The sequence below is a fragment of the Tolypothrix tenuis PCC 7101 genome (genome assembly GCF_963874875.1).
In the GTDB taxonomy this organism is placed as follows: Bacteria; Cyanobacteriota; Cyanobacteriia; order Cyanobacteriales; family Nostocaceae; genus Aulosira; species Aulosira tenue.
On the sequence record NZ_CAWNJS010000001.1, the window covers coordinates 7,696,011 to 7,753,681 of the forward strand.

The 57,671-nt window shown below is 39.4% G+C and carries 37 protein-coding genes and 2 pseudogenes (2 of these 39 cut by a window edge); 21 read left to right on the forward strand and 18 right to left on the reverse strand.

Translation table 11 applies throughout. The features are described from left to right. A protein-coding gene (locus AACU25_RS30335; RefSeq protein ID WP_096582034.1) for a trifunctional serine/threonine-protein kinase/ATP-binding protein/sensor histidine kinase crosses the window boundary here: on the reverse strand, positions 1 to 1,516 show its 5' portion. It extends 3,941 nt beyond the left edge of the window; 1,516 of the gene's 5,457 nt are visible here — the first part of the coding sequence; it begins with the start codon at positions 1,514 to 1,516; its stop codon lies off the left edge, out of view. A gap of 201 nt (positions 1,517 to 1,717) precedes the next feature. Between AACU25_RS30335 and fghA the strand changes: the two genes are divergently transcribed. The 4 genes from fghA (at position 1,718) to AACU25_RS30355 (ending at position 5,160) form a co-directional block, all read left to right on the forward strand. After that, on the forward strand, positions 1,718 to 2,527 hold the full coding sequence (fghA, locus tag AACU25_RS30340; protein WP_096582036.1) for an S-formylglutathione hydrolase: 810 nt from the start codon (positions 1,718 to 1,720) through the stop codon (positions 2,525 to 2,527). 416 nt (positions 2,528 to 2,943) lie between these two features. Beyond that, positions 2,944 to 3,090, forward strand: a complete 147-nt coding sequence (locus AACU25_RS30345; protein WP_190445638.1) for a hypothetical protein — start codon at positions 2,944 to 2,946, stop codon at positions 3,088 to 3,090. A 71-nt stretch (positions 3,091 to 3,161) separates the two neighbouring features. Then, complete coding sequence (gene ltrA / locus AACU25_RS30350) at positions 3,162 to 5,006, forward strand: group II intron reverse transcriptase/maturase (RefSeq protein ID WP_199347194.1); 1,845 nt, start codon at positions 3,162 to 3,164, stop codon at positions 5,004 to 5,006. A gap of 22 nt (positions 5,007 to 5,028) precedes the next feature. Next, complete coding sequence (locus AACU25_RS30355; RefSeq protein ID WP_321206596.1) at positions 5,029 to 5,160, forward strand: hypothetical protein; 132 nt, start codon at positions 5,029 to 5,031, stop codon at positions 5,158 to 5,160. 388 nt (positions 5,161 to 5,548) lie between these two features. On the opposite strand, the gene AACU25_RS30360 is transcribed toward AACU25_RS30355, so the two are convergent. The 3 genes from AACU25_RS30360 to AACU25_RS30370 all read right to left on the reverse strand — a co-directional run bounded on the left by AACU25_RS30360 (position 5,549) and on the right by AACU25_RS30370 (position 11,708). Continuing rightward, complete coding sequence (locus AACU25_RS30360; protein ID WP_190445639.1) at positions 5,549 to 7,369, reverse strand: tetratricopeptide repeat protein; 1,821 nt, start codon at positions 7,367 to 7,369, stop codon at positions 5,549 to 5,551. A 164-nt stretch (positions 7,370 to 7,533) separates the two neighbouring features. Further along, positions 7,534 to 8,004: a tetratricopeptide repeat protein gene (locus AACU25_RS30365; protein ID WP_096582040.1), complete on the reverse strand. Its 471-nt coding sequence runs from the start codon at positions 8,002 to 8,004 to the stop codon at positions 7,534 to 7,536. A 440-nt stretch (positions 8,005 to 8,444) separates the two neighbouring features. Then, positions 8,445 to 11,708 (reverse strand): CHAT domain-containing protein, encoded by a 3,264-nt coding sequence (locus tag AACU25_RS30370; RefSeq protein WP_096582042.1) that lies wholly within the window; start codon positions 11,706 to 11,708, stop codon positions 8,445 to 8,447. A 308-nt stretch (positions 11,709 to 12,016) separates the two neighbouring features. Here AACU25_RS30370 and AACU25_RS30375 point away from each other — a divergent pair, with 308 nt between their 5' ends. The 11 genes from AACU25_RS30375 (at position 12,017) to AACU25_RS30425 (ending at position 30,199) form a co-directional block, all read left to right on the forward strand. Continuing rightward, entirely contained in the window at positions 12,017 to 12,520 is a 504-nt protein-coding gene (locus AACU25_RS30375; RefSeq protein ID WP_096582044.1) for a tetratricopeptide repeat protein, read from the forward strand. Positions 12,521 to 13,062: 542 nt separating this feature from the next. Beyond that, a complete protein-coding gene (locus AACU25_RS30380; protein ID WP_096582046.1) occupies positions 13,063 to 14,457 on the forward strand; it encodes a hypothetical protein in 1,395 nt (464 codons plus the stop codon). Between the two features lie 4 nt (positions 14,458 to 14,461). Continuing rightward, the gene (locus tag AACU25_RS30385; protein WP_096582048.1) at positions 14,462 to 15,712 is read left to right on the forward strand and encodes a DUF1822 family protein; all 1,251 of its coding nucleotides are present in this window, start codon (positions 14,462 to 14,464) and stop codon (positions 15,710 to 15,712) included. Positions 15,713 to 16,028: 316 nt separating this feature from the next. Further along, positions 16,029 to 18,551, forward strand: coding sequence for a CHASE2 domain-containing protein (locus AACU25_RS30390; RefSeq protein WP_096582050.1), 2,523 nt, complete (start codon positions 16,029 to 16,031; stop codon positions 18,549 to 18,551). Beyond that, on the forward strand, positions 18,544 to 19,293 hold the full coding sequence (locus AACU25_RS30395) for a DUF928 domain-containing protein (protein ID WP_190445640.1): 750 nt from the start codon (positions 18,544 to 18,546) through the stop codon (positions 19,291 to 19,293). Before AACU25_RS30390 ends, AACU25_RS30395 begins: the two co-directional genes overlap by 8 nt. Positions 19,294 to 19,384: 91 nt before the next feature. Beyond that, positions 19,385 to 21,544, forward strand: coding sequence for a caspase family protein (locus AACU25_RS30400; RefSeq protein WP_199347195.1), 2,160 nt, complete (start codon positions 19,385 to 19,387; stop codon positions 21,542 to 21,544). A gap of 617 nt (positions 21,545 to 22,161) precedes the next feature. Beyond that, positions 22,162 to 23,883: a toll/interleukin-1 receptor domain-containing protein gene (locus AACU25_RS30405; RefSeq protein ID WP_096582056.1), complete on the forward strand. Its 1,722-nt coding sequence runs from the start codon at positions 22,162 to 22,164 to the stop codon at positions 23,881 to 23,883. Continuing rightward, positions 23,880 to 25,187 carry a tetratricopeptide repeat protein gene (locus AACU25_RS30410; protein WP_096582058.1) on the forward strand — a complete coding sequence of 436 codons (1,308 nt, stop codon included), beginning with the start codon at positions 23,880 to 23,882 and terminating at the stop codon, positions 25,185 to 25,187. The genes AACU25_RS30405 and AACU25_RS30410 overlap by 4 nt, the downstream gene beginning before the upstream one ends. A gap of 9 nt (positions 25,188 to 25,196) precedes the next feature. Continuing rightward, positions 25,197 to 25,733, forward strand: a complete 537-nt coding sequence (locus AACU25_RS30415) for a YdcF family protein (protein ID WP_096582060.1) — start codon at positions 25,197 to 25,199, stop codon at positions 25,731 to 25,733. A gap of 70 nt (positions 25,734 to 25,803) precedes the next feature. Next, positions 25,804 to 29,715 carry an NACHT domain-containing protein gene (locus tag AACU25_RS30420; RefSeq protein ID WP_096582062.1) on the forward strand — a complete coding sequence of 1,304 codons (3,912 nt, stop codon included), beginning with the start codon at positions 25,804 to 25,806 and terminating at the stop codon, positions 29,713 to 29,715. 22 nt (positions 29,716 to 29,737) lie between these two features. Then, the gene (locus tag AACU25_RS30425; RefSeq protein WP_096582064.1) at positions 29,738 to 30,199 is read left to right on the forward strand and encodes a hypothetical protein; all 462 of its coding nucleotides are present in this window, start codon (positions 29,738 to 29,740) and stop codon (positions 30,197 to 30,199) included. 49 nt (positions 30,200 to 30,248) lie between these two features. On the opposite strand, the gene AACU25_RS30430 is transcribed toward AACU25_RS30425, so the two are convergent. The 6 genes and pseudogenes from AACU25_RS30430 to AACU25_RS30455 all read right to left on the reverse strand — a co-directional run bounded on the left by AACU25_RS30430 (position 30,249) and on the right by AACU25_RS30455 (position 34,863). Further along, positions 30,249 to 30,689 carry a nucleoside 2-deoxyribosyltransferase domain-containing protein gene (locus tag AACU25_RS30430; RefSeq protein WP_096582066.1) on the reverse strand — a complete coding sequence of 147 codons (441 nt, stop codon included), beginning with the start codon at positions 30,687 to 30,689 and terminating at the stop codon, positions 30,249 to 30,251. Between the two features lie 372 nt (positions 30,690 to 31,061). Beyond that, positions 31,062 to 31,250, reverse strand: coding sequence for a hypothetical protein (locus AACU25_RS30435; RefSeq protein ID WP_339382123.1), 189 nt, complete (start codon positions 31,248 to 31,250; stop codon positions 31,062 to 31,064). Positions 31,251 to 31,592: 342 nt separating this feature from the next. Beyond that, on the reverse strand, positions 31,593 to 32,735 hold the full coding sequence (locus tag AACU25_RS30440; RefSeq protein ID WP_096584298.1) for an IS4 family transposase: 1,143 nt from the start codon (positions 32,733 to 32,735) through the stop codon (positions 31,593 to 31,595). A 202-nt stretch (positions 32,736 to 32,937) separates the two neighbouring features. Then, positions 32,938 to 33,312: pseudogene (locus AACU25_RS30445) on the reverse strand (IS4 family transposase); the annotation flags it as partial. Between the two features lie 169 nt (positions 33,313 to 33,481). Further along, positions 33,482 to 33,808 (reverse strand): hypothetical protein, encoded by a 327-nt coding sequence (locus AACU25_RS30450; protein ID WP_190445642.1) that lies wholly within the window; start codon positions 33,806 to 33,808, stop codon positions 33,482 to 33,484. Between the two features lie 545 nt (positions 33,809 to 34,353). Next, the gene (locus AACU25_RS30455; RefSeq protein WP_096582070.1) at positions 34,354 to 34,863 is read right to left on the reverse strand and encodes a pentapeptide repeat-containing protein; all 510 of its coding nucleotides are present in this window, start codon (positions 34,861 to 34,863) and stop codon (positions 34,354 to 34,356) included. A 14-nt stretch (positions 34,864 to 34,877) separates the two neighbouring features. On the opposite strand from AACU25_RS30455, the gene AACU25_RS30460 reads away from it, so the two are divergent. The 4 genes and pseudogenes from AACU25_RS30460 (at position 34,878) to AACU25_RS30475 (ending at position 39,241) form a co-directional block, all read left to right on the forward strand. Then, positions 34,878 to 35,360: a YraN family protein gene (locus AACU25_RS30460; protein ID WP_096582072.1), complete on the forward strand. Its 483-nt coding sequence runs from the start codon at positions 34,878 to 34,880 to the stop codon at positions 35,358 to 35,360. 131 nt (positions 35,361 to 35,491) lie between these two features. Beyond that, a pseudogene (locus AACU25_RS30465) lies at positions 35,492 to 35,884 on the forward strand (RNA-guided endonuclease TnpB family protein); the annotation flags it as partial. Positions 35,885 to 36,491: 607 nt separating this feature from the next. Further along, on the forward strand, positions 36,492 to 38,246 hold the full coding sequence (gene ltrA / locus AACU25_RS30470) for a group II intron reverse transcriptase/maturase (protein WP_096582074.1): 1,755 nt from the start codon (positions 36,492 to 36,494) through the stop codon (positions 38,244 to 38,246). Positions 38,247 to 38,272: 26 nt separating this feature from the next. After that, the gene (locus AACU25_RS30475) at positions 38,273 to 39,241 is read left to right on the forward strand and encodes an RNA-guided endonuclease InsQ/TnpB family protein (RefSeq protein WP_321206597.1); all 969 of its coding nucleotides are present in this window, start codon (positions 38,273 to 38,275) and stop codon (positions 39,239 to 39,241) included. A gap of 51 nt (positions 39,242 to 39,292) precedes the next feature. Here AACU25_RS30475 and AACU25_RS30480 read toward each other — a convergent pair whose 3' ends face one another. Continuing rightward, positions 39,293 to 39,682 carry a hypothetical protein gene (locus AACU25_RS30480; RefSeq protein ID WP_096582076.1) on the reverse strand — a complete coding sequence of 130 codons (390 nt, stop codon included), beginning with the start codon at positions 39,680 to 39,682 and terminating at the stop codon, positions 39,293 to 39,295. A gap of 241 nt (positions 39,683 to 39,923) precedes the next feature. On the opposite strand from AACU25_RS30480, the gene queA reads away from it, so the two are divergent. After that, positions 39,924 to 41,078, forward strand: coding sequence for a tRNA preQ1(34) S-adenosylmethionine ribosyltransferase-isomerase QueA (gene queA / locus AACU25_RS30485; RefSeq protein ID WP_096582078.1), 1,155 nt, complete (start codon positions 39,924 to 39,926; stop codon positions 41,076 to 41,078). A gap of 218 nt (positions 41,079 to 41,296) precedes the next feature. Next, positions 41,297 to 42,463 carry a tetratricopeptide repeat protein gene (locus AACU25_RS30490; protein ID WP_096582080.1) on the forward strand — a complete coding sequence of 389 codons (1,167 nt, stop codon included), beginning with the start codon at positions 41,297 to 41,299 and terminating at the stop codon, positions 42,461 to 42,463. Positions 42,464 to 43,134: 671 nt separating this feature from the next. Here AACU25_RS30490 and AACU25_RS30495 read toward each other — a convergent pair. The 7 genes from AACU25_RS30495 to AACU25_RS30525 all read right to left on the reverse strand — a co-directional run. Continuing rightward, positions 43,135 to 47,166 carry a beta strand repeat-containing protein gene (locus tag AACU25_RS30495; protein ID WP_096582082.1) on the reverse strand — a complete coding sequence of 1,344 codons (4,032 nt, stop codon included), beginning with the start codon at positions 47,164 to 47,166 and terminating at the stop codon, positions 43,135 to 43,137. 11 nt (positions 47,167 to 47,177) lie between these two features. Further along, positions 47,178 to 48,755, reverse strand: coding sequence for a reverse transcriptase domain-containing protein (locus AACU25_RS30500; RefSeq protein ID WP_096582084.1), 1,578 nt, complete (start codon positions 48,753 to 48,755; stop codon positions 47,178 to 47,180). Between the two features lie 195 nt (positions 48,756 to 48,950). Further along, entirely contained in the window at positions 48,951 to 49,184 is a 234-nt protein-coding gene (locus tag AACU25_RS30505) for a hypothetical protein (protein WP_321206561.1), read from the reverse strand. A gap of 113 nt (positions 49,185 to 49,297) precedes the next feature. Further along, entirely contained in the window at positions 49,298 to 49,528 is a 231-nt protein-coding gene (locus AACU25_RS30510) for a hypothetical protein (RefSeq protein ID WP_339382082.1), read from the reverse strand. A 209-nt stretch (positions 49,529 to 49,737) separates the two neighbouring features. Beyond that, complete coding sequence (locus AACU25_RS30515; protein WP_190445643.1) at positions 49,738 to 53,184, reverse strand: GEVED domain-containing protein; 3,447 nt, start codon at positions 53,182 to 53,184, stop codon at positions 49,738 to 49,740. A gap of 152 nt (positions 53,185 to 53,336) precedes the next feature. Then, positions 53,337 to 57,440 (reverse strand): porin family protein, encoded by a 4,104-nt coding sequence (locus tag AACU25_RS30520; RefSeq protein ID WP_339382083.1) that lies wholly within the window; start codon positions 57,438 to 57,440, stop codon positions 53,337 to 53,339. After that, on the reverse strand, positions 57,437 to 57,671 hold the 3' portion of the coding sequence (locus AACU25_RS30525; RefSeq protein ID WP_190445644.1) for an isopeptide-forming domain-containing fimbrial protein. The gene runs 1,304 nt beyond the window's last position; 235 of the gene's 1,539 nt are visible here — the last part of the coding sequence; the start codon falls outside the window, past its right edge — the gene reads right to left on this strand; its stop codon occupies positions 57,437 to 57,439. Before AACU25_RS30525 ends, AACU25_RS30520 begins: the two co-directional genes overlap by 4 nt.

Consider the following 57,671-nt stretch of genomic DNA (forward strand, 5'->3'; position numbering starts at 1 on the left):
CTTCGTTATCCCGGTAAGCGCCAATCATCAACAGATAACCGTTACTGTTGTCACCGATCAACAATTCTATTAACTTTAACGAAGCACTATCTGCCCATTGCAAATCATCAATAAATATGACTAGAGGATGCTCTTTTGTAGTAAAAGTAGCAATGAACTTTTGAAACAGTAAATTGAAGCGATTTTGTTCTGTATTCCCTCCTAATTGAGCTACAGGTGGTTGCACACCAATAATCTGTTCTAGTTCCGGAATTACATCTACAATTACCTGGGCATTTTCACCCAAAGCTTTCAGGATTTGAGTTTTCCAGATTTGCAGTTGTGCGTCACTTTCAGACAGCAATTGTCCCATCAAATCGCGCAAAGCTTGCACAAAAGCCGAAAAAGGAATATTGCGATTAAATTGGTCAAATTTACCTTTAATAAAATAACCCCGTTGACGTACAATCGGCTTATGAATTTCATTCACAACAGCAGTTTTACCAATCCCCGAAAACCCTGCAACTAATATCATTTCTGTATTACCTTTGCTAACTCGCTCAAAGGCATTTAACAGCGCTTCTACTTCAGTTTGCCGACCATAAAGTTGATCAGGAATAATAAAGCGATCGCACACATCTCTTTGTGCAATTGGGAAGCTATCAATTTTCCCCGTTGTCTGTAGTTGCTCAAGGCATTTTTCTAAATCATATTTCAGCCCTAATGCACTCTGATAGCGCTCTTCGGCGTTTTTCGCCATCAGTTTGATCACAATATCTGAGAGTACTTGCGGAATCAATTCCCCATTTTTGAATTTTGAATTGAGAATTTTGAATTGATTTGGTTGTTTCGCAATATGACAATGTACCATTTCCATCATGTCATTTGATTGAAATGGTAATTCTCCGGTCAGCAATTCGTAAAAAGTTACGCCTAAAGAGTAAAAATCAGTGCGGTAATCAATCCCGCGATTCATTCTCCCGGTTTGTTCTGGAGATAAATATCCCAGCGTTCCTTCCAAAATATTAGGGCTGACAACAGTTTGACTTTCTCTTGGCAGTAAAGATGCAATACTAAAGTCAATTAAGCGAATTTCATGAGTTTCGGGATTAACCAAAATATTGGCAGGTTTAATATCTTTATGAATGATGCGATGGCGATAGAGAACATCTAGAATATTGCAAAGAGCGATCGCAATCTTCAAAAACTCCAGCAAACAACCTACAGCTTCCCCCCTATCCCACCACAAGTTAAGCGCAATTCCCCCAAAGTCCTCCATCACTAACGCATAGCCATTCTGATAAGCTTCCAGGCTATAGGTTTGCACAACCAGAGGAGATGGAAGATTTTTGGCAATGGTATACTGATTGCGAAACTGCACCAATTCACTAAAACTAGGATAAGCGTTTTTCAGCAGCTTAATTGCCACAGGTTGATGGTCAGCCTCTCGATACCCACGATAAACCAGCGTTCTCGAGCCATTGTATATTTCTTCGCTGATGCGATAACCGGGAATACTAACTTGTGTGCTAACCATAACCGTTGAGTGATGAAATTTAGTCCGAGGTGAATTTAGTATTCCCAAAATGAAGCGTGTCATTATTGGGGATTGGGGATTGGGGATTGGGGATTGGGGACTGGGAGATGAGGTGAAATAACAAATATCAAACACCAATTACCAATTACCAATTACCCATTACCAAATGACAAATGACAAATAACAAATAACAAATAACAAATGACAAACCTCAAACTAATTTCCGAATCTCAAAGCTTTGGTGGTAAAGTCGGCTTTTACTCTCACCCCTCCTCGGCTTGCAACGGGGAAATGCGCTTTGCTGTCTATCAACCACCACAGGCGAGTCAACAACCTGTACCAATTCTTTATTTCCTTGCTGGTTTGACTTGCACTGAAGAAAATTTTATTGTCAAAGCTGGGGCGCAGCGTTACGCAGCAGAGTATGGGTTAATGCTAGTTGCGCCAGATACCAGTCCCCGAAATTCAGGGATTCCCGGTGAGGATGAGGATTGGGATTTTGGGACAGGTGCAGGTTTTTATGTGGATGCGACAACAGAACCTTGGCGATCGCACTATCAAATGTATAGTTATGTCGTTCAAGAACTACCCGCAATCATTACCGCCAATTTTCCCGCCATCGCTGAAAAACAAGGGATTTTCGGTCATTCTATGGGAGGACATGGGGCGCTAGTTTGTGCGCTGCGAAACCCAAAACTCTATCAATCAGTTTCCGCCTTTGCACCCATTACCGCACCGATGCGCTGTCCTTGGGGACAAAAAGCCTTCAGCCGTTATTTAGGAACAAATCAACAAGATTGGCGGAACTATGATGCTAGCGAATTAATCAAGCTAGGAAGGTATCATAGCCCAATTCTCATTGACCAAGGGACTGCTGATAAATTTTTAGCCGAACAATTGCTACCACAAGTATTTGAGCAAAGTTGCCAAGCCGTCAACCAACCCCTCAACTTGCGCTATCAAGAAGGCTACGACCACAGCTATTATGTGCGATTCGTTCACTCTAAATAAGTATCAATACTTAGGTATGAGTGGCAGGTAAAAGAACGGGAAACCGGATAAAACCTGACAACTGATTGACTATGAGGGTGACATTCCCTAGAAAACCTAAAGTATAGGATAAATGAAGTCCCTCCCCGTAGGTGCAACGGTGACAGCATCACCCCCAGGTTTGCGACTAGCCATCAACGCCTGAAGCGGGGTGAAAAGGAGGTAAAACTGGTAGCCTAAGCTGGTTCCCTTCAAGCAAGAACCTATGAGTAGCGAAAGCAAAGATGTATTAATAAACCATCGTTATGTGGAACCCCCGGAATAAGGCTTATACGGAGGAGCCAAAAGGCAAAGGATAAGGGACTGGCAGGTGTGGCATTGACCAGTAAGCACTCCCAAGAAACCCGGTGGAAAACATCACTCTAAAGGTTCAATCAATGGTCAATCGGAACGAAGTAACCTACTGTCTGCTCTTGATTGGTCGATATCAAGTAGGTGCTAACCGTATGCGACAGATAGGCGAGATTGAGTTAGAAGCGAACGCCTTGGGTAATGCCAAGGATATGCTGACGAACTCACGGTGATTTGGAATGTAAGGTCATAGTAAGCAATGAATAAGTCTAAAACACGACAAGTCACAACTGAAATTTGCGATATGATTACTTCTTCCTTAAAGGAGAAATCAAAACGCCCAATTCAGAATGACAAAGCGATGGTGGAATGGAGACACATAAACTGGCGAAATCTAGAAAAACGTGTCTACAAGTTGCAGAAAAGAATTTACAAAGCCTCAAGTCGTGGCGATGTCAAAGCAGTTCGCAGACTCCAGAAGATGTTGATGAAGTCCTGGTCAGCAAAATGTTTAGCGGTTAGGCGGGTAACACAAGACAATCAAGGCAAGAAAACGGCAGGTGTGGACGGTGTTAAATCACTGACCCCAAAGCAACGTTTCGCCCTAATTGCCAAATTAAAACTAGGCTCAAAGGTCAAACCTACTAGGCGCGTATGGATACCAAAGCCTGGAAAGGAGGAGAAACGACCTCTGGGTATACCCACAATGTATGACCGCGCTTTGCAAGCTCTCGTAAAAATGGCACTTGAGCCAGAATGGGAAGCTAAATTTGAACCGAACTCATACGGGTTCAGACCGGGACGCTCATGTCATGATGCTATCGAAGCAATATTTAACGGCATCAGATATAAACCAAAATTTGTACTTGATGCTGATATAAGCAAATGTTTCGATAAAATCGACCACTCGGCATTGCTCAGAAAATTAAATACGTTCCCTACCATTCGCCGACAAATAAAGGCTTGGTTAAAAGCGGGAGTGATAGACAAAGAGCAATTCCAAGAGACATTTGAGGGTACACCGCAAGGTGGAGTAATTTCCCCACTACTCGCAAACATCGCCCTCCACGGGATGGAAGAACGAGTGAATCAACTCGCAAAAACCTTGACATTGTTCTATCCTAGCGGAAAAACAATGTCAACCAAAGATAAGATTTGCTCCCTTACATTTGTAAGATATGCCGATGACTTCGTAATTCTCCACGAAGACATAACCGTAGTCCAAAAATGCCAGATAATTATATCTGAGTGGTTAAAAGACATGGGTTTGGAATTGAAACCCTCAAAAACACGCCTAACTCATACTCTACACAGGTATGAGAATGAAAAACCAGGATTTGACTTTCTCGGCTTCAATATAAGGCAATTTCCTACGGGTAAATACCACTCAAAACAGGGTTTCAAAACACTCATCACCCCAAGCGAAGATAAGCAGAGAATACATTACGAAAGAATAGCTAGTGTCATCGATGACCACAAGCAAGCGCCGCAAGCGGTACTCATAGGGAAACTAAGTCCTATAATCAGAGGATGGTCAAACTACTATTCCACGGTCGTAAGTAAGGACACTTACAACAGATTAGACGACCTCGTACATTCAAAGCTAAAAGCATGGGCACAACGCCGACACCCCCATAAAGCGGGAAAATGGAAGGCAGCTAAATACTGGCATACATTCGGCGGCGATAACTGGGTATTCTCTACCCCGCAAGAAGGTAAAAACCCAATGCGACTTTTTAAGTATAGTGAAACATCAATAACTAGGCATATAAAAGTAAAAGGTGGAGCCAGTCCATACGATGGCAACTTAGTTTACTGGAGTTCAAGAATGGGTGAACACCCAGAAATGCCTAAAGCAGTATCAAAACTCCTAAAAAGGCAAAAAGGGAAATGTACCCACTGCGGATTGTATTTCAAAATTGCAGACCTAATCGAAGTTGACCACATAATACCCCGAATCAAAGGGGGAAAAGATAAATATGAAAATTTACAGGTCTTGCATAAACACTGCCATGACACAAAAACAGCCAATGATGGCTTGGTTGGAGGTATGCACTTGGATAAGCACCAAATCATTGAGGAGCCGGATGAGGTGAAAGTCTCACGTCCGGTTTTGAAGACGAGTCGTTCTGGCGACGGAACGGCTTAGTTTAATTTTATTGCCAGCTTTATTGAAGACCACATTCGTCATCATGCGATCGCTTTGGGCTGAAGTAGGATTGGTAATTGCAACTTTAGAGGAAGCCTTACGCCATAGCCGTGACATGAGTCAATCTGAAGTTTGTACTTGGTTACTAAGCTAGTCTCACATTACTTCTCCCTTGGCTTACCCTGCTCAAGGAAGCGATTGATTATTTTTTCATTTGGAAGTCCCCAAACCCCATTATTCAACCTCGAAACTTAAAAGTTGCATCTCTGTACTTAAAGTTTTGCTCGCAAATCTGAAACATTGGGGACTTCCAAGAAATAAATTACTCAGCAAAAATCATAATTTGACATCTCTTAAAATAATGATAATCATTCCGAGGGGGTGAGAGGCGGTTGCCGACGGCAACCGCCTCTCACCCCCTAAAAACACAGAAAGGTTGCCGTTGAGGAGTGCGAGGAGACCAAAACAACTGCTGAAAGTTACTCAATTAAATAAAAATTAAGTATTTTATTACTGATTTACTCAGTAATAAAATATACTCGTTAACGACGAGCAGTGAGAATGTAGTTATCAAATGTTTCTTGATCCAACTGCTTAACTAATTCTGGCGATATTTGCACTGCTCGCTCATAGTCAGAGATTGCTTCCTGCTTATCTCCTTGTAAAGAACGCACCAAACCTCGATAGTAGTAGGCGTTAACTAATTTCGGAGCAAGTTTAATGGCTTGATTGAGATCACTGAGTGCGCCTTGAAAGTCTTTGAGTCTGGCGCGTGAAACTCCTCGTGTCACGTAGGACATAGGATATTCTCGATTTAGTTTGATCGCTTGATTTGTGTCAGCGATCGCACCTTGAAAATCTTTCAGCCTTCTTTTAACCGCTCCCCGAAAAGCGTAACCAGGAGCATACTTGGTATTTAGTTTGATAACTTGATTCGCGTCAGCAAGTGCACCTTGAAGATCTTTCAGCACTATACGAGTATTCCCCCGACCCAAGTAAGCCTGCTGCTCTTGGTAAGCATTACTATATTTCGGGGCAAGCCGGAAGGCTTGGTTAAAATCTGCAAGCGCTTTTTGAGGTTTATTAAGAACGCTTTGGATCGATCCTCGACTTACATAAGCACCAAAAAATGTTGGGTCGAGTTTAATTGCTTGAGTATAGTCTGAGAGCGCCCCTTGATAATTATTGAGACTAGAACGAGCAGATCCTCGAAATGCATAGGCGTATATTGCAAATATCGTTCTAAAAGGGAGATTGTTATATTGCTTGATTAAGTCAATAGGCCGATTGCGCTCAACTAAAGTCCAAATATAAAATAAGTTGTTGGCATCAGATACGAAATTATCAAAGTCTACCTTGCGAATATAACTAGAGTTCAGTTTGGAGTTGAGTTGGATAACCTGAGTGAAATCTGACGCTGCCTTTTGATACTCTCGAAGTGCGAGATATGTTATCCCTCGATAAAAGTGGAGTAGTGTCTGTTTTTCGGGGCTAAGTTGAGCAATTTGTAGAACCTTGGTATAGTCTGCAATCGCCCCTTGATAGTTATTGGTGATAGAACGAGCAGCCCCTCGAAATACGTAAGCTTGAACATTTTGAGGATTTTTGTTGATTGCTTGGGTAAAGTATTCAATTGCCTTGGGTTCATCTCCTCCGGCAAAAAGGTCTGCTCCTTTTTCAAGCAGATCGTTACTGGCAGAAGCAGTTGAATTTGAAACTACTGCTGTAGAACTAGGCTTGGTAGCATTTCTAGGAATGTCTGTCTGCTCCTGTCTCTCTGTCGCAGGAGTATTTGTACACCCTAACTCCTCCCGCAGCATAGCCGTCTCATTAGCATCCAAAACGCGACCATCTACTTTAAAAGATGAATCTTTGCATAAAACAGTTATTAAATCTACATTATTAGGCAGATTCCTTGCCGCGTCGGAACCGGACATCTTTCTGACCCTGTCCGCCAGCTTTTGTATCTGTCGTCGTGTTAATCCTGCACGACGTTTGGCTTTTTCAGGATAACAGACAGTATCGTTTACAGAGGTGTCTGGCTTGATGGGGGTATCTGGTGTTTGGGGAAAACGAATCCGTACATCTCCTCCTCGAATTTCCCAAACGCCAACCCAACTAGAGAGTTGACCACTGATGAATCTTACCCTGCTAGTTTCAGGCTCAAAAAGGTATTCTCCTTCTCCATAGCTTTTAGAAGAATAAGTTCCGTTACCATCAAGCTCTATCTCTCCCAAAATGCTAGAGGGAGCAACAGTTGGAAACACAGGATTATAACCAGCACAATTGTAAACAGCAGCAGGTGGTGGGTAATCAAGAGGAACAGCAGTTCTTTGAGCATTAGCTCGTTCAGTTATAAACACAGCAATGCCTATGCAGAATGGGTAAAAGAAAAATTTTCTGATGTGATGTATTCTCATGCAAAAGACCCTAAAAAATTACCGTAGATTGCATGTTTGAAATGATTGATGGTTGTAACAAAAAGGACTGACTTTAAGAACGTAAGTGCGGTCGCTTGTTCAAATTCTTATCGATAGATTGCACCCTTGAATTTTTGCGCTGCATTATAGATTTTTTGATTGTTTTGTTGGCGAGACCAATAAGCTGCCCTTCGCGCATCTAAATAGGCATTGTATCTGTCTCCTAATTTGTATAACGCCATAGAACGAGCAAGATAAGCAGCAGCATAACTGGGATTATTCACAAGTGATGAATTATAGGCTGCAATCGCACTCTGGTATTCCCCGTTTTGATAATATTGAAAACCCTGTTCGAGATAGGTGGTCGCAAGTTGAGGATTAATAGTTGAACGGGGAACATTCGTATTGTTTGTTTGATCAGAATCTGGTGCACCAGGTATGATTGGAAGATTTGGTGCGCCAGGTATGATGTCTGGATTGACCCACTGTGCTTGTACATTAACACCTAACCCTACTAAAGATGCGAAAGATACCAAGCTGACAGATAAATTGGCGAAGCGTTTGATGATTTTGTTCATAGTTAGAATTGATGATTGGAAACTCAAAGGTTGGAAACTTCTACATTGATAGGTAGTTATTTACTATGCGGTAAGCAAGCTACACGATAGCTGTAGAATAGCGTCATGTAACATTTGTTGCTCCCACTGACTCCGATAGCAAAATGGCACTCAGCAATAAAATGTAACCATTTGGGCGATTGGATTCTCCCACTCTGACAAAAGCGTCTGAGGAAAGCGATTGCATTCCCAATGGATGTAAAGAAACATTTCTGTTTTTTAGAAGAGGGATAGGTAATGCAAAAGAAACAATTATGCAGATATGCTTTATGAAACGGTTCATGTTTTTGATTCCTTTTCCAGGTTGTCTTGTTGCTTACATATATCTCCCATAATCAGGAGGTTATGTAAGAATTTGCGGAAATTGCGTCAGGTTTTGCAAGCATACTAAGGCTCAAACCTTACAAACTTTCCCCAATCAAAGTAAACCCCGCCCAAGCTCTCGGATCGGGGTATTGTTTCATAGTTATTAACATTGCCTGACGAAGCGCTTGAGCTTTATCAGATGTCTGCTGCATTTGCCGATAAAACTCTGTCATTAATAACTTTGTCGAGTCATCTGGTACACTCCACAAAGACACAACTACACTGGGAACACCCGCTGCAATTAAAGAGCGAGAAAGTCCAATAACTCCATCACCTTTAATATCGCCCTGTCCTGTTTGACAAGCACTTAATACTACTAGTTCGGCTTTTAATTTCATGTCAAAAATTTCACTAGCAGTCAACAAACCATTATTCTCTTTTTTTTCTCCTTTCGGAAGATTATCAGGTGCCAGAGCAATCGCTCCTGGTACACCAAAGCCAAAATCATTAAGTAGTCCGTGAGTTGCTAGGTGAATAATTCTTGCATTCACCATCTGTTGCTTGACAGTGGATTTAGTAGCTTGGTTACCAACTAGAGATTTAGTGTTGAGAATCTGAGCAATCTCACGAGCTTCCTTCTCTGCATTTTTTAAGGGGTTCAACTTTTCAGGCGCTTCTCCTTTCTTGAGAGTAATGCTTGGCATATTGGGGTTACCTACAACTAAAGCCCCATTTCCTGCAACTTTTTGTCGTTGTTGATGTGTAAGTTCCAATACCTGAATTGCAGGTGCGGTGAGAACAGTGTGTTTTTCAATCAGATATTTATTTTGCTCGTCTTTAAGTGCAGGGAAAGCAACTAGAAATAATTCATTTTGTGGAATGAAGATAACTCGCTCATTGGGGTTTTTGGGTAAATATTGAGCGATTGGTTGAATTAACAATTGATATAGCTTTTGATATAGCTTTTCTACATCTTCAAGCTGTATCTTGTCGTTAACTGGATTTACTGGTTCAACAATGCCACGATTATCATACACTCCAATAGCTCTACGACTTGCTGCAACTAAATCTTTTAAAGGTGTATTGAGTTTTTGGAGTTTAAATGCTACTTCTCCAGTTGGTTTAACTACCCAAATATAAATTTCGGCACCATCCCATACTAGCTGATCCTCATCATGAGTACCATCATCATAGTTAGGAGGATTTGGTACTGCATATTCTACAATTGTGGCATTTTGTTGTTTAGCGATTTTCTGAAGCTGTTGAATTTTTGGAGATGAAATTTGAGATAAGTTAGTCGTCAATTTATCATTACTTTTTGCTGATAACCGTGATGCTAGTAAGTTAATAAATGCCCTAGCTCTACTGCGTTCAGCTATTTCTAATGCTTCTGAAAATTTCTTCTGATCTATTAAAACTTTTTGCAACAGACTATAGTATCTAGCCTGGGTTTCAAAAATGGCAATCCGATTACCGTCTATTACTAATTTATCGCGCATCGCATCAAAAACATTCACTGCTCTATATAAAGCATTAGTAGCTTCCGGTAGCTTATTTGCTAGATAACTAGTTATGCCACTCTGGGCAAAGATATTCGCCTCTTGTAGTTGATACCCAGTTTCTTTGGCATAATCTCCACCTTGTTTGTAATATTGAATTGCTTCATCATATTTTTTCTGCTTCCTATAAAACTCTCCAGCCAGGAAAAATATAACTGGTTTATATTGAGAACTTTCAACACTCTTGCTAAGTTCTATAGCCTGTTTAAAATATGTCTCAGCTTCCTGATAGTTTCCTAAATCAGTGTAAGCATTACCAATCTTAGCAAGGGCATATGCTTCCAAACTTGTATTTTGAAATGCTCGTGCTTGTTCTAAACTTTCTTCAGCTTCCTTTAAATCTTTTTCTGCCTTGGCTATCTTTTCGGGAGATTTAGTAGAGTGAGTTGATTTAAGCTTGTCTGAAGATAAATTTTTTAGCAAATTAGAATTGTTTGAACCTTCTTTCGCATTCCCAGCAGCCTGACAAGCTTTGTTTCCTTCTTCATATCGACCTAGAAATTTGTATGCGAGACACATCCGCAAATAACTCAATTGAATTCCATTGTTGATTACTGTCTCTTTAGTCTTTGTAATGGGATTAGTAGTCTTTTTGACTTGAGCGAGGGATGAAAGCAATATTTTTAATGCATCTTCGTAAGAATTGACTGCTTTCTCATACTCAGTTGTATCAAAATAAATATTGCCAATGTTTACTAAAAGCCATCCTTGATCTGTATCCTGAAATAGCTTGTCTCCACGAGAATTAGGCACTTCTGTCTTGATAATTTTCAGAGCTTCTTGATAAGATATCAATCCTTGCTCTTTCTTATCCCATTCCTTGTAAGCATCACCCAACTTGGTATAAGTTTCTCGTAATTGAGACCGAGAATTTTTATCACTTTGGAAAAGCTGTAAAGCTTGCTTGAATGTTTCTACAGCTTTGGAGTACTGGTTTTGGATAGAGTATGTGTCCCCCATTCCCAAGAGTGCTTTTCCCTGTCTGCGGGTATCGCCTATTTGTTTAGCAATTGTTAAAGCTTGTTGCCGATCTTGTAGTGACTGATTCAATAATTGATAACCAGTTTTATCCTTGTTTACAAGTTTGTATGTACCAAGTGCATGATAAAGGTCGCTACGACTATTTAAAAGACTAATTTCGAGTTGGCGTTGGCGCAGTTTGTCATTAGGAGTACCGTTAGCTTTGCGTATAGCTTCCAAAGCTTGTCCTATAAAATCAATTCCTTTGTCAAGGCTTTGAGTCGTTAAGTAAAAAGCAGATATACATTTTAATGCCAATGCTTCGGTTTCATAGTTTTGACTTTCTTGAGCTACCGCTAAAGCTTTTTGACAATATTCATTTGTGCGCTGAGTATTTCCCAAATGTAAGTAAGCAAGTCCCCAATTACTCAACACTCTTGATGTTGAATCAGTATCATTAATAGCTTCAGCAATGTCTAAAGCTTGTTTATAGTAAGTAATCGCCTGCTTGAACTCACCCAAATAATCGTAAACAGTGCCAATTTTTCTGAGCGCGGTACTTTCTCCCTGGCGATCTTTAATTTGACGGTAAATTCCTAAAGTCTGCTGAAAAAGCTTTAACGCAGCTTGATTTTGATCGCTATCGAACAGTTCATTACCTTGTTTGAGCAGTCTATCTGCTTCGGTTTTACGAGCATTTGCGCTTTGGGCTAATACTTGTGATGTTCTCAATGGTACTAGTTCCAAAGCTCCCAAGGGAAATATCAGGTAAAGCGCCAAAGAGGTAAGGGTGAGGCGTTGCAGAGGTTGAGCTATTGGGCGATAAAGACTACGACGCATAGGTGAAGTGTAAATATGCTTAGAATTACTTACATATATCTTTGATTGGTGAGAGGTTATGTAAAAGTTATGTAAATATCTGCGGAAACTACGGATTTTAGGCTTTTTTACTATTTGTTTTTTGATGATTTTTCTAAAAACATAGTAAATTATCTATCAAATATTTAAATGAACTATTAATACCAAGCAACTAACTTGATTTTCTTGTGATTTTTTTACATAACCTTTATTTACCAAAAGATATATGCAGTTAAAGGAACAACCGATATGGTTACCACAATATCCTGCTATAAAATAGCGAACAAATCATGAATAAACTTAAGTCTGCTGGTATTATCTTAGGAACTTTGGCAACGCTAGTCAGTTTTGGTAGGAAAGTAAACGCACAATTTATCGATCCCACTCCCATAAATCTCTATGCTATAGAACGGGAGGTATGTCTAAAAAATAACTTGAGAGATGAACCCAGATGTAAAAGATTCTTTCCTGACTCTAATGACTCTAACTCTAGCTCGAATTCAAGACCTATAAATAACTCAACAGATATTAAACAACTAATGCAACAAGGAATAGAGGCATATCAAAAAGAAAACTATTTCGTTGCAGATACGGCTTTTAGCCAAGTAATTAAATTACAGCCTAATTTTGCGCTAGCTTATGCATTCCGGGGTTTGATTCAAATAAAACAAGGTCATAAGCAAGATGCATTGGTCAACTTGCAAAAGGCAGAGAATTTACTTCAAGAGCAGGGAGAGACTAATTCTGATGCTTATAAAAGAATACAGAGACTAATCGAGATGCTTCAAAGATAGTAATCTATAGCAATCCAATTAGATTTTTTTTGAATCTAAGTAGATGTAGGGTGTATTATCGTCGGAATTACAGCACCGCAGGTTTCGGACAGTGTTGTACCTTCAGCAATAATGCACCCAATGTTTATTTCAAAAATCAGATATGAACCATACATATTGGCATTGATTCAAGTTTGATAAATTTACAGTTAAATATATCAAATATCTAAATCTGTAGCTAATATTCTCAGAGTTATCACTGGTTAAAAAAGTAAAAATTAATTAATACTACTTAAGATAAAGCAGTCACAAATATCTGATTCGGTAGCTTTTACCCCTCAGACTGTTCTCCCTATCTAGGTAAATCGACTCAAAAATTGTTCACCAAAAAAATACATAACTTCAAATTTTCCAAAGATATAGCTAAGTAGAGAGTGCTGGAGTCTATTAAAAGGTAATGTATATTCAGAAATTTTGCAAAATACTGTTGTTTAGGAGAGCTAGGTGCGATTTATCAAACCTATCTCACTATCACTAGGGAAGACACTACAAATCTATCATTTATGGTAGCCAAAAAGTATCTAAATCAAGTCGGGATGGGTAGAGCATCAAAATATTGGCTCTTAATCAGCATCAATAGTGTTGGTAAAAGGTGTTGTGATGAACTAACGGAGAGCAAAGAGTTTTTCTTGCAGCAGTTTCCAGGATTTGTTGAGCAAGAAAATATACCTGAGCGAGATATTCAACGCCAACTCATGCAGTTATATAGCCATGATGTTAATCTTCAGCAATTAGCTCTTGGTTGTCTGCGGTGTTTTATCTCCAATGAAATTAAAACCATTTGTGAAGCACTAACCCAGAAGTTTGGTCAAACACATGACTTTACTATTGAAGAAATTTTACCGCTGGTGCTCGATAGCCATCAAATTCCCTTCTCCCAGACCCAATCTTTAACCACAAAGATTTTAGAGACTTTTGACCCAGAAAAAAGTAATTTATCAACTTGGACAAACAGGATACTCAAAAGCGATCGCACAGTCAAACAGTTTTTACTAGAACATGGTATAGAACAAGTCACTGACTGGATGATTCTCAACTACACCACAGCAGGAAACTTAGCTCGTATCTTGTCAGATTACCAGCACACACAAATCGAAATTGACCAAGCACTCCGATTACTCGATAGCTATCATCAGGTTTATCGCACCCATCTTTTACAAATTCGTAGAACTGGGGCTAAAAGTAGATATCCAGAGCCAACTTTTGAGCAATTGCGTCAAATTGGAGATTTGTGTCAACAAATCACATCTCCTGAAGAAATTCGAGAACATCTGCAAAATCTTGCCAGGTTACTCAGAGAAGAACGCATTCGTGCTAGAAGAGGTTTACCTCGTTTAGAGCTTTTGGCAGATGACATCCAAATTATAGTTCCACAAAAATACGATCAACCATCAGCATTTTTAGCAGATTATCAGCAGAAATTTGATCAATGTCTATTTAAATCGGCAGATTTGGTAATTCATGCTCGATTTGAATATTTACAAGGTAAAAACAGCATCAGGTCGCTAAAAAAGGCAAAAAAATATATTAAAGCCCTTCATTTGTTTCATTGTGGCGGAGTTTCGATGACAGAAATAGCCAGCAAATTAGATTTAACAGACCAACCGGAAGTGAGCCGACTATTAGAACTGAAAAATTTACGCAATGATATTGGACGCAACACTTTATCCTGTTTACTTAAGTGTGTTATGGAAATATCTCAAGAATATGTTACTCCCTATAAACTGCTAGACTTAGAGTCAAAAATACAAGCTATCTTGGAAGAGGAAATTCAAACTGTAATTGAGCAAGCAAGAATAGATGCAAGTACTGGGGCGCAGCAAGTAATTAAAAACCAGTTAGCTCAAGCTATTTGCCGATATCTCTGCACGCGAATAGAAATCAGAGAAAGGACGTAGTGTTATGTATTTACAAAATGATGCAACCGATGATTATTTTGAATTTAGTCAATTTTCCGAAATAATTACCCTAGAATCCGAATATTTGACTGAAGCTATAAAATTTAGTCAAAATTCTCTCAATAAATCTAGACAATGGCAGATTTATTTACAATATTTAGCATTTTTTGCCTGTCATGCTTGGTTAGAGCAACGGGAGCCTACTCTTGCAATTAGTAAAGCCGAACTTCTAGCTTGGCAATCTCAATATTCTAATGTAATTGATACTGCATTTAATATATCTATCGGAAAATTTAAAGTTTGTCTTATTCCTACTATTACATTCAGCGCTGAAGAAGTTATCATACCCAGAGCATTAGTAGATTTACCAGAATTTAATGCCCACTTTTATGTAGTAATTTCTCTCGCGGAAGAACTAGAGTTAGCTAGTATCAGGGGATTTTTACGTTATGACCAACTCATTAAATATCAACCAGAACTACAACCTGAATTAGATTGGAATTATTGCTTACCGCTGACTTGTTTTAATAGCGAAGTAAATGAACTATTGCTTTATTTGCAATGTTTATCACCAACAGCAATTACTTTACCAGAAATTCCGAGCGAGCGCCAAAATCTTGTAACCACCATTCAGCCAGAACTATTAAATTTATTACCCCAACTACATAAATCTCCTCTCTGGCTGGTTTTGACTTGGGAACAAGGAGTAGCAATACTAACAACACCAGATTTATTGCAGATTTTGACTCAGCCAACAGTCAATGTCAGGTCTTGGTTACATCATCAATTACATGAGGTAATACCAGAATTTTCTTGGCAGGTATTAGCACCATTATCACCATTACTGAGAATCAAGCAAACCCCTGAGCAAGAGTTAGAAAATATTCTCACCAACATTCAGCATACATATAAAATAGATATTCCCAAATTAGCAGGTCGTGCCTATCAAGAGATAAAACTAGAAAATCCGCTAAGATTGTATGCTGTTACTTGGTCATTACCTGATGAAAACCCAGGATGGAATTTACTGCTAATATTGAAAAATATGGCTAGTAACTCTTCTAGCTCTGGATTTACATTGCGAGTAAGTGATAAAACAGAGATTTTGGTAGAAGAAGAACTGCAAACTAATCATCAACAAGAATATATATTTACTCTGATCGAGGGAAGTTACGACGATCAGTTTTTAGTGAATATTACATCCACTAATGGACAAACGCAAACATTGCCACCATTGGAATTCACTAGAGAATAGCAAAATTTTAGACAGCGATCGCACACTAATGTTAGCCAAATTGATATTTGCTAGATAATTACCAGCTTTTTTAGCATTAATTATTAAGAAAAATTAAAAGAGTGCTTCCAAAATTATTATTCTTCCGTAAATTTCTACATATCCTCCCTCTCCTGAAAGATATGTGAGTTTGAGTAGATAATCTATCTCGTCATCATATTACCTAAATGCACTGATGGACTGTAGTTGTTATCTGCTCTGCATTGATTAGGAGTAATTGGGTTAGGAATGCTGGTATTGGGAGTAGTTCTAGATAAAATCTCAGAAATCAAATATTATGACGACAACGCGAACATTTTTTTATCTGACAGTGACTCGCATCCAGTCAGTGTGTCAATTTGAATTACAAGGACAAGGACAGAAGATTACTGAGCAAGTTGATTATCCTTTATCCTTAACTCAAAATTATGAAGATTGGCAGAAAGCTTATTTAGATTACTATCAACATATACGCGGACGCAAGACCATCAATCATTTGCAAAAGCAAGAATTAACCAATATGCACTTGCGCGGATGGAAAGTAATCAATAAAAATCTGCGCGGTAGAAAAGTAATCAGTGGCGTTGGTAAAATTACTGTTGACCGCAACAAACAACTTAAAGATGCAGAAGCTCAATTGTTAGATGAATTTCATCGCTGGTTACTGAGTCCTGATTTGGTAAATATTCGCCGTGAAATTGCTAATGCTGCTAGAAAACTCTCCGATGAGCAACAGTCAGTTGAGGTTTTTTTAACTTGTAACCCTATAGAAATAGCACGATTACCTTGGGAAACTTGGGAAATTGGTACAGATTTAGGTATCCCAGAAAAAATACAAATTTATCGTACCCCAGCTACCATTCGTAATCAACCAGTCCGTCCTCTGCAACGTAAAGCCAGAATTTTGGCCATCATTGGTTATGATACAAGTTTAAATTTTGAAGCTGATCAGCAAGAAGTCGAATCGCTTAAGTCAATAGCAGAAGTGGAGTTTGTTGGCTGGAATACAAAAACAACTAAAGTACTAAATCCAGAAAATGCAACAGAATTAAAAACTCAAATATTTCATGCAATTAATGACGAACGTGGTTGGGATATTTTGTTTTTTGCTGGACACAGTAATGAAACTATTTTAACTGGTGGAGAATTAGGAGTTGCACCCAATGTTTCTCTAGCCATTCAAGATATTGAAGAAGTACTCAAAAAAGCACAAACTAGAGGACTTCAGTTTGCAATTTTCAATTCTTGTAGTGGCATAAATATTGCTGAATCGCTGATTAACCTAGGTTTGAGCCAGGTAGTAGTGATGCGAGAACCAATACACAATCAAGTCGCACGAAAATTTTTAGTGCAGTTTCTTCGGAGTTTGGTTGGATACAAAGATGTCCATCAGGCTTTGTTAGATGCTTGTCAATACCTCAAACAACAAGTAACGCGTTTTTCTTACCCTTCCGCTTATCTTGTCCCTTCACTATATCGTCATCCAGATGCAGAACTATTTCGCTTGAAATCTTTTGGGTTTTGGAATTCCATTAAAAAGTGGTTACCAAAACCTAAAAATGAGAGTTGGTTATTATTGCTTTTACTTATTAGTTTATTACCTAATGTTCAAGATTTTTTGTTAGATAAGCGGATTTGGCTGCAAGCTTTTTATCGCCAATTTACCTATCAAATTCCAAAGGATGAGTCTCCTTTATTTTTAGTTAAAATTGATAATAAGTCTATTAATCAAGATAAAATTAAACAGCCTTACCCATTAGATTATGGTTATTTAGCAAATATAATTCAAAAACTTTCTCAGGCAAACTCTAAACTAATTGGTGTCGATTATATTTTAGATCAAGGTGAGCAGCAGAAACAGAAATCCAAAAAACTCAATCAAGCCATTCGTGCTGCTGTATCACAAGAAAGCTGGTTTGTATTCGGTGCTTTATATCCTCAAGATGAAACCAGCTTAATTGAAAATAGTAAAGAAACTGTAACTGCTGATATTGCTAACTTGCATTGGAGTATAGCAGGTGATATAAATATTACTAAATGGTATGTTGAATTACCAAGTAATACCAATTGTTCTCATAGTTGTCCTTTTAGTTACCTTTTAGCTTTATCTTATTTTTTGCAGCATCAAAAGTCATTGCCTCCTAATTTACCAAAACCTAAATTGTCCAACCAAAATGATTTTCGTGATGCTATTATCAAATCTATAATTTCACAAAATACAAGATATAATTTTTTGCAAAACTTACGCTTACATCCATTATTTAATTTTCAACAGTTTTTTCAACCGATTCTGGATTTTTCAATTCCTCCTACGCAAATTTACAAAAGTGTATCTGCTTGTGAGTTACTTGGTTCTTGCGAGTCAGAAATCAAAATCCCCAATAACCTGAAGAATAAAGTAGTCATGATAGTACCAGCAGGATATGAAGAAGCTGGTATTAAAGGTAAGGGTGAAGATAATGAAACTATACCTTCAGCAATTTCTTTCTGGAACGGATGGGGTGAAGGGATATTTTCTCGAAGTGCAGCCCATGCATACATGGTTCATCATTTACTAAAACAAAGATTAGTAGTACCTATACCAGATTTTTTCATAATTTTATTAAGTGCTTTTTTAGGAAAAGCACTTACTGTTAGAATGTTAGAAAATTCGCCTAATAAACCAAAAATATTCAAGAGATTCTGGGGCATTTTAGTTATTTATCTTATAATTTCATTACAGATTTACACCTCCGCAGCGATTTTACTTCCCTGTTTTTTTCCATCAGTAACTTTGTGGAATTACATCCGAATTACAACAAGGAGAAACGTTCGTGAATAAAGCCAGATTATTAAGATTTATTGTGTTAATAAATGTATTAATAGCTAATTTATGTATAGCAATACCAAGCGAAGCCACGGTTAAAAAACAATATCTTCAAAATTTACTGCTCAATAATAATAATAATACATATATATCATTATTATTAAGTGATTTATTAACCATATTTCGCCGTCAAAAAGTTCCAGCAGGAGGGAGAGGAGACATATGTGCACTCGCTCCCCAGAAACTAGTAGAACCAGGTTCATCAAGTAGTACAAAAAACAATATACCTGTTGAGATTTGGAGCTTAAAACCCTTATTCCTATGGAAAATAAAACAAGGAACGGTCAAGCAAATTCAGTTATTTAAAGATGGTAGTAATAATGACTTATGGAAGGGGAACGGGGAAATTGCACTAGGTCAAACCAGCATTATTTATGATGGTGAACCACTACAACCTGGTCAGTTATACCATTGGCGTTTACATATTCCCTTCCCGATAGAACAACCATCGTTTCAAATTATGGAAGAGAAAAAGCGTAATGAGATTACAAATGAATTGAAACAAATAGAAGCACGGCTCAACCAACAAGGAGCTAGTGCAGAGACGATTACATTAGAGAAAGTAGATTTATTTGTAAAGAAAAACTTATGGTCGGATGCACTACGAGAAATCTTTGCAGTAACGAATCCTTCGCCAGAGTTCAAAAAGATTCAGCAGCAACTCCTATCTTTTGAATATTGCCAAACCAAGGATTAGGATACCCCAGCGACAAATATTTAAATCATGTAGGTGTCTTACTGCGCTCTGATAAATATCTAAGAAATAGCACTGAAAATATAACATATTTATGGTCAAACGTCGTCATTTTTTACAATTCTCTACTTCAACTTTAGCTACTTTGGGATTGAGCCAACTTGATATTTGGCATAAAGGAAATCGCTATGCTCAAGTTTTGGCTCAAGATACACCCCGCAAGTTAGCACTATTAGTAGGAATTAATAATTATCCCAATCTTGAAGATAATAATCTAAATGGCTGCATTACCGATGTAGATTTACAGCAAGAACTTTTAATTCATCGCTTTGGGTTTAAACCTACAGATATTTTGAGATTAACGAGTTATCCAAAAGATATACAACCTACTCGTCAAAATATTTTAAAAGCCTTTGAAGAACATTTAATTAAACAAGCAAAACCTGGTGATGTTGTAGTTTTTCATTTTTCCGGTCATGGTTCTCGCCTAGCTGAAGTTGACAATATTAAGGTAAATAATGATGATTACAATAGTACTTTAGTTACAGCAGATGTTGGCAATGACCCTCTTGCTAGGGATATTATGGGACGGACTCTGTTTTTGCTAGTTTCTGCTTTGAATACAGAAAATGTCACTGTGGTGCTAGATAGTTGTTACTCTGGTGGTGGAACAAGGGGCAACTTATTAATTCGCTCTACACTTAACAATGACAGAAAAGCCTCTCTAGAAGAAATCGCTTATCAAAAAAGTTGGATGAAACGGCTGAATATTAATGCAGAAGAACTTGCTAAAAAACGGCGTGACAAGATTCGTAAGGGAGTAGTTTTAGCTGCTGCTCAAGGAGATCAAATGGCTGCTGATGCTAACTTTGATGATTTTTATGCTGGCGCATTTACTTACTTGCTAACACAATATTTATGGCAACAGACAGGTAATGTAGGAAGCGCGATCGCTCAAATTACCCCCGTACTCAAATCAGTTTATCAGCAAGTTCCTAAAGTAGACGGAGAACAAAAGCAGCCAGTATATTTTATCAATAATAAAGTTCCTCCAATTGATGCAGTCATTATTAAAAGTGATGGTGAAAAGGCTACTTTATGGTTGGGAGGAGTAGATAAAGAAAGTTTAGACACATTTAGAGAAAAAGCTACTTTTTCAATTCTAAGCAAAGAGGGGAAAATCTCAGGAGAGGTGGAGTTAATTTCTCCCCGCCGTGGCTTAGTGGCTGAAGCAAAACTCATAAAAAAAGGAAGCATAAATTCTCTCCAAGCGGGAATGCTCCTGCAAGAATCAACTCGCATAGTTCCGGCTGACTTAAAATTAAATATTGGTTTAGATCCTTCCTTAGGTCAAGATATAAATGCAGCTAAAGAAGCACTAAAAGCTATCAATCGCATTCAACCAATAACAGCACAAAATCAAAAACCACCATATCCCAACGATGTGCAATACATCTTCAGTCGAATGACAGCTGCTTATCGGCAAAAATTACAGCAGCAATCGATAGCAGCTTTACCAGATGTTAACAGTTTGGGTTTATTTACCGAAGGATTAGAACTAGTATCGGAATCTTTTGGGAATACAGGAGAAACAGTAAAAGATGCAATCGAACGTTTAAACCCTAAATTAAAGTCCATGCTGGCAGCTAGTATTGTTAAGAAAACCCTCAATACTAATTCTTCAGCACTGGATGTAGAAGCTGCAATATATTTAGTAGAACAACCCGATAAAATTATAGCAAGAACTGCCACAAGACGCAGCAATAATCATCGTGGGCTGTTAGAAGAAAAATATTCTCATAAGATAAATTTGCAGAAAACTTTCCAGTTTCGAGTCACAAATCACGAATCAAATCCTGTCTATTTTGCTATCTTAATATTTGATTCTAGTGGTGATTTATTTGTCGTATTTCCTTATGAATGGAATGATGCTGAGGAATCAATGTTATTAGAAGCAAACCAATCTATTGATGTTGGTAATCCATTTCGGGCAGTTGACAAAGGTACTGGAGAAGCGTTAATTATTATCAGCCGTAAACCGTTAAAGAATTCAGTAAGAACAATGTCAGCTTTAGCTAGAGAACAAAAGCACGCTCGTGGCTCATTGGTATTAAGAGGTAAATCTAAAAGTGCAGATGATGTTATTGGCGATTTACTGGACGATTTAAGAGATGTACGTGCTGGAGGTATTGTGGCCACACCAGTTAGTAATTCTGATATAGCTACTCTCTCAATTACTTTTGAGATTGGTTGATTTGTCCAGAAGATTTTCTCAGATGGTGTAGATCAAGAGACCCAAGTGCTTTGGGTTGGCAATATAACTCTCAGTTGAGTTTATATCACCCCCTTAAGTAAATCGTTGGCGAATTCTTAAAACATTTAACTAAACAGGTTAGTTCACTAATGAAACAATTAATGTTATGCGTGACGTAGATCAGTGTCAAAACCTGAGAAGGCGGTAGAGAATCGATCTAGTTGTCTAGAACGTATATTTAAAGACAATAAGTTGTTGACGGTTGGTGTTGACTGTCAACTTTTAACTTGTAGAGAGAATTTTTAATGATACAGGCGAGCCAGGTAAGTTTCGCACATTTAGGAATCGCTTGTTATTTTTAGTCGCCAATAGACAAGAATTAGAGCTGAGAGTATTTGGCAACTGACTTATAAAGGACAGAATTACACAGTTACTTTTTACCCTAAAGTTTTTGATGAAATGCCTTCTCTACGATTAATGAATTTTGGCGAACCCTTGTTTGAAGAACTGCTTAAATTAGTTTTGATTTGACAATCAAGCATTGAATTATAAGTATAATGAACTACATAAAAAAATTGTTTTCTTCTGACTATTCTTCTACCTAAGCAAATAAAGTCATGAATTTTGGTTCTGATGCCCCAAAAGTTTTCATTAGCTATAGCCATGACTCTCAGGAACATAAAAAGCGAATTTTAACCCTTGCTAACCGTTTGCGAGCTGAAGGTGTGGACTGTAACATTGATCAGTACGAAGAGTCGCCTGCTGAGGGGTGGCCCCGGTGGATGATGAATCAACTGGAATGGGCTGATTTGGTAGTTGTAGTTTGTACTGAGCAGTACGATCGCCGATTTAGAGGCCGAGAAGAACCAGGTATAGGACGAGGAGTTACTTGGGAAGGAGCTATTATTTCTCAGGAGCTTTACGATTCTCATGTCAAAAGCACAAAGTTTGTCCCTGTTGTATTTTCTTCTAAGGACGGAAATTTTATTCCGATTATGGTTCGCGGGTTTAGTCGGTACGATTTGTATACCGAAGAGGGATATCAAGCCTTCTACCGTCGCCTCACCAATCAACCCTTGAACCCAAAACCGCCACTTGGTGAAAAGGTAGAACTTGCGCCGCGTGTATTACCACCATTACCAGTACGCGATCGCAAACAAACTTTTTCCAGAACCCGCAGCTTTTTTGCTTATGACGAAGCTTGGGTTGGTAGGGAAAGGTTGATTAAAGAGTTGAGCGATCGCGTCCAAGCATCCTGTCGCTTGCTGATTGTCGTTGGGATCGCAGGCATTGGTAAAACGGCACTTGCTGAACGGTTAGCTGTAGAATTGCAAGACTGGTTTGATGGAGACTGGAGTCGCTTTCATCAGGAGAATTTTGACAACGATGAACAAGCTGCTGATTTTAGCAGTGTTGCAGTGCGTTGGTTAGAGAAATGGGGCGAGTTAATTACACCAGATGACCGAAAAGATACGCAACAATTATTAAATCGGTTAGTGAAATACTTAAGCGAGAATTGTTATTTAGTGCAGATGGATTCTCTGGAGAAAATTTTGCAGGGTAATGAGGAAGAAGGCTGGAGTGATTTTAAGGATGAATGGTGGGTGAAGTTTTTTAACGCTTTTCTGAAGATAGAATCTTGTCTGAGCTGCATTATCTTAACTTCTCAAGATTTACCTAAACAAATAGAGGAAGCAGGTACTCGTTGTCGTAATTTTTGGCACTCTCAATTGTTAAGTGGGCTAGATGTGTCTGAGCGTTTAGATTTATTTACTAAGACTGGCTTGGACGTAAGTCAAGCAGCTATCGGTAGACAATACCTAGAAAGAATTGGGGCTGCTTATGAAGGACATCCTCTGGCACTACGGATTGTTGCTGGAGAAATCAAAAATAAGCCTTTTGATAGTAATGTGCTTGCTTACTGGAATAAATATGGAAACGAGGTAGTGGAGGTTGAAAACGCGCTCGCCGAAGCCCAAGAAGGAAAAATCTTTGGTGAAGATAACTGGAAACTGGATCGCTTGACTCGTACCTTGCGAAGAAATGTGCGTTCTCGCTTAGAAAAAGCTTTTATTCGTCTGAAGAAAGAAGCCAAATATGCTTATATATTACTTTGTGAAGCTTCTGTTTACCGTTGCCCAGTTTCAGAAGATTTTTGGTTGAGTCACCTTGAGTATTGGGATAGAAATGAAGATGAGCAGATAGTTGCTCTGGACACTTTGCGCGATCGCTATTTGGTTGAAGAATTAACTGACAACACAAATCAATGTTTACTTCGGCAACATAATTTAGTTCGTAGCGTATCACTTGACCATTTGAAAAGGTTAGATGAACCATGATCAATGCTTCTAGAGAAACAGATAAATCAGTTTTAGCTGAGTTTGGTATTGACCCTTCTAAAATTAAGTTTATAAAACCAGTTTGGAAACGTGCCTATTACCAGGCTGTCAATAACTGGCTGACAAAATATAAAACTCAACCTCATAGCTCGACGTTAGAACAAGTACGAGGTTATATAGAAGTTTTGCATTATCTTAGTGAATTGAAGGAATGGATAACTATACAGCATGTTTTCCGTAAAGCTCTTCCTGTTAATCCCTCAACACTCAATATTTCACTACCTTTGTATGAATACTTACTTTTTAGAGAACTTTCTAGAGAGTTATTAGCAATCACTGAAGATATTATCAATTCTTTAGAAGATTCAGCGCACGATCTAACTTTTATCAAAATGCAAAAGGCAAGAGCCATGTCGGCTCTGACTGATAAGTTGCAAGATTCTCAAAAATTATTTGAAGAATTATTGCATAATACAGAAAAAGATACACAAATTAATCTAGAATCTCTTACTTATCTTGGAATACGCCAAGTCAACTCAGGATTATATCAAGAAGGTATTAAAAATCTCCGGTACGCCTTAATTAAAATAGAGGATAATGAAAAATTTATATTAAATGAAAAGATTCAAGAATTGAAAACTGATATTTGGGAGAATCTAGCCTTTTATGAAATGAACTCAAGTCATTTTCAAGAAGCAATTCAACTCTATAAAAATGTAATAAATATCAGGACAGAATTGGATTTATCCCATAGGCTAACCCACCCCTCAGCTCATTTAGGAATCATCATGAGGAAAATGGGTGAATATGAACAAGCACTTTATTATCTAGAAAAAGCAAAGGAGATAGCAAAATTAGTTGAAATAGAAAGTCAAACTTTTTGGATTAATCATCATTTAGCTTATGTTTACCTAAATAAAGGACAACCTGATTTAGCAGAAGAGTTGTGTATAAATTCGCTTGTAGGACATAAAAAGTTTAAAAATCAGTGGGGAGAATCTGACTGTTATGAACAATTAGGATTAATCGACTTAGCTATGAGTAGATTTAAGAATGCCGAAAGTAATTTTAAAATAGCACTGAACATTAGGCAATCTCTTGGTAATCTTCACGGTACTGCTAGTTGTGTTCTAGATTTAGCGCTTGCTTCATGGCATCAGCGAAGATTTATTAAAGCAGTTTACTATCTATTTAGAGGTTTTTATCTGTATTACAAACTTGGCGTGTTAAATATGACAAGAGTTCGTAGAATGATTAAACTATCTTTTGGCTGGACTATGGGCAAAAGAAGAGGAGCCATGTAAAACAGTAACATGAAATTAGGAATTGTTTGTGGATACGGTACTGATTTAAATAACGATATAGAAGGATATTTAAACTCTGTATTAGAGTTTTCTATAAATAATAATATAAATAAATTAATACTTACTGGAGGTATAACTCAGAAATCATCTAAAATTTCGGAAGCAAGTTTGATGCATCAAATACTTGAAGGTCTAAATCTAGATTTAGAAATTGTGTTGGAGGAAGAATCTATTACCACATTACATAACCTACTGTATTCTAAAAAAATTATTAATACTTTTGATGAAAAAATAGAAAAACTATATATTTTCTGTGATGCCGTGAGAATATTTAAAGTTTTTTGTCTTTCAAAAATTATTTTTAACAATTATTCAGTTGAAACTATTTACTTTCAACGTAAGGAAAATTTCCTGATTTATTGTATGCAAATACCATCGACTATAATTCAAGCTTTAGGTGTTATATTTCCAGAATTGGAAAAAATAATTATAACTAGCCGTCAACAATGGAATGAATTGATGGATAGCTATAAACAAAGCAAGTAATTTTTATGGATTTGCCAATCAATGCTTAATCCTGGTTATACCCCACTCAAAGTATTCATCAGCTACAGCTATGACTCGCCGGAACATAAAGACCAAGTTTTACGATTGGCGAACCAATTGTTTGGGTAATCAAGTTAACAGTCTTGAGGATTTGAAGCATGACGATCAACTTCATTTGAGTACGGATTTACTATATGCTATTAAGTCGGTTGCTAACAAAGAACGAGTAATATTGCTTGTAGACCAGTTGGATGCTGTTTCAGAATTACTAGATAGACAGCCAGGGCGATTAAACGTTTTACTAAATCTCATCCAATCACTTGCTGGAACTAAGAATATCCATATTGTAGCCACTTGTCGTGAATTTGAATTTCGCCACGGCAGCCAGTTTTCTCGACTTGAAGGTTTTGAGCAACTATATTTGAGTTTACCAACATGGGAAAAAATTTCTCCTGTGTTGCAAGATGAGGGACATCTGCCTGATTTCATGGGTGAACCCTTACGTGAACTACTGCAAAACCCTCAAAACTTAAAGATATTCCTTCAAGTTGCCCAACCGGGCGAAGTATTTAATTCTTCCCAAAAATTACTGGATAGATTGTGGGAAACTAAAATTCTCAATCAACCAAATGCACAAAAGTACGTTGCCTTTCTAGAAAAAATCGCGCAACGCATGAAAGATGAAGAGGCGCTGTGGTTGCCAACTTCGGTCGCTGATGATTGTCCAGAAATACGCCAAGAACTTCAGCAAGCAAACATTTTGATGCTTAACCGAGGTAATTCAACCTTTGGTTTTTGCCATCAAACTTATTACGACCATACCCTAGCCCGTGCTTTTGCCCGTGGTTCTCAGAGTTTGGCTGACTTGGTGCTGGAACGTCAAAATGGTTTATTTGTCAGACCTATTCTTTTAAGAAGCCTTAATTATCTACGCGGTAATGCCCCTAAAGAGTATCAACAGCAACTACAAATTTTGTTGAAAAATGCGGAAGTAAATAATTGCCCACTCAAAAATAAAATAGCCCAGTTAGCTCTTAATAACTTAAACCATTTACCCAGCAAAATTCAACTTTGGGCTTTGGATAGTTTGCGATCGCTGCAACTAATTTACGTGCGAACCCATATTTACACCCTATTAATTGAGTTTGTTGGTTCGCAACAAAACCCCGAACAAATTGAAGCAGAACTTCTAATTCCCTTGCTTAACTTAGAAACAGAAACACCAAAAGTTTTAGACGCGATGATTGGTAGTCCAGGTTGGTTCAGGATTTTACGCGATCGCCCTGAATTTAGACAGTGGTTAGAAAAACCACTAACCGAAGCGTCTTATTGCCTTCCTATTTTAATTGCTGCAACTAACTTTGCAACCGATAATGTATGGAATCTTATTGAAGAGTATTGGTTGAACGATACCACATACGATGCATTAAGTATGCAGATTCTACTCAACTTTCAACAGTGGAATCCAGAAAGGGTGTGGCAAACTCAGCAAATTATTCGACGTTGGAATTTGGATATGTACAGCGTATCCACAATTGCAGACAAGGTAGCTGAAACTTTACCTCAACTAGCACCAATAATTATACGTGCCCATTTAGATTATAGACTGGAACAAGCTATAGCAGAAAGCAACAAACCAATACCAGAGTTACCAGCAGATGCTGACGGTGCACAAAGATACCTTCATGCATCTAAATACAATCCTATAAATTACTTTAAAAATTTACTTGAAGGTGGAAGTGATTTTGACGATATCGACACACTTGCAAAAGCGAATCCCAAATATTTTTTAGATGCTATTTGGTCTTGGTTTACTGATGTAACAAATAGAATTATAGACAAAGAAAACTTGATAATGAATAGATATAGCGATGACTGCATTAACAGTCTAGATTTTGATACTAGTGAAATTATACAAGCGATATTATCAGCTATTTTAGAATTAGCAAACCATGACATACAAGGGTTTTTAATTTTTGTTAATCAGAATGAACAATCAGAATCACTTCTTATCCACTGTTTATTAGCCCGTGGGCTAGTACAGATAGCGATTCAAGAACCGCAGGCAGTTTTGGATTACTTACTCGGAGATTCCAGACGCTTGAATTTAGGAAATATGAGAAACTCTTATAAAGAAACAAAACAATTAATATTAGCAGTTTGTCCACATCTTCAACCTCAAGAAATAGCTCGTATTGAACAAGCAATTCGTACATATAATCATTACACAATTGAACACGAATTATCTGCTGATTTACGCTTCAGTTTTTTGCAATATAATCGTCAATATAGACTAAAACTATTACTTGCTTTTCCTGAAGAATATTTGAGTGTAGAAGCAAAGCGATGGCGGGATGAAGAAATACGTGCTTTTCCTTGGGTCGTTAATGAAAAAGACGACGATTACCATACAATTGCACAACTAGTGGGTTCACCTATGAATGTCGAGGAAATGACTCGTGCATCTGACCAACATTTATTAAACTTATTTGATGAATTGGCAGATATTACAGAAGAAGATTATTGGAAGCGTCAACGAGACTTATCTCGTGCTGGGGGTGCATCTTCGCAAGCTTATGAGTTTGGCAAGCTAGTTAAAGACGATCCAGAACGTTTTTTCCGCATTCTTCCACAACTTCAGCCACAGCGTCATGAAAGTTATGCAGGTCATCCAATTAGAGAGCTTGCAGAAAGCGATTTTTCAGTAAATAATTTAATGGAGTTAGTAGTAAATCTTGAACAACGTGGATTTGTTTCGGAAGATTTTCGTTCTGATATTGCATCTGCTTTAGATAAAATTGCTGAACGCAACCAAGGTCTTCCACAATCAATTCTCTCATTACTGGAAAATTGGCTATCGACACATTCAAAGCCTGAGTTAAAGTATTATCAAAGTCAAGAAAAAACGTCGCACAAACTAGAATTATCAATTGTTTTTAACACCAGGACTTCGCATACTTTGCCTAATGGTAGAGGTTCTATTGTACGAGCGATCGCTGCTGGCTACCTTAAGCAAAATCCCCCTGATTTACAAAACTGGGCAAGGTTAATTAAATCTAGGTTAGAGATAGAGCCACACCCAGCTGTTTGGGTGGATATTTTGACACATATGCCACCTTTATTAAATGGCGCTCGCACTCAAGCCACCCAAATTTTTGATACAGTGATTCGCAAGTACCCCGAAGTATTGGATTATCAATGGGCGCTTTACTTTATATCTCACACAATAGGGTGGTTTGAGCCAAAAGAAACGGTTCAAGGTTGGTTAGAGATGCTTTGGGCAAATGGCTCAAATTTTTGCCGTCAAGCATATGGAGAATTGCTGTTTATCCATTATTTTCAATATCAAGATAAGTGGTCAGTAGCAAAAATCGACTATCATCTTGCTCATCATGAGGACGAGGCAGTTTTGGGTGGATTAGCTCACGTAGCCAGCCATATGTGGGTTCAAAGAAGATGCAGAACGAAAGCAGCAGAAATTCTCTACAATCTTGCCTTATCTAACAATGAGGCAATTCAAAGCACAGTAGCAAACGTCTTTTTCCAAAGCCGTGAGCATTTCGAGCTAGATTCTGGAATGCGCTTACTAATTCAAGCAGTGTGTAAAAGCAAACAATTACTGCTAAAAGCCGCCTCAGATATTATTGATATTATCGAAAACAATAGTTTTGTTGATACAGAGCCTCAACTAGTGTCTGAAATTTGCCAAAGCTTACTAAGTAAGTTGGGTAAGGAACTAGACAATCCCACAAGACCTTTAGTTTTTGCAGCAGACAGTCTCACAACACTTGCTATTCAGTTACATAGACAGAATAAATACCGAGAAGTTGGTCTCCAAATATTTGAACAGCTACTTAGGTTAAATTTGAGAGAAACCCGAGCAGCACTTGAGATGCTTGACAGAAAACCTAATAGGTTAAGCTTTTATCAAGAACCCAGAAGAAGACGGCGTAGACGGCAAATTCAATCTGGTAGCAATTAGGTGTAGGTAGTAGGTGAGTTTAATGAATAACGAAAATTTAGTACACAAAAATCGGGATTACCTGATTAAGCAAAGTGAAATGCTACAAACAATCATTGGCAGAATGGCTAGCAATTCACTCACAATTAAACAATTGGGGTTAACAATATGGACAACATTAATGGGATTTGGATTTGCTAACAAAAACAAATCTTTATTTCTATTGGCACTTTTATCATTTGCTATACTTGGCTTTTTTGATGCTTATTACCTATACCTAGAAAAGCGGTTTCGTCGTAATTTTAATCGTTTAACAGAATTAATATGTGGTTTAAATGAGGACAAAGAGGAACTTATAAAGCATGTTCAAGGGAACTTCTTAGTATTAGAAAAAATTAAGTTGGCACAGGTTTTTAATCAATATTTAAGTGCTCTTTTATCTTGGGCAAACCTTCCTTATATTGTTGTATTTAGTGCCACTTTGGTAATTCTAATAATTAATTAGTTGCTGCATTTAATACTATTATTAAAGTAATCATTGTAATTAAGTGCAACTAAAATTTATAAACTTGGTTTGCTAATTCTTCTAAAGAATAAACAATTTGAATCTCAGGACGCACCAAAAAAGTTTGAATTTCTACATCTTCTCTTCTAGCGTAGTTAGGATGAATTCCCACAAATAAAGGTTTATTAGTCATTGACCAAGCACCCAATTCATAGAGAACTATTGGACACAGAGTTTCACATGGAAACCAAAAAAGAATTGCTGTGGCAAGTCGCAAATGCCTAAACTCCCATGCTATCTGCTGTTGAGAAGCACTTGAGTCATGAATGGGAAAATTAGCTTGTCGAGGATTTAAGATTATCCAAGGTGATGGTTTTAATAATTCCACTATTTGTGATTGCCAATCTGGACAACCTGTAATTCCACCAGCAAAAAATATAGCTTTTCCTTCGCCATCAAATTCTGAGGGTGCTTCAATATATTTAGTCATATTTGTTTTTTTAGTTACTTCAATTACATGCTTCCAGTATATTTGCTCCAAATCCTACCTGAGTAATTTTAGCTCACTTTCCAACTATTTCAAGCAATAAAATAATAGCATTGAATGCAAAGTTCACACTCCGCCTAGAGCACCGATTCAGTAATCGCAGAACAAAAGAAAAATCAGCCCAAAGTGAATTGAATAATGGGTAAGAAAGCAGAGTAAAGACTTACCAGATAATACTTATAGCAACAAACAAGCTTGAGGGATATTTAATGAAATCTCAATAATCGGCATAACCTCAATAGATGTAAATTCAGTTAATCAATGTGCATCAGCAACAGCGTCTCCTAAATCAATCAAAACCGCATAAAATAACTATCAAGTAGCCCACACTTGTAACTTCACGCCAATAGAACCAGTCCACAAATAAGATAACCCTAAAAAGCGTTTAACAGTGTACTCTAATCGTTTAAAATATTCTAGTTGTGCCTGTTTATCCTTGTATTCTATAGGTTTTGGCTTTCCTTCAACATATCGACGCATCCGATGCCAACTCATGGAAAGCATTTTAATTATTCTCTTAATTGTTTTGGAACTGACTGCAAATTCCCATTCTTATTTTCCCTTCTGTATTACCTGTTTTAATTGTCTTTGTTCTGCTTTCGTCCACTGTCCAATTTTTTCTTTTTGTGATGAATTAAATTTAGGTTTACATCCTCTTCTCAGTTTGTTATACTGAGCGGAATCAATGACTCTTTTACGTGCGGACAGTGGGACAGACCCACTGGGAGAGTTGGCTATCCACTCATTTTGTAAGGATTAGTTTCATCTTGTTAACACTCAGCTTCTACAAGCTGATATTTAATATGAGAAAAATAATGATTACAGTCTGAGGGGGCGACATGAATGCTAAAACGTAGACAAAATAAGCTCCATAGCCCTCATACCTCGTAAATAATACTCGAGCTTATTGCGATGTAATATCATTAATTTTTGAACAATACACCAACAATTATCTATAAAACTTACCCAGGTTTGACTATATAAACCGACATAAAAACTGCTATGCCTCCTAGTCACTCGTCCATATTCTTTGATTCTAGCAACATATTTTTGTACACCAATACGCTTAATTTTTTGCCCTTGAAAAGTGGACATACTATAAGCAAAAGATATGATTAATATCAAAGATATCAAACGATTACCCGAAACATTCGTATCTTCTAAGTTGTAACCACCACTTTTAAAATCTCGAAACATTTCTTCGATGTCGAAACGTTTTTTATAAGCATTAATAGCCGAGGTAATATCGGTTAAATTCGTTAAGATAAACCACCCTTCTTTTGTTGACCATCCTTTGAGCTTTCGCTTCCATTTAGCAGCTATGTTGAAACCTGGAACCTTTTGACTTTTTGTGACCTTAATATTTTGTAAAAATAAAGAAACCCCCGCTTTTAAACCTAAGCTATCAAGGGAGTGCCAAATTCCATCCTTATATTGAATAAATTCACTCTTTTTTAATCTCAAACAAAACTGTACTTTTTGCTGAGAAAGCCAGTTAGCCAATTTTACAGAACAAAATTCTCTGTCACCTAATACAACAGTCTGATATTTATTGAATAATGGTAGTACTTGAGAAAATATTTTTGATTGCTCATCAAAATTGCTATTTCCCAATCTGGATAAAAATTCCCAATATATTGGGATAGCCCTTTGGTCATAAATTAAACTAATCATCATCAAATTGTTTCGCTGCCATTTAGTTCTATCGATTACTAAATAAATTCTTTGATTTTCCGAAAATTTTTGATTTAACCATGTTTCTATTATCGGAAACCAAATTGATTGTATATTCAGGATTGGTAATGATAAGAATCTTTGAATTTTCTTGCGCCTGCTTTCAAAGAATATTGGTATCGCTAAGGCATTTGCTATTTTTTCTAGGCTGACTTCTTTAATATCTTGTAGTACATTAATCAGCAGATTTAAAAACAAGAATTGAGCCTCAGATAGTTGATTTTCTAAGTTCGTTTGATACAATGGAGGTAACATTTTCAATAGATAGGTCTTCTTGACAATGATTGACCTATCTTTTTCTACCATAATTCTGCCAAACCTTTATACCATCTGCAATGTAGGCTGTATGTCGCCCCCTCAGGATTACAGTACAAGTGTTTGAAAATAAAACTAGAAAAACACTGAAAAATCTAAAAGTCTATATAGATACACCTTAGGGTGGAGGTCTAAAAGTTATTTATACCAACCATGCTTGACACCCTTGCATTGCTTCTATCCAATTGAAACCATATAAACCTATCCAGAAATTACTGTGACGTTTCTCAGTTCTATTTTTTTCTTCTTGGCGACAAATATATGATTCTTGTTTTTGAAATTTAGTTCTTTGCCCATGTAACCAAGCACTAGTCATTGCTAAAGCAATTAAGAAAATTAAACGAACAAGTCTATCAGGGCTGGCTTGAGAACTTTCCAAATTGTAACCCCCTGTTTTACAATCTTTGAACATCGCCTCAATCCCAAAACGTTGAGCATATATTTTGAGGGCGGTGTTTAAGTCAGGTAAATTAGTTAATAAGTACCAAGCTTCTTTGTTTTGTTTACCCCTATACTTCCTTTTCCAATAAACAGCTAAATTGAAGCAACCAAAACCTTTTTTTGAGTAACTTTAACATCGGTATAAAAGGAGCGAACACCCGGATAAATCTCAATGCTACTTAAAGGCTAAAATTTCTGTCTTTTCTGACGAAAAGTAGTATCCTTTTTTTGACGAAATACAAAACTCAGGTTCTGCTTGTGAAGCCAATGCCTAGTTCCAAACTGTGAAATTCTCTATCCCCAATAATTACTAGTTTGTACTTTTTTAATAACCGAATTACTGGGCGTAATAGTTTTTGCTGTTCTTCTAAGTTACTGCAACCATCTTTCTCTAACAGACACCAATATATAGGCCAAGCTCTTTTTTGGTAAATTACACTCACCATCAACACATTATTTTCCTTCCACTGTGTTCTATCCATCGCAATGGTTAACTGCGACCCTACTTTAAAGTGTTGGTTAATTAGGGCTTCAATGATGGGAAACCACAACAATACTACACTTCTTCGCATCCAATGTTAAAAACCTTTGTATATGCCGTCTACGGCTGTTTTGTTGTATTGGTAGAGGTAAGGTTGCTGCTAATCTTTCTATCTTCACTTGTTTCTGATTTTGTAGCAACCACACCAACATCTTTAGGGTGATTAACTGTGCTTTATTTAAGTATTTTTCGCTCGAAGTTTTGGTAGAATGATGCCAGCATTATTATGACGGTCTTAATCAAATTACGAGACCGTTCTTTTTTACCATTAAACTGTACACTACAGGTAGCTGCTTAATAACTGTACAGTTATGCTCAATAAGCACCCACATTTTTCAAGGGGTCTGTGCCTCTCAAAACTTTATCTGGCTTGGTTTAGGGGCGATGGTCGCCCCTTGAACTCCTACACCCCAAAACTCGAAACATACATTGAACTTACTACAAAAAGGAACTCAGGGCTGCCGTCTGCAGCCCTGAGTTCCTCTCCCATATAATGATTATCATTCTTATAAATTGGGGATTTTATTTCTTGGAAGTCCCTTGCAGCAAATGGCCTGAAAGATTTTTTCTGAACTACTAAGGACAAAACAAACTATCTCGTGTCTCTCTTCCTGTAATGGGATTAGTACCCTTTGCAACTTGACATAATTTTTTCTGCTCATCTGGACGCAGCAACACATCCGTAAAATCTGCGCCATCAATAATCGCCCCATCAAACTTAGCATTGGCTGCAAAAGCGCCTTCTAGAACTGCATTAGTCAAATTTGCTTTGATAAAACGAGCTGAATCTAAAGTAGCATTGCTGAGATCTGCTCCCTCAAAATTCGCCGATTCTAAATTAGCCGCAAAGAAGCTAACACCATTCAAGTTTGCACCAGAAAAGTTGCTTTTTTTGAGATTAGCTTTCGTAAAACTAGAATCTGTTAAATCTCGTCCAGAAAAATCAGCTTCTGTCAAAATTTCTTTGTTGTATTCTAGTGCCAAAGCTGTAGGTACAAAACCAATAATTGCGGTAATAGCAACTACTCCCCCCAGCAATACACAGAGTATACTTGTGCAAATCCTAATACTTAATTTTTTATTCATCATATTTTTAACCAATGGTGAATCCTCCTCCATTCCATTATCCCGACATTGGTGACGTAGGTGAAGGCCTAGTAGCACAATGGCTACAATCTACAGGTTGGTTAATTTTGCATCGGCGATTTTTGTGCCGTTGGGGAGAAATCGATATTATTGCTCAATCTCATGACAGTCCCACTCCAAACTCCACCTTGGCATTTGTAGAAGTCAAAACTCGTAGCCCTGGTAACTGGGATATGGGGGGAAGAAGCGCCATCACTGCTAAAAAGCAAACAAAACTTTGGCGGACTGCGGAGATATTCTTAGCTCAACACCCAGACAAAGCCGATTATCCTTGTAGGTTTGATGTGGCAATTGTTTATTGCCAAAAAATACGCAAAAACTTCCATGAACTGACATCTCACTCTCAAGTCTTAGCTAGTTCTGTAGTTGCGGGTTATCAGTTCCAACTCCAAGACTATATTCCTGCTGCTTTCGATTCTGTGAATGATAACGCGTAATTGGTCACTAGCAATAGATATGATATCTAAATTACTAATGACCAATTACTAAAAAACTGGGTCTAAAGCCCCGTGCTTCTAGCAAGGCTTTGATTAAGTTATAATATTTGCGTAGGAGTTTTCCACGTAAAATGATTGTTTTAGAATTCAAAGCCAAAGGGAAAACAACTCAATATACTGCTATTGATGAGGCAATTAGAACCTCTCAATTTGTCCGTAACAAAGCTATCCGTTTTTGGATGGATAACAGAGGCGTAGGACAAAAAGAACTATATCGCCTAAGTAAGTTATTGAGAAGTGAATTCCCATTTGTAAAAGCTTTGAATTCCAGTGCTTGTCAAGCCTCTATTGAACGGGCGTATAGCTCTATTGCTCGTTTCTACGACAACTGTAAAAAGTCTGTTACAGGTAAAAAAGCGGAAAACGCGGTCTTGGGGTCTCCCCAAGTAAAGCGATTTTCCAAGACAGGTTATCCCAAGTTCAAGAAAAATTCCCGCTCAGTGGAATATAAAACATCTGGGTGGGTGCGATTCGTTTCCTCGAAAAATGGAGAATATAAATTCAAAATGTGCGAGGAGCAAGAGTTCAATCTCTCGTATTGATTGAATAAAAACTCTTGATAACTTAATGACCATGAGGGTGTAAGTCCCTCACCATAGGCGCAATGGTTAAAGCGCTTCCCCCATTTTGTGAATTAGCAAACCGCAAGATGAAGCGGGGAAGTTAAATAGGGGTAAACAGTAGCCTATACTGCCACTCCCCTTAGCAGGAATCCATGAGTAACGTAAGTGAAGATGTGTCTGAACCATCGTTAAAGTTAACCAGTGAAATAAGGCTGACACACTGGGAGTCCTAAAAAGGCAGAGGTAGGGAGTTAGAATCTCCAGCCGTTCCTAACAAGCGTTTCCCATACCCTCGGTGGAAAGCATCACTCTAAAGATTCAACCAATGGTCATTAGGAACGAAGTAATTCTTATACATCTCTCAGGAATGGTCGATGCCTGAGTAGGTAGCTAGCTAAATGATGTGTAAGAAAAGGATTGAATCAGAAGCTAAAGCCTCACCTAACAGTGAGGATATGCTGACAGATTCACGATTGTTTGGCAGGAATAGGAACAATTAGTAGTAAATATGTCTAATACAGAGTCAAACATGACGACTGTGGAATGGAAAGATATTCCTTGGCGTAAAATCGAGAGAATAGTTTTTAAGCTACAAAAGCGCATATTCCAAGCTTCTCAACGTGGAGATGTCCAGGCAGTCCGCAGACTTCAGAAAACCTTGATTAATTCTTGGTCGGCTAAGGTATTAGCCGTGCGTCGGGTAACTCAGGATAACCAGGGAAAGAAAACCGCCGGAGTTGACGGGGTTAAGAGTTTAACTCCCAAGCAAAGAATGGAACTTGTCAACCGACTGAGGTTAAACCGAAAAGCAAAACCAACAAGAAGGGTTTGGATTCCCAAACCCGGAAGGGAGGAAAAGCGCCCATTAGGAATACCCACAATGCACGATAGAGCCACCCAAGCTCTAGTAAAAGCTGCCTTAGAGCCTGAATGGGAGGCAAAATTCGAGCCTAACAGCTACGGATTCCGCCCCGGAAGGTCATGTCACGATGCAATCGGAGCAATCTTCAACGCGATTAGGTATAAGCCAAAATACGTGCTAGACGCTGACATCGCCCAGTGCTTCGACCAAATAAATCATGACAAACTGCTATCAAAACTCAATACATCCCCCACCATCAAACGCCAAATCAAGGCATGGTTAAAAGCGGGGGTGATTGATTGGAGCAATAATGCCAATAGGCAAAAAGGCTACAATCCCACATCAGAAGGCACTCCACAAGGAGGAGTTATTTCTCCACTACTTGCTAATATTGCTCTACACGGCATGGAAAATCGGGTAAAGCAGTATGCAACTACCTTGCCTTGTAGACCTGGGTATGGGAAAAAGGTAAATTCAATGAGCCTTAGCCTCATACGATACGCCGATGACTTCGTAATTTTACACGAAGATTTAGCGGTAGTACAAAAGTGCCAACAAATCATAGCAGATTGGCTAAGTGACATTGGCTTGGAACTAAAGTCTAGTAAAACAAGGATATCTCACACACTCACCGAACATTCGGGAAATGTGGGATTTGATTTCCTTGGGTTCAGCGTCAGACAATTCCCAGTAGGAAAGTACCAAACCGGAAAATCTACCAACAAAGAACCACTAGGATTTAAGACCATAATCACCCCCTCAAAGAAAAGCGTGAAGGCACACTGCGAGAAAATAGCAACCATCATCAAAGAGCATAAAGCAGCCCCACAAGCAGCATTAATCTCAAGACTTAACCCCGTCATTCGGGGATGGTGCAATTACTTCTCCACAGTCGCAAGTCAAGAAACATTTGATAAGCTAAATCACATCACCTTCAAACAACTTTGGGCATGGGCAAAACGTCGATGCAAAAAGGACAGCAATGCTCGCAAATACTGGAGAGAAATCGAAGGCAGAAAGTGGACATTCGCTGCACCTGATGGCTTAAAGCTAGCTGAACACCCGGATACACAAATCACAAGACACACAAAGGTGAACGGCAATCAAAGCCCTTACGACGGAGATTGGGTCTACTGGAGTCAAAGGTTAAGGAATTATCCTGAAACCCCTAAAACATTATCCGAACTGCTGAAAAAGCAAAAGGGTAAATGTTCACATTGCGGTCTGTATTTCACCTCAGATAGCTTGCTGGAAATACATCACCAAGATAAAAATCGCAAAAACAACAAGCGAACTAATCTGATAGTCATACATAGACATTGCCATGACATTTTACACGCTATGTGGGAACCAAAAGAATGGGAAATAAGAAGTGATGACTCTTATCAACCCATCCCCTAACCCAAATTTGGGAATAAGAAGTACACATGACAAGTGCCAAACAACCGAGGAGCCGTGTGCGGGAAAACTCGCACGCACGGTTTTGTAAGAGAGGGAGGGGAAGCGATTTCCCTCTCGACTCTACCTCACTTTCTAAGACTAGAAAACAGATAAACTTCACCGACAAAAAGGGTATTGGCAAGCTCAAACTTAAAGGAACGTGGGATTTAAATTTCTACCAATTAGAGCAGATAAAACGGGTAAGATTAGTACATCGTGCTGATGGCTACTATGTCCAATTTCTGATTAGCGCGGACAACAAAGTAGAATCTCCACCGACTGGTAAAACTATTGGTTTGGATGTTGGGCTTAAAGAGTTCTATACTGACAGTGATGGACACAGTAAACCTAACCCAAGATTTTATCGCATAGGAGAAAAGCGTCTAAAGTTTAGGCAAAGACGTGTATCCTGCAAAAACAAAGGCTCTATCAACCGTAAGAAAGCTATTAATAAATTAGGTCGAGTACATCTCAAAATAAGTAGGCAACGTGAAGAACACGCTAAGAGACTGGCGCGTTGCGTAATCCAATCTCACGATTTAGTAGCCTATGAAGATTTGAGGATTAAGAACTTAGTTAAAAATCATTGTCTCGCCAAATCTATTAATGATGTTGGTTGGTATCAATTCAGGAAATGGTTAGAGTATTTTGGGGTGAAGTTTGGCAGAATAACTGTTGCGGTCAATCCTGCCTACACTTCTCAAGAATGCTCTAACTGTGGCGCAGTAGTCAAAAAGTCTTTATCAAGCAGAACTCATGTCTGTGAATGCTCCTTTGTGATGGATAGAGATTGGAATGCAGCGATCAATATTCTGAAATTAGCCTTGAGTACTGTAGGGCATACAGGAACTTGGATATTAGATCCGAACGCTTCAGGAGATTCGACCTCTACTCATGCTGGAGAAATCTTGTACGGGCAAGTTGAGTCTACGAATGAAGAATCTCCGCACTTATAGGGCGGAGAGTGTCAATAAATTATTCTCTATCAATGTAACAACCAAAGGCGATTACGCTAATGTTTCGGGACAATAGCCCAATCCCCGAACGAACTGTTGCCGAAATGCTTCAATTTCCTCTCTTTCTGGGCTACCATGCGAGACTATTGCTACTTGGTAGCGACGCATTACGTCTACAGGGCACTGTCCTGCTTCCAAACTCCAAAGTGCCATTTGTACCCGCATTGGTGGTTCGTAGCTGATTCCTAATTCGTTCATAAAAGCTCGAAAATCACCATCAACCTGGGGTGAAACTTGACCTTTTAGTTTTATCCTAACCACCCAGCCATCTATTTGATGGATGACAGTAACGAACGAAACAGGCATCTGGGGTCTGCCGTGCAGGTATTGAACGACCCTCAGAGTTAGACTGGCATTTGCCAGGTAATACAAGTATTCCATGTTGGTGCTTGGGATCAAAGCCAATCCTACATTTCTATATTCGTAATAATTCCCAGTTCCCGGTAGGGTAGAAGCCCCCGTTTTTAGATAGGGAGGTTTACCCAATTTTCAATTAAGTGTGTCCGTATTACCTAATAGTATCAATTAGAAATTCATGGCATAAAATCGAGCCGCGATCGCCTAGAGTTGTGATGAGCAAGGAAAGCTCAAACAGGCTTAATTAAAGGCAGAATGAAATTCAATGGAGCAACAATTAACACCAGCAGCTTTGACCCCAAACTCAAATAATGATGTAGTAAATACGGAATTAGACCGTTCATTATCTGCGTATGATTACGAACTACCAACCGAACTGATTGCCCAAAATCCGGCTATTCCCAGAGATAGCTCTCGGCTACTGGTAGTTAATTCCCGAAGTATACATCATATTTTTCACGACCTGCCACATTTATTAAAAGAAGGCGATTTGTTGGTGATGAATAATACCAGTGTAATTCCAGCGCGACTGTATGGACGGAAAGCCACTGGTGCGGAAATTGAGGTGTTATTGTTGGAAGAACGCCAGTATAACTGTTGGTTAGCCTTAGTCAAGCCAGGTAAGCGCTTCAAAGTTGGCTCAAAGATCATTTTTGAACCAAGGGGAGCTTTTAAGCAAGGGAGCAAGGGAGCAGGGGGAGATGAAAAAGTTAATTCCTCTTTATCCCTCACAGCTACAGTTTTAGAAACAGATCCCGCAACTGGGGGACGGCTATTGCAATTTGATGTGCCAGGGGGAGTGCCTTTGGTGCAATTATTAGATGTATTTGGAGAAGTCCCTTTACCACCCTACATCACAGCCTCCGAAGCGACTGACGAACAGTATCAAACTGTGTATGCCCAACATCCAGGCGCGATCGCAGCACCAACAGCCGGGCTACACTTTACCCCTGAGTTACTAGAAAAGTTGCGCGATCGCGGCATTAATCAAGCTTTCATCACATTACACGTGGGAGTAGGTACATTTCGCCCTGTAGAAGTAGAAGATGTCACTACCCACCAGATGCATGAAGAATGGATAGAAGTGCCCGCCGCTACAGTAGAGCAAATTCGCGCCACAAAAGCAGCAGGTGGTAGGGTAATTGCGGTAGGTACAACAGCAGTCAGATCCTTAGAAGGAGCGGCTCAATCTGGAGAATTACAACCATTCTGTGGCAAAACAAATCTTTTTATCTATCCCGGATACCAATGGCGGGTAGTAGATGGTCTAATTACTAATTTTCACCTGCCACGCTCCAGTTTATTAATGCTAGTGAGTGCTTTAATTGGTAGAGAAAGATTACTCAATATCTACCAAGAAGCGATCGCTGCTCGATATCGTTTCTATTCCTTCGGTGATGCCATGTTAATTTTGCCATGACTTAAGAGGCAGGGGGCAGGGAGATGAGGGAGATGAGGGAGATGGGGAAACACCAAACACCCCATTACCCATTCCCATTACCCCTTCCCCATTCCCCATCCCCCATTCCCCAAATACATCACTACTGTAAAAACTTTATTTTTGACTTTTAATTTTTCATGTTGTGGTGGGTACTCTGACTAATAAGGATCTAAGGAACAAGTAGAGGCCTGCCACTCATGTCAGAGAAACATCAACTTCGCCAGTGGTTTTGCAGTTTTTCTCAGTTAGCGCTGCACCGAAGTGCTTATCGGCAGCTGCTCTCAACTTCTGTTGCAATGTTGGTATTGGCTGTACCAACATTGACTAATTTACCAGGAAGCAAAGTTTTAGCCCAGAATGTCGTCAGCCAGAATCTAGAAGCCGCCAGTTTCTTCCAGCAGGGAGTGATGCGTTATCACCGCCAAGACTGGCAAGGTGCAGAATATGCCTTCAGAGAAGCATTGCGCCTAGATTCTAAAATAGGAATGGCTAGGAATTATCTAGGCACCATTTTCCTACAGCAAAACCGCTTGGATGTAGCTGTACAAGAGTTTGCAGAGGCAATTAAGATTAATCCTAATTCCAGCCAAGCTTACTACAACTTAGGTTTAGCCTTGCAACGTCAAGGTCAAAGAGAAGCCGCAATTACTGCTTATCGTCAAAGCCTGTTGATAGATCCGACAATCGCAGCAGCAGAATATAATTTAGGCGTAGTATTGTACGAACAAGGGCAAATACCAGAAGCGATCGCAGCTTATCAGCAAGCAATTAATCTGGATACTCACAATAGCAATGCTTACTTTAATTTAGCGATCGCCCAACAACAGCAAGGTCAAATTCAAGAAGCGATCACTACATACAAACAACTCGTAGAACAAGATCCAGACAATGCTGTAGCTTACAGCAACTTGGGCAGCCTAATGGCACTACAAGGGCAAACATCAGAGGCGATCGCTGTTTACCAGCAAGCTATTCAACATAATCCTAAAAATGCCTCAGCTTACTATAATTTGGGCGTAGCTTTATACAATCAGGGTAATTTTAAAACTGCTAATAGCGCCTTTAAACGCGCTCACCATGAGTACAATGCTCAAGGGAACATCGCGCAAGCTGAGAAAATGCAAACGTTAATGCAACAAATGGCTCAAATATTAGCGCCTAAACCACCTCAAGTTGCTCAAACAGAGACTCCTGCTGCTCCCGCCGCTGCCCTTAATCTATTTCCAGACAATAATTTACAACAACCAAATCAACCAGAAGTTCCTCAAGAAAATTCTCAAGAAAATACCCAAGAACCTCAAGGTGAGCCTGGGTATGTACCAATTTTGGTGCCACCACAACCAACATCAATGAATTCTCAGTAATGCGGTTTTTATTTGATTAAAATCAAAATTTTTACCTTAACAAAAGAATAGGTAATACCAACTTTTCACAAACATTATTGTAATTGGTATTACCTGTTAAAAAATAGCTGCCCCATTTCACGTTAAACATTAGAGACTATTATCCAAATTCAAAAAATATCTGCAACTCATCTATATTCAAATACAGTTCAGTTCAGAAAAATAATTGATAACAGAACCAAAAAACTAGTACAACACGGCGTAAAGGAAGCTACCGTTTCAAACAGTCAAAAGCCCAGATATATAAATCTTTTGACTTTTGACTTCCGCCTTGCGGTACTGGTTACTCAACAAAAAAACAGAACAATAATTTTGGAGGGGGTTTGGGGGACGCAACCGTCACCCAATCGGGGGTTTGGGGGAGAATCCCCCAATTCTTCTGGCTTCTTTAATAAGTGACAAATCAATCACTAATGAGCTTAACCCAAGCGTATTAATTTATATTCTGTAGGGACACAAACTTTGTGCCCTTATTTTATATATTTAGCCTATTACCTAAAAACTTAAGTTGATACGTCATTCAATCAAATATTCTGGTGTTAGGTCTGTCAAGGGTCAAGAGTCTTTAACTTTGGACTTTTGACACTTGACCAATGAGCGCGAGATATACAATTTAAATGCGTAACAGCTTATCAATTCACCTTAACTTTGAACCTTATATATCCATAAGAATTAGTCGGAGTCCCAGATCCAGTTGCTTTGGGTAAGGTAGTAGGACTTGTCACTACATTAACCATTACTAAACCATTAGTATTATCTGCAGCTGTCATCGTGGTAAAACTAACGGGTTTTTTACAAATGCTTGGAGGTGTAGTTCCTGGCGCATAAAAGAAACCGCGATCGCCATCAGCAACATTAGTCATGTAAACGGTTGGTACAGTAGGTAAACTAGTGTTACTATTGGCAAATGCTATACCCATATCCGCTTGTGGTAAACCACCTGTATCAGCAGTTAAACCATTAAATGGTGTTCCCAAAAAGGTAGTATTACTAGGAATTAAATCGCAAATCGTGACATTTGTCGCATCTTTAGTACCAGTCGAGAGGAAATAAATTGTATACTCTAGTTGATCGCCTGGTTTAATATTGCTGAGATTGATGGCTCCAGGTAAATAAGTATTTTTAGGAGTAGGCCAGTTAGCATGATCATCATCGCTAGCTTGAGCACTTGTAGTATCATCTACAAACCCTGTAATCTTCACACCATTAATCGCAGTAATTCTTTTCACCAAAAGTAAATTAGGAACACCACTACTAACTGGAACAGTTGTAGTTACAGTAGTTGGATCAATTGTTCCCGCATTTTCTGTTTGATCGATACTATTACTAGGTATAGTGACATCTGCTGGTAAAGTAGTGGTGGGGTTACTATCAACGTTATCTGTTTTGACACCAATACTAGGTAAGTTACTAGCGGTGCCTATACTTTGATTACTTAAAACTGTATTTGCCGGAGTACTACTCAAAATTTTCACAGGAACATTGATAGTAATAACAGCATTAGCTGGTAATGTATAGGGCGTAGAAGCATCAATTAAATTAGCATTAGGATTGGAACCTGTGTAAGCTGAATTAATAGTGGGGGCTGTTTGACTTACTCCAGCAATTTTCACGGTCACAGAAATCGGATTTGCTCCGGTTCTAGTCACATTAGTATCTAAAACATCTGTAATTTGGAAATTACTAATTGGTACAGTACTAGTATTTTTATAAACAATTGTCCAGGTTAATTCATCACCAGCCGTAACTACATTATTAGCATCTATATCATTAGTTAATTTGACAGATTTAAATCCTTGTACTTCAGGAATACTAATTTTAGTAGCATCAACAGATACTAATTGAGTTTGTGCTATACTGCCTGTTTCAATTTGCGCTGATACATCGCTAGCTAATGTGGATGTACTATCTACATTATCTGTATTAACTGCTGCGATTCCTGTGCCTGTACCTACAGCTTGGTTAACTTTATCTCCTACTTGATTAGCATTAATTGTCACAGGAATTTTAACAGCTATTACACCCCCAACAACTAAAGGCACTGTAGTACTGAAAAGATTATTATTGCCGTTACCATTGTAGTTAGTATCAACGGTGGGAGTTGTTTGCCCTACTCCACTGACGCTGACAGTTGGTGTTCCGGTTTTTGTAACTCCAGTTGGTAAAGCATCTGCTATTTGAAAATTGGGAACACTCGCTGTTCCTGAGTTTTTATAAATAATTGTCCATGTGACTGTATCTCCAGGCGTAACACTATTACTTGTATCTGCATCTGTGGTTAATTTCACAGATTTATAACCTGATAATTGAGGCGCAATAATTGTGAATGTTGTTGGATCAATGCTAGGGTTTTGTGTTTGCGTAATGCTACCACTAGGTATGGTTACACCTGTAGGTAATCCGGTAGTGCTACTATCAACATTATCTGTATTTGTAGCTGAGATATTCCCACCATTAGCTGTTGCTTGATTGGATTTTGTACCTGATGCTCCAGCGTTAATAGTTATAGGAATTCTGACTGTAATAATACCCCCAGCTTTTAAAGTAATTGGGGTTTGTAAAAGACTATTATTGCCAGTGCCATCATAACTGCTATTGGCAGTTGGTGCTGTACCTTGAGTATTATTAGTCGTAATATTAATACTGCCTGATTTTGTTAATCCTGATGGCAATATATCAGTAATTTGGAAGTTACTTACATCAACTGTACCTGTATTGATGTAAGTAACTGACCATGTAACTGTATCTCCCGCAGTAATGCTACTACTACTATCTAAATCATTTGTCAGTTTTACAGATTTATAACCTGATAAACTAGGCGTTGGTGTAGTAGCAGGAATATTAATTACAGTGGGGTCAATTGTTCCTGTTTGAGTTTGCTTTATACTAGCTGCAGGAACTTCTGTTACCCCTGTGTCGCTGTCAACGTTATCTGTATTGATGCCTGCGGTCGGTAAGTTATTACCTTGGGCTGTAGCTTGGTTGGATTTTGTACCTGATACTCCGCTATTAATCGTTACAGGAATATTAACAACTATTGTGCCTCCTGCTTTTAATGTAATTCCAGAAGCAAAGAGGTTAGTATTACTAATGCCATCATAACTACTATTAATTGTCGGAGAAGCTTGCCCACCACCACTTGCAGTTACGAGAGTAGGTGTTCCTGATTTAGTCACCCCTGATGGTAATGTATCGGTAATTTGAAAATTAGGAACATCAACTGTTCCGGTATTTTTATAAATTACTGTCCATGTTACAGTGTCTCCAGGGTCAAGACCTGTTGCACCTTGATCGGTTGTTAATTTAACTGATTTATAACCAATTACAGTGGCACTTCCCACACTTACAGTTGTGGGATCAATACTAGAATTTTGAGTTTGCAGAATACTGTTAGTTAGGGGCGTAACTCCTGTAGGTAAGCCTGTCGTAGTATTGTCAATATTGTCTGTTTTTATGCCCACCGTTGGTAAATTTGAGGCATTAGCAGTAGGTTGATTGCTGAGAATTGTGCCATTGGGTAATGCTGCATTCACATTCACAGGAATATCAATTGTAATCACTCCACCTGCTTTGAATGTTACGCCAGCAGCAAAGAGATTATTATTACCTGTACCGTTATAACTAGTATTAGGAGATGGTGCTGTTGCTTGTGTAGCATTAACAGTAATATTCGCAGTAGCTAATGCTGTAGATAGCGTGACTCCTGCTGGTAAAACATCAGTAATTTGGAAGTTGCTAATATCTACAGAACCAGTATTAGCATAGGTCACTCTCCAGGTAAGTTTGTCACCAGAAGTAACGCTATTGGTACTATCATTGTCGGTGGTTAATTGTACTGATTTATAACCAGAAGTATTTGGTGTAGCTGCTAATGCAATAGATTGATTTGCGCTTGCTTCTTGGCGATGATTGGTAGAATCGCCATTCGCAGGATTACCGCTAGCTTCTGCAACTTGACTGACTGTAGGAATGCTGGCATAGCTACTAGGAATAGTTGTCCCATTGGGCAAATCTACTGTATAAACATCAAGATTGCCGTTGGCTGTATAAGGTTGGTTTTGGCTGCTGGGATTGGGAGGAACAGGTGTACTTCCTAAAGTTACAGTAATAGAATTATTCACCACTGTTTCTGTAACTTTGACCGCTACTCGCACTTTTACTGTGCCATTTACAGGGATATAACCATTAGTCGTACCTAACAAATTGATCGTATTATCCCCGGTACTGGGAACATTGACGGCAACTGTTGTCTCTGAAGCCGCACCTGTACCATCAGGATCAACAGCAATAATCTGAATGCCTTCTAATGTTCCACCTGTAATTGTGGCTGTACCAGGGATAAAAAATTGCGTCGGATCGTTGCCAGTATTAGTAATGGTGAAGTCAAAATAGGCCACATCACCTGTATTAATCCCAGCAATTCCTTGATATGTGCCCGCATTAGTCACATTACTAGAGGCTTCAGTTGGCACACTACTCGAATTAATCGTAATTCCTGCCACTTCTAAAACGGTGACGGTAGAGTCGAGGGAGAGTATTATCTCTCGCCCCTCTCTGTTAAATCTGGACGTGCGTATTTCTACGCATCCAGCTTCCGATATTCTTAGACATAAACTATTTATTGGCTGTTCTCTCGTCCCAAAACGAAAGGGGTTTTCGCGCACAAGAGTCTCGGCTAATTTTCGTTCTGTCTTTTGCTCATGTGGATATAATCGTGACAGCTTTCATGTACGACTATCAGATTTTTATCTTTCCAGTTTCCATGATTGCCATCTATGTGATGTAAATCTACCTTTTCTTCTGAGGTCAATTTATGACCACAGTATCCACACGTATGGTTTTGCTTTCGTAATAGTTTTGAGGTTATGCCGTCGTATAATTTATTGTTCCTTTGAGACCAGTAAATCAAATCTCCATCAAAGGGTGATTTATTTCCTTTGACTTTGATATGGGCATTTTCAGAGTAAGAAACCGCAGGGAAGGCTTGTTTTACGAGCTTTTCGGCAGTTCGCCTATCAAGCTTTGTTTCTTTATTAAATACCTTGAATGCTCTGTAGTTCATGTGCCACAGTGAAAATCGTGACCCATCCATTTTGCAGAACTTGTGGTAATTTCTCCAACCTCTAACTATTGGAGCTAATTTCTTAGCCTTGACCTTAGCACCATAATTCGAGTTATTGACGATTCTTTTAACTTTCTTACGGAATGCTTTAAAGTTTTCCTGTGAGGGAAAACATTTTAACTTCCCGTTTTGCTGTACTTTGAATTTCCAGCCTAGAAAGTTAAATCCATCTGTCGAGGCGGTTAGCTTTGTCTTTTTCTCGCTGACTTTTAGTCCTCGTTTTGCTAAGAATTGGCTGATTTTGTCAAGTATTTTGTCTGCGTTGTCTTCCGGTCTGAGAAAGAACACCATGTCATCGGCATATCTAACACAGGCTTTTACTATTTTTGTGTTAGGCGTATTGGGCGTTACCCTTTTGTTTTTGTCTTTATGATATTGATGTAAATCTTCAATACCATTTAGGGCGATATTTGCTAGTAATGGGCTGACCACTCCTCCTTGTGGTGTGCCTTGTTCGGGGAATTCGGGGTTTATCCCCGCCTTTAATGCTCGGAAAATCCCCGTTTTTAACCTTTTGGGGGCGATGAGGTTTTCCATTATGGTGTTGTGGTTTATCCGGTCAAAGCACTTTTCTATGTCTAGCTCAAGGATTCTTTTTGTGATGCCATTACTTACGGATGACAAGTTGTTCGCTATCTGCTTTTGGGCATCGTGGGCAGAGCGCCCAGTTCTGAATCCATAGCTATGTTCGTGGAAAGTTGCTTCGTGTGCTGGCTCCAGTGCATATTTTGCGAGGCATTGCCAAGCTCTATCCGCAATAGTGGGAACTTTTAGGTATCTTATGGAACCATCCTTTTTGGGAATTGGTATCAGTCTAAGTTTGTTGTGATACCAATCTCTTTGTCTGAGTAACAATTCAAGGTTGAATCTTTCCTCATAGGTTAGGGCAAGTTTCCCATCAATACCCGCAGTCTTTTTACCAGCATTTAGCTGTGTTACTTGACGAATCGCCAGAAACCTAGCTGCAAAGGATTTCAGAATCAGCTTTTGTAGTGACCTAGCTTTGCGCTTGTCTCCAACTCGAACAGCTTTAAACACTCTTTTTTGTAAGCGGAAAAGGTTCGCCCGGAATTTCTTCCAGGGTAATGATTTCCAAGATTCACTAGTAATTTTCTTACTGTGCCTAATCATGCTCTACTCCAAGTCGCGTTTTCTGAATACCTCAGAGCAGTTACGCTCTGTCCTACCCGATACAAGGGAGTTCCGTATCTCGTCTTACCTACTGTGGGTTTTCGACCTTTCCCCAGACCCTTATACCGTTTTTACTCGTTCCGTTCTTTCGATTGTTTTGATGGTTTAGGACAGTCCAGTTTGCCTATCCTCTCCTCAGAGATTGCAGCTATTGTCGGCGTGATGCTGCGAGAATAAGAGGATGTAGTCTGCATTTTGTTTTTCAGGTTGCAGCTTTACACTGAGACATTTTTCTAGGACTTGTTTTATCCATGCCATCTCCCCGTTAGCACCAGTGTGGTCTTCCTGCTTAACCTCTGGTTGTGCCCTGTTCCCAGCTTCAGCCTCCATAATTCCGAGTATGGTCACTGTGGGCAGATAGGGAGTCACTTGTCTCCTCAAGGGTAGGACTTGCTTTTCTAGGTTACTAGGCTCACCTACATCAAAAGAACAGTTATATAATTTGAAAGCAGCTTTCAAATTATGCTCTAGCCATACCTCCCTTAATAGGGGTTCCTGCTAGAAACGAGCCGCACGCTGACAGTGTTAGAAGTCACGGTATTAGTAGTGCCTGATGTCTCTCCTTCAAAACTGCCCGTGGCGCTATTGTCGATCGTAGTCCCCGGAGGAGTCGAATCAGCCAAAACCGTTTTTAGTAAAGGTAAGAAACTGCCACAAATTATGGCAGTGGTTAAAAATAAGCGAGTCGATGCTCGAAGAAAGGAGGTTGACATAGCGATTATCTAGTTTTGGCTGTAAAGTAACTCCCCCTAATGGGCAGAAGGGCTAACTCATATCTGGCATTTCTCCGTATAAACCCTGAATATGAGAAAAAGATTGCGATAATAACACGTTATTTATATCGCACTTATAGGCAAAAATAAGGAATTTGGGTTTATTACTGAGTAAATAAATAACATATGTTTGATTTACGAAATGTGGATTAATTAACTTTCACGTTAAAGCGGACGAAACCGTAGGAAGCAAAAGGTGTCCCAGCTGCAGTGGCTTTAGGAACGATAGTGCTAGCACCCATCTCTACCACAACTCCACCATTTGTATTTGTGGCTGCACCACATGGGGGATTGGGTAATGATGTACCGGCACTATAGAATTGACCGCGATCGCTATCTGCAATGTTGGTAAGTTGTACTTTACCTGTTCCTGTTGAAGTACTAGGATCAGCTAGTGCTGTATTATCCCAACCTAAAAGAATGCCATTACCGACGGCGTAAGTATCTGCTTGGAAAGTGGTATTTGTGGGAATGCGATCGCAGATTTTCACATTCTTGAGGTTATCTGTACCACTGGAAAGAAAGTAAATTGTGTATTCTAGGTTATCTCCGGGGAATACTCCAGATATTGAGTTACAAGCATTACCAGTATTGCAGGCGATCGCTCCACGCAAATATTTATCTTTATTCGTAGGCCAGCCAGTTGCGTCATCATTGACGGTGGAATCATTAACAAAGGCAGTGGTAATATTTGTGCCATTAATCGCCGTAATCCGTTTAACTAAGCTGAGATTTGGCACAGCACCAATGCTAATTTTATAGTCCTCAACTTCACCATTAGCGATCGCTCCATTAGGAGTAGAGGTTGTCAGTGTAGCGCTATCACTCAAGCGGAAACGAGCATAAGTATCACCCGCAGTTAATCCTGTAATCCCTGTCCACTGAATATTGATATTTTGGGCTGTAGCACTAACTGCGATCGGTTGGATACCTGCTAAACCTGTATTGGAATCATAGGCCACACCTTCACTAGCTGCAAACACACCATCTTTGTTAAAGTCAATCCAACCAACTAAATAAGCAGCTGCTGCCGTATTAGTAACATTAACTGTAGCTGTGTAAGATGTGGTGCTGGTGTTGATAGCGGGTAAAGTCACACCATCTTCATCATCAGGTGTACCTGTTGTATCATCGGCATCGGCATTAGCATTTTGCAATGTGCCGTCATCAGCATCAATATTTGCCCCCATTTTGAGAGTACTAACAATGTTATGACTGGCTCCTCCATTAGCTAAAGTCGTTTGATAGTCACCTACACCTGTACCACTGCTGGTATCCGGTGCATCGCCATAATCTATCCCAATAATCGTTACATCTTCCCCCGTACTTGAGGCAGAATTATAACTAGCAGTTGTAGTTCCGCTTGTCGATGGATCGTCATAGGTGGCTGTGGCTGGGTTTTGATAGGTTCCTAAAGCAGTAGCGTTAGGAATATCAACTTTAAAAACAATAGTGACAGACTCAGCCTCCGGAATCGTAAACGTCCCCCAACTAGGATTAGTTGCTGCTGTAGTTGGGTTAGTGCTTGTAGGGCGAGTTGCGCCACTGCTCATCGTCACTGAGGTAGTCGAAGCATAAGTGAAACCTGTAGGTAGCAAATCAGAAATTACCACATTAGTTGCTGAAGATGTGAGAGCAGCGTTAGATACTGTGATGGTATAAGTCGCAGTCATCGCACCAGTTCCCGGTTTAGTGATTGTGGGAGTGCTAGTAGTTTTAGTCACTGTTAACTTCGGTAAGCACTGAGCACCACTTTTAATTCCTGGGCTATCGTTGGCAGAAATTGGAGCTACTAAACCTGTGCCGCCTGCTGCATAAAAGTTACGCGGATTAGCATTCATTAATAATCCAGTTTGACCACCAGCTCCTCCTGCTAGGCTAACGACTGTCGCTGCTGCACTAGTACTAATGACAACACCACCACCGCCACCACCGCCAGGCCCGTGAGCTTCTCTAAAGGTTGACCAACCGCCATCACCACCAGCAGCATTCACACTGAGATTACTAATCCCGGTTGTACCAGTACTTTTAACATCATAGGCAACAGCATAAACAGTTCCCCCAGCACCACCGCCGCCAGCACCGTCATTAGCGATACTTAAACCTTGTACACCTCTGACATCAAATATGCCACTGCCAGCGATAGTATCAGCGCGCACTAGAGCAATTCCACCCCCAGCACCACCGCTGCTGTATATCCCAGTACTATTTGCTTTATTATTACCATCAAAATCTGCACCATTCGCATAGGTTGGTGAACCTGTATAGTTTGTCCCCAGGGTTCTACTAACAGAAGTGGTAGCATCATTGGTTGTACCTGCACCTCCACCTCCGCCCATAAATAGGCGTTCACCATTATTAATTAGTGCGGTGGTAAATGCCTTACCTCCAAAACCGCCCGATGGCACTTGACTACTCCAGGCTCGTCCCCCACGACCGCCATCACCACCATTGGCACCCCCACCGCCGCCACTATTTTGGTCATTAGAAGAGGGATTACCATCTGTGCTACCGCCACCTGCGTTGGCGGGTGCACCTCGTCCATAGCTACCATTGGGATATCCTTCATCCGTATTAGTGGTAATCGTTGGTGCCGTTGTGGGATTACCGTTGGTTGCACTAATGGTACTGGGATTAAAGTAATTAAGTACAAACTTGGGTGTACCAGCAATACTTTCTCCCTTGGAACCGTTAAAACCAGTTGTGCTGTTATTCTGGGAATTAGTGCGATAGTCTGTATTTGCACCTCCACTCGTTCCTTTTAATTGACGACCTGCTCCGGGACGAAACCCTTTACCCCGGAGATCGACAATAGTGCCGCCACCCAAAGTCATTTTGCCTGCTACATCTATGGCAAAAACTCCACCCACTGTCCCATCCCAAGGTAAAGCAGTCACACCTGCATTCAAGGTGACGCTAGAGTATTGAGGTACTCGAATAATCTGGTAACTACGTCTGCCACTTGTGCCTGCTGCTGCAGAGCGATATGTATAGTTTAATCCTTTACTAGCTCCAGTCCCCTTAATCCCAATTGTTGACCCTGCCACACTAGTGACAGCAACAAATTCATAGTGTCCAGCATTATTAATTGCCGTAAAGCCACTCGCTCCAGTAGAAGGGGGAGTATCAGTAGCCACTGTAGGCGGTGTTGGCTCAGGACTACTATAGGCTGGCACATCTCCGCCTATCCCATCTCCGTAGCTATCCCCGTTGCTGGAGTCAATGTCAGCATCTTGCATCTGAATAATCATCAGTAAATCGCCAACTGCAATACTGGGGGCATTGGTAGGCAATTTACTAGCTACGTTGACAGTAATCGAAGTTATGCCACTATTGATAGTTCCAGAGTTGGCAGCAAAGTAGGAATTGACAATACCGTTGATGGTGCCAGAGCCATCTTTTCCGGGTGTGGCGCAGGGGTCATTTCCCGCAGCGAGAACAATGTCGTTGTGATAATTGAGAGGACTGATAAATAGGATGAGGCTTAGAAAGCCAATTATAAAATTGCGGTATAATTTATTACTTATTTTACTAGGTAAAATCATCACTACGCTGACTATAATAATTGCTGCTGCAAGTAAGATTATATTTAACATTTCTTGCATTCATCAATGTAAAATTTGATATCTAAAGTAATTTGGTTAGTAACTCTGCTCACCTCTTAATTTTCTTTTTTTATTAGCCTTGATGGTGTGTGATTTGTTTGACTTTAAGGTTGAGATACTTAAAAAAATACGTATAAATTTCGTCATATTCTTAACTTTCCTGGTACTTGCGATTCTTGTTGCTGGAATGGGGTAACTTTTTGCTGCCCGAAACCATCAAATAATTCGTTAAGCTTCAGCGTGATACCTAAATATGGCCCCCCTGCAGAGCGAGTACCAGAAAAATCTCGATCATCAACTCGTCCAAAAACATATCCAGCTGCGAGGCGCAAATTGGGGCTGAGGTAATAGCCAGCTTCAATGACAAAGCCTGTTTCTGTATAGGTAGATTGATTAATGAAACGGGCTTCACCCACCAAATCCATGCTGTACCCTAAGCGATAGGTTGCGCGGAATTGGGCCAGGTTAACTGTAGTAGTACCAACTAAATCGCTGGCTAGGTAAGAGGTACTATTACGTAAAGCATATTTGCCATAAAATTCCCACTGCCAGTTGGGAGCATAGATAGCCTCTAACGCAAAGGTATGATCTTCGGAACCTGTACCACTACCTAACAAAATAGTGTCAGGAATAGTTGCGGGATTTTGACGGTATTCATAACGCAACAAAGCGTTAAATTTATCGCTATGGGGGTCACGGTAGGCTAAACCCACCTTGAGGTTGACTGTATCTCCTAATCCTGTAAGTTTTTGATTAGAAGAGTTTGCCTGTTGATAACGTACTAAAGCTGTCAGCGACGGAGAAATCTTACCAGTTGCAGCTGCTGAAATTACAGTATTGGAACCACCGGCGGAACTACGATACTCATAACGGGCGCTGGCTTGAAATTGCGGATTATCAGAGTATTCCAGCCCAACACTGTAGCTATCACCACCATTAAACCCAATAGCAGAAGCACTTTGACCGGAAGCAAACGGTTGGCTAAATTGTTGACCTGCTGCAGTCTTTTTGAAGAAGCTGCCAAATACATGTTCGTAAGCCAGATTTAACCGCAAACCAGGCGCAATAGACCAACGGTTATTCAAACCTATGGCTCCTTGAGTAGTGATTTCATTAGCACCACCCAAAATTGAGTAACGACCAGTCAAGACGGTATCAGTACCAAGCTTGTGTTCGCCATTGACACTGAGGCTAGTAATAGAATTACCGGACAATTGACCGCTACTGTAAAACTGTTGGGCAAGACTAATATTAATCCCAGGTATGACAGCCCAGTTGAGTCCAAAAATAGTCCGGTCTGGGTAAACAGTATCCTTGGTTGATGATAAAGTCAGTTCATTTTGCGCTTGGAAAGTCAGGTTACTCGCTAAAGGCACTGTCAAACGCGATCGCAATTGATCGGAATTACTACTGAGCGCATTTGCAGGAATCCGATCTTCCCGGTTGCGATGAATCCAATCTAAATCTATAGTGTTACGACCAAAGCGTTGTTGAATCCCGGCAGAAATCGTTGTCAGTGAATTATTTACTTGACTACCAGGAACAGCTTGAGAACGTGGTGAAAACAGTTCTTCAAATGTATCTAGGGGTTGAGGTGCAATACCAAAGTTATCTTCGTGGTCATATTGCAGTCGGATATTGGTAGTTGCAGAAACTTGACCTGTTAATTGTGCGCCATAACGAGTTTGACCTGGGACAAAGCTGATGGTGGCATTATTGGCAAAACCCGTGCCAGCATAACGATAATAGGCACGACCTTGGATACCTTGAAAAATTTGTCCCTCAGCTTCTAAGCGGTAAGCTTCACCGCTAACCTTACCCATAACATCAGAATTATTGGTGGAATGGGCATATTCTGCTATTAACTTGCTGTTACCACCTAAAGCAATCATGGCATCAGCGCCATATAATTCAAAGCCGCGCACCCCTTGGTTTTCTCTGACGTAGGTTGCAGCTAACCAACTTTCCTGATTGACAGCGCGGGAGAAGTTGTATTGTAAGCGACCTGCATAAATATCACTATTAGAATCTTGAGTATCATACTGATAGCTCACAATAATCTTACGGACTAAAACTTGTCCCTCTTGGTCAATATCAGTACGGAGAATCGGTTCGCGGAATAATAGAGTTCCGCGATCGTAATCGATTTCGTAGTCTGAACCTCGGCCTAGTTGTTTACGTTGTAGTACCGTCCCTGGACGGTTGAGTTCTTCTAACTCCAAAAATACATTTTCACTACCAGGAACTAAGATGCGGCGAGACAGAAAGTAATAACCACTAGTTCCATCAGGAGCGATCGCATCTCGTTGGAAACCTTGGAGGTTATTGCCATAGAATGCTGTAAATTGAAGATTTCCTAGGTTGTAGTTGGCTTTAAAACCGTGTAGTTGACGGGTAGTAGCAGTATACTGCTGCGATGATCTAGCAAATTCCTCTGTATTATAGTCACCCCACATAAAATAATCGGGAGTAGACCCTGGGATACCAGATGAATGCTCAAAACGTACATACACGCTATCAATAGAAGGAGTAACAACGGTAGATGTGGAACTATCCCCATAGACAGGATAGTTTTGCTCGCTGAATTGGTTACTACGAAATAGACGGTTCTCACAGTTGCAGTCCTGGTTGAGGTTGCGAGAACTATTGTAAGAGCCAGTAAATAACCAATCACCAATCGCGCCAGTGGCAAATATTGCGGAGTGAAAATCTAATTGGGTTCTGTTATCTCTGTCTGGACGGAGAAAATCACGAAAACTGCCATAATAATCTGTACCTCTAGCACCTAAGCGCAAATCGACTACGCCAGTAAGCAGACTAGGACGTAGCGCTGTTTCAAATTGCAGTTGGGTAAAGGCTTCTAGATCATTCACCTTGGCCAGAATTCTGACAGTTTGGGCTGTCAGATTAGAACGCAGTGTGGCTGTAAATTGCCCTCCTTTCGCCTCCACTTGAAATCCTGGTTGGTCGGGTTTAAAGTCTTGACCAACAAAATCCCCAGCCGTAGGTATTAAAGTGATGACAGCATCTTGATTAGAGCGATTGCCATTTTCATCAATTAATTGACCCTTTACTGTGGCCGTTGTACGTCCATCAGCAGGAATCCGAGATTCTACTGTTTCTAATGTGAGTTGTTTTGGCGTTCCTCTAATTACTACTTCCACTGTCGCTGGTGGTTCTGTACTACCTAAGATTTGTGCAGAAATAGTGTTTTTTCCTGATTGTAAAGAGACACCATACCATGTCTGCGTTACTAGGTTAGTAGTACTATCACTTTCTGTTCGTCCAACTAAAGAAGAGTCTACCAGCGTTCCATTTACCCGCAGTTCCACTTGACCCCCAGCCGGAAATTGTACACTCACCGTAGTTGCTGGTGCATCTAAAACACTGTCAGCTGTTGGGGTCAGGATTTTCACTCCTGTGGAGATAGGGGAAGCATTGGGAGATGGGGAATTAGGATCTATATTCTCTTTGACTCCCTCTGCAATTTTAGATAAACCTCTAGGTAATGTGGTCTCAACTGTTGGTTGAAATATTTGGATTTCTGTTGTTGCTGCTGTACTCTCATTAGAGGCATCAGTAGCAATTTTAGATAAACCTCTAGGTAATGTGGTCTCAACTGTTGATTGAAACGTTTGGATTTCGGTTGATACTGATGTATTCTCACTAGAAGCATCAGTAGCAATTTTAGATAAGCCTCTAGGTAATGTGGTCTCAACTGCTGGTTGAAACGTTTGGATTTCTGTGGTTGCTGACGTAGTACTACTAGAAGCATCAGCCGCAATTTTGGATAAGCCTCTAGGTAATGTGGTCTCAACTGTTGGCTGAAAAGGTTGTATACCTAAAGAAGGCTGTGTTTCTTTCTGACTTACCGTTGTAGCTATTGTGTCGTATTGATCGCTAAATTCGGTATCAAATGTTGAAGAATCAAAATTAATAGATGAACTCTCAATTAAGCTAGCTGTTGTAAGTTGCTGTTGATTGTTCGCAAAAATATCAGCTGAATTTACATCGATTATTGTTTCAGGAACTTTGCTCTCTGGTTCTTCTGAACTGACTGTAATTTGTTCAACCTTCTCAGCCTGTAAAGCAAAATTGAAGTTGTCATTAACCTCAACCGCAAGCTGTGAATTATCAGTAGTTTCCCCATGAGCAACAATTGGGTACAAAATTATACTCAAGGCTCCTGCCATAGCCCCGATCAAGCTGAGGTTGAAAGTAGTTGTATGGTGGAGTCTGGGTTTCATTTCTTAATTTGCTCCGGGAAGGCTGGGGTGACGGCGAAATTCATACGTACAAGCCCACCAGGTTCTAAACGCACTAAGCGAGATTGACTATTACGTTCGCGAAATTTCTCATTAGGAGCTAGAGTGTAACCATTGACGCTGCTAAGATCTAATACACCTGTATGGTTTCCTGGTAAAACATTAGCTACGGAGAACAGTCCATTGGGGTCTGTAGTGATGCGGTTACCATCC

Coding starts and splice junctions, on each gene's coding strand:
- AACU25_RS30435 (WP_339382123.1), bottom strand. CDS start 31,250: ATGCTTTCCATGAGTTGGCATCGGATGCGTCGATATGTTGAAGGAAAG.
- AACU25_RS30440 (WP_096584298.1), bottom strand. CDS start 32,735: ATGTTACCTCCATTGTATCAAACGAACTTAGAAAATCAACTATCTGAG.
- AACU25_RS30380 (WP_096582046.1), top strand. CDS start 13,063: ATGGTAGCCAAAAAGTATCTAAATCAAGTCGGGATGGGTAGAGCATCA.
- ltrA (WP_096582074.1), top strand. CDS start 36,492: ATGTCTAATACAGAGTCAAACATGACGACTGTGGAATGGAAAGATATT.
- AACU25_RS30425 (WP_096582064.1), top strand. CDS start 29,738: ATGAATAACGAAAATTTAGTACACAAAAATCGGGATTACCTGATTAAG.
- AACU25_RS30455 (WP_096582070.1), bottom strand. CDS start 34,863: ATGAATAAAAAATTAAGTATTAGGATTTGCACAAGTATACTCTGTGTA.
- AACU25_RS30510 (WP_339382082.1), bottom strand. CDS start 49,528: ATGTCAACCTCCTTTCTTCGAGCATCGACTCGCTTATTTTTAACCACT.
- AACU25_RS30450 (WP_190445642.1), bottom strand. CDS start 33,808: ATGCGAAGAAGTGTAGTATTGTTGTGGTTTCCCATCATTGAAGCCCTA.
- AACU25_RS30400 (WP_199347195.1), top strand. CDS start 19,385: ATGGTCAAACGTCGTCATTTTTTACAATTCTCTACTTCAACTTTAGCT.
- AACU25_RS30515 (WP_190445643.1), bottom strand. CDS start 53,184: ATGTTAAATATAATCTTACTTGCAGCAGCAATTATTATAGTCAGCGTA.
- queA (WP_096582078.1), top strand. CDS start 39,924: ATGGAGCAACAATTAACACCAGCAGCTTTGACCCCAAACTCAAATAAT.
- AACU25_RS30405 (WP_096582056.1), top strand. CDS start 22,162: ATGAATTTTGGTTCTGATGCCCCAAAAGTTTTCATTAGCTATAGCCAT.
- AACU25_RS30345 (WP_190445638.1), top strand. CDS start 2,944: ATGGTCAATCGGAACGAAGTAACCTACTGTCTGCTCTTGATTGGTCGA.
- fghA (WP_096582036.1), top strand. CDS start 1,718: ATGACAAACCTCAAACTAATTTCCGAATCTCAAAGCTTTGGTGGTAAA.
- AACU25_RS30500 (WP_096582084.1), bottom strand. CDS start 48,755: ATGATTAGGCACAGTAAGAAAATTACTAGTGAATCTTGGAAATCATTA.
- AACU25_RS30370 (WP_096582042.1), bottom strand. CDS start 11,708: ATGCGTCGTAGTCTTTATCGCCCAATAGCTCAACCTCTGCAACGCCTC.
- AACU25_RS30365 (WP_096582040.1), bottom strand. CDS start 8,004: ATGAACAAAATCATCAAACGCTTCGCCAATTTATCTGTCAGCTTGGTA.
- AACU25_RS30475 (WP_321206597.1), top strand. CDS start 38,273: ATGACAAGTGCCAAACAACCGAGGAGCCGTGTGCGGGAAAACTCGCAC.
- ltrA (WP_199347194.1), top strand. CDS start 3,162: ATGATTACTTCTTCCTTAAAGGAGAAATCAAAACGCCCAATTCAGAAT.
- AACU25_RS30460 (WP_096582072.1), top strand. CDS start 34,878: ATGGTGAATCCTCCTCCATTCCATTATCCCGACATTGGTGACGTAGGT.
- AACU25_RS30410 (WP_096582058.1), top strand. CDS start 23,880: ATGATCAATGCTTCTAGAGAAACAGATAAATCAGTTTTAGCTGAGTTT.
- AACU25_RS30385 (WP_096582048.1), top strand. CDS start 14,462: ATGTATTTACAAAATGATGCAACCGATGATTATTTTGAATTTAGTCAA.
- AACU25_RS30430 (WP_096582066.1), bottom strand. CDS start 30,689: ATGACTAAATATATTGAAGCACCCTCAGAATTTGATGGCGAAGGAAAA.
- AACU25_RS30420 (WP_096582062.1), top strand. CDS start 25,804: ATGACTCGCCGGAACATAAAGACCAAGTTTTACGATTGGCGAACCAAT.
- AACU25_RS30520 (WP_339382083.1), bottom strand. CDS start 57,440: ATGAAACCCAGACTCCACCATACAACTACTTTCAACCTCAGCTTGATC.
- AACU25_RS30375 (WP_096582044.1), top strand. CDS start 12,017: ATGAATAAACTTAAGTCTGCTGGTATTATCTTAGGAACTTTGGCAACG.
- AACU25_RS30490 (WP_096582080.1), top strand. CDS start 41,297: ATGTCAGAGAAACATCAACTTCGCCAGTGGTTTTGCAGTTTTTCTCAG.
- AACU25_RS30415 (WP_096582060.1), top strand. CDS start 25,197: ATGAAATTAGGAATTGTTTGTGGATACGGTACTGATTTAAATAACGAT.
- AACU25_RS30390 (WP_096582050.1), top strand. CDS start 16,029: ATGACGACAACGCGAACATTTTTTTATCTGACAGTGACTCGCATCCAG.
- AACU25_RS30480 (WP_096582076.1), bottom strand. CDS start 39,682: ATGGAATACTTGTATTACCTGGCAAATGCCAGTCTAACTCTGAGGGTC.